We start from the raw sequence: 57,671 nt of genomic DNA, 5'->3' as shown, positions 1-57,671 counted from the left end.
AACGCGGCCATCATGGTGTCCCGGGCGAACGCCCGCACCAACGTGGGCGGCCACATCGCCACCTACGCCTCGGCCGCCTCCCTGTACGAGGTGGGCTTCAACCACTTCTTCCGCGGCAAGGACCACGGCGAGTCGGGCGACCAGGTCTTCTTCCAGGGCCACGCGGCCCCGGGCATCTACGCCCGCGCCTTCCTCGAGGGGCGGCTCAACGAGGCGCAGCTCGACGCCTTCCGCCAGGAGCTGTCGCACGGCTTCCACGGCCTGCCCTCCTACCCGCACCCGCGCCTGATGCCGGACTTCTGGGAGTTCCCGACGGTCTCGATGGGCCTGGGCCCGATCGGCGCGATCTACCAGGCGCGGTTCAACCGCTACCTGCTCAACCGGCAGATCAAGGACACCAGCCGCAGCCACGTGTGGGCGTTCCTCGGCGACGGCGAGATGGACGAGCCCGAGTCGCTCGGCGCGATCGGCCTGGCCGCTCGTGAGGAGCTCGACAACCTCACGTTCGTGATCAACTGCAACCTGCAGCGGCTCGACGGCCCGGTACGCGGCAACGGCAAGATCATCCAGGAGCTGGAGTCGTACTTCCGCGGCGCCGGCTGGAACGTCATCAAGGTCGTGTGGGGCCGCGACTGGGACCCGCTGCTGGCGGCCGACGTCGACGGCGTGCTGGTCAACCAGATGAACACCACCCCCGACGGCCAGTTCCAGACGTACTCGGTCGAGTCGGGCGCCTACATCCGCGACAACTTCTTCGGCTCCGACCCGCGCCTGCGCAAGATGGTCGAGCACCTGACCGACGACGACATCCGCAAGCTGTCGCGCGGCGGCCACGACTACCGCAAGGTGTACGCGGCGTTCAAGGCGGCCCGCGAGCACGTCGGCCAGCCGACGGTGATCCTGGCCCAGACCATCAAGGGCTGGACGCTGGGCAAGGACTTCGAGGCGCGCAACGCCACCCACCAGATGAAGAAGCTCACCAAGGCCGAGCTGAAGGAGTTCAGGGACCGGCTCTACCTGCCGATCCCCGACTCGGCCCTGGAGGGCGACCTGCCCCCGTACTTCCACCCGGGCGAGAACGACCCCGAGATCCAGTACATGAAGGAGCGCCGCGCGGCGCTCGGCGGCGTGCTGCCCAAGCGGGTCATGCGCGCCAAGCCGGTCAAGCTGCCCGGCGACGAGGTCTACGGCACCTTCAGCAAGGGCTCCGGCAAGCAGCAGGTCGCCACCACCATGGCGTTCGTGCGGCTGCTGAAGGACCTCATGCGCGACAAGGAGATCGGCCACCGGTTCGTGCCGATCATCCCGGACGAGGCCCGCACGTTCGGTCTGGACGCGATGTTCCCGACGGCCAAGATCTACTCGCCGCACGGGCAGACGTACGAGGCCGTGGACCGCGAGCTGCTGCTGTCGTACAAGGAGTCCGTGCAGGGGCAGATCCTGCACGAGGGCATCAGCGAGTCGGGCTCGATGGCCTCGACCATCGCGGCCGGCACCGCGTACGCCACGCACGGCGAGCACATGATCCCGATCTACATCTTCTACTCGATGTTCGGGTGGCAGCGCACCGGCGACGCGATGTGGCAGATGGGCGACCAGATGGGCCGCGGCTTCCTGCTCGGCGCCACCGCGGGCCGCACCACGCTCAACGGCGAGGGCCTGCAGCACGAGGACGGCCACACGCCGCTCATCGCCTCGACGAACCCGGCCGCCGTCTCCTACGACCCGTCCTGGGCGTTCGAGGTGGCGCACATCGTCAAGGACGGCCTCAGGAGGATGTACGGCGACCAGCCGGAGGACATCTTCTACTACCTGACCGTCTACAACGAGCCCTACCTGCAGCCGGCCCAGCCGGCGGACATCGACGTGCAGGGCCTGCTCAAGGGCCTGTACAAGTTCGCCGACGGGCCGCAGACGCAGGGCCCGAAGGCCAACATCCTGTCCTCCGGGGTGGCGGGCCCGTGGGCGATGGAGGCGCAGCGGCTGCTGGCCGAGGACTGGGGCGTGTCGGCCACCGTGTGGTCGGCGACGTCGTGGTCCGAGCTGCGCCGCGAGGCCCTCGCGTGCGAGGAGCACAACCTGCTCAACCCCGAGGCCGAGCGCCGCGTCCCGTACGTCACCGAGGCGCTCTCGCAGGCCCAGGGCCCGTTCGTGGGCGTCAGCGACTACATGAAGGCCGTCCAGGACCAGATCGCGCAGTGGGTGCCGGGTGACTGGTCCTCGCTGGGCACCGACGGGTTCGGCCTGTCCGACACCCGCTCGGCGCTGCGCCGCCACTTCCACGTGGACGCCGCCTCGATCACGCTGGCCGTGCTGACCAGCCTGGTCAAGCGGGGCGAGCTCGACGGCGAGGTGCTGCGCGAGGCCATCGCCAAGTACCACCTCAAGAACGGCGTCACCGAGGCCGGCGGCGCGGAGAGCAACGACACCCAGTCCATGGGAGTCTGAGTCATCCAGTAGGGGCGCTCCCGCGAAAGATTCTTCGCGGGAGCGCCGTCATATCCGGCCGTCCGCGCCGTTTGGCCTAGTGAGGCGGCACGTTCAGGAGGGGTACGTGCCGCCTCACCCTGGTTTGGTGCACGGTCACGTATTGTGGGCACTACTTCCCCCTGAGAGATGTGAGGGGAAGTTTCGTCATGCGTCGCGTCACAGCCGCCGCCCTGCTCCTGGCGGCCACCGCCGGTTGCTCCACGGCACCCGCAGAGCCCGCCTCCGGGCCGTCAGCGGACTCCACAGCCGCTTCCGACCAGATCGCCTGGGGTCCCTGCACCGATATCAAGCGCCCTGACGGCGAGCCGCCGGCCCGCCAGGACGCCTCGGTACGGTGCGGCAAGCTCGCGGTGCCCCTCGACTACGCCAAGCCCGACGGCGAGAAGCTGGACCTGGCGCTGATCAAGCTGCCGGCGACCGGCGGCCAGAGCAAGCGGCTGGGCTCGGTGCTGTTCAACTTCGGCGGCCCCGGCGCGTCCGGCGTGGACACGCTCGACCAGGCCGCCAAGGCGCTCACCGCGCTGCGTGCCCGCTACGACCTGATCAGCTTCGACCCGCGCGGCGTCGAGCGCAGCTCGGGCGTGCGCTGCGGTGACGGCGCCGAGATGGACAAGTTCGTGGCGCTGGACACGCTGCCGCCGGACGACGAGACCGACAGGGAGGTCGCGGCGGCCAACAAGCGCTTCGCCGCGCTCTGCCAGCAGAACTCCGGCAAGATCCTGCCCTACGTCGGCACCGTGAACGCCGCCCGGGACATGGACCGCATGCGCGACGCCCTCGGCGACCCCAAGCTCAACTACGTCGGCATGTCGTACGGCACCCAGCTCGGCGGCGTCTACGCCACCCTGTTCCCCAAGAACGTGGGCCGCATGGTGCTGGACGCGCCGCTGGACCCGACGGTCACGTTCGAGCAGCGCACGCTGGCGCAGACGCGCGGCTTCCAGAAGGCGTACGAGAGTTTCCTGCGCGCCTGCGTGAAGGAGACCTGCGCGCTCGGCAAGGACCAGGCCACCGCCAACACCAACGTCGAGAACCTGCTGAACCAGCTCACCGCCCAGCCGCTGAAGGTCGGCAACCGCGAGCTGAGCCAGGGCCTGGCCTCCACGGGCGTGGCCGCCGCGCTGTACTCGGAGCTGACCTGGCCGTTCCTGGAGGAGGCGCTGGGCGCGGCGCTCAAGGGCAACGGGGAGGCGCTGCTGTACCTGGCCGACTCCTACACCGGCCGCAGCCCCGACGGCAGCTTCTCCACGCAGATGACCAGCTTCCCGGCCATCACCTGCGTGGACACCGCCGAACGGCCCGACGAGGCGACGCTGCGGCGCACCGAGCAGGCCGCGCTGAAGATCTCGCCGCTGTTCGGCAGCGAGGGCTCGGGCGGGCTGTGCCGGGTGTGGCCGGCCAAGGGCAGCGACGAGGCCCGGCACGTCAACGCCACCGGGTCCGCGCCGATCGTGGTGGTGGGCGGCAAGGGCGACCCGGCCACGCCGTACGAGTGGGCGCCCAAGCTGACGGCCCAGCTCAAGACCGCGACGCTGGTCACGTACGAGGGCGAGGGGCACGGGGCGTACCTGTCGGGCAGCAAGTGCGTGCAGGGCCTCGTGGACGCCTACCTGATCGACGGCAAGGTGCCCGCCAAGGGCGCGAGCTGCCCGGCGGCCTAGTCTGGGCGGCGTGACGGACTACCACTCCCAGATCGAGACGGAGGCCGCCCGCCTGGCGGCCCTGGCCGGCGACCTGTCCGTCCCGGTGCCGACGTGCCCGGGATGGACGATGGCCGAGCTGATCACGCATGTCGGCCAGACCCACCGCTGGACCGTGCACATGCTGCGCAACCGCGTCCAGGAGCGCCTCTGGTCGCGGCAGGTGCCCAGCGGGCTGGCCGAGGGGCAGAGCGGCGACGCGGCCTGGCTGGCGGCGGGCGCCGCGGAGCTGCTGGAAGTCCTGCGTGAGACCGACCCGGCCATGGAGGTGTGGACGTGGGGCCCGGACAAGCGGGCCTCGTGGTGGCCGCGCCGGATGCTCTTCGAGCTGGTGGTGCACCGGGCCGACGCCGAGCTCGCGCTCGGCGCCGACCCGGAGATCCCGGCGGGGACCGCGATCGACGGGGTCGAGGAGTTCCTCCACAACCTGCCGTCGGCCGCGTGGGTCACCAAGTCCCTGGCGGAGCTCGGCGCGGAGGGGGCCACGATCCACCTCCACGCCGGCGACGCCGACGGCGAATGGACCATCACGCAGGGCCCCGCCGGGAAGATCGAGTGGGCGCGCGGGCACGCCAAGGGCGACGTCGCCGTGCGGGGCCCGGTGAGCGACCTGCTGCTCCTGCTGTACGGCCGCCGCTCCCCCGACGCCCTCACCGTGCACGGCGACCGGGCCCTGCTGGACCGCTGGCTGTCTGCCGCCGCCTTCTGACCGGAGCCCTGGACGCGCCGCCGTTCGGCGATCGGCGGCGTGTCCAGAGCGAGGGGTGGACCGCTCCCTGGCTGGGACACGGCCCGCTCGCCTGCCGGGTGGTCGCGGGGAAGGCGCTGTCCCGGCGTACGAGCGATCTTCATTTTTCGAACAAGACAACGATCTACCGTATTGGCGACAACCCTATGTCGGTGTTTTCGGGTCATTAATCGAGCAGGGTGCCGTGCACGGCCATCTCCGGCACCTCGGTGGCGAAGCCTTCGAGCGGCCGGTCGGGGCAGCGCTCGGCGGTGACGGTGGCGGCGGCGATGCGATCGAGGCGGAAGACGCGGACGTCGTCGCGCAGCCGGCACCACGCCACGAGATACCAGAAGCCGCCCCGCCCGCCCAGGAACACCCCGGGCTCCACGTCACGCGAGGTGATCGCGCCCTTGGCGTCGGCGTACTCGAGCCTGAGCACCCGCCGCCGCAGCAGCGCCTCCTCGATGGCCCGGGAGATGCCCTCGGCGCCCAGCGGCTGGATCTCGCTGCCCTGCTCGGGCGGCAGGTGGACGAGCTGCACGCGCCGCGCCAGCTCCCTGGCCAGGTCGCCCTCGGGCCCCGGCATCGCGGCCACCACCTTGCGTAACGCGCTGCGCGCCTGCCGCCCGAACGGCTGGTCGCCGGCCTGGCTGAGCGCGACGGCGATGGCCACGGCCTCGGCGGGGGTGAAGTTGAGCGGGGGCAGCGACATCTTCTTGTCGATGGCGTAACCGCCCTTGCGGCCGGGCTCCGCGTAGATCGGCACCCCGGACTCCTGCAACGCCGCGATGTCACGCTCGATCGTGCGCACGCTCACCTCGAACCGCCGGGCGATCTCGCGGGCGGAGCGGCAGCGGGGCGCGATGGCGCGCAGGTCTTCGACGAGCGCGTAGAGCCGATCGGTACGGTTCACAGCCGGGACGCTACGCCCCGCCACCGACAATCGCGGGGCGCTCGGCAGCCACGGGCACACTCCCGTAACCGCGGGGCCACAGGAGTCTCACGCCTGGGCCACTGCCCCAGGCTCCTCTCCGGGGAGAGTACGCCGGAACGGGCTTTCCCGCCACGCAACGACGCGCCGTTTTTTCCTACCCCTGGCGGGTCCAGCCGACGAGCCGGTCGAGCGGCCAGGCGTTGACGATCCGCTCCGCCTCGATCCCGCACCTGGCGGCGCGCTCGCACCCGTACCGCTGCCAGTCGAGCTGCCCGGGCGCGTGCGCGTCGGAGTCGATCGCGAACACGCACCCCATCTCGTACGCCAGCCGCATCAGCCGCTTCGGCGGGTCCAGCCGGTCGGGCCTGGAGTTGATCTCGACCGCCACCCCGAACCGCCGGCACGCCTCGAAGACCAGCTCCGCCTCGAAGTCCGACTCCGGCCGCTTCACGCCGCGCTTCCCGCCGGCCTGCACGACGCGTCCCGTGCAGTGCCCGAGCACGTCCACGAGCGGGTTGGCGATGGCGGTGACCATGCGGCGGGTCATCTCCTCCCCGCCCATCCGCAGCTTGGAGTGCACGCTGGCGACCACCACGTCGAGCCGCTCCAGCAGTTCGGGCTCCTGGTCGAGCGAGCCGTCGAGGTTGATGTCCACCTCGATGCCGGTCAGGATCCTGAACGGCGCCATCCGCTCGTTCACCTTGGCCACCACGTCGAGCTGCCGTTCCAGCCGCTCCGCCGACAACCCCTTGGCCACGGTCAGGCGCGGCGAGTGGTCGGTCAGCGCCAGGTAGTCGTGCCCGAGCGCGACGGCCGCCTCGGCCATCTCCTCGATCGGCGAGCCTCCGTCGGACCAGTCGGAGTGGCTGTGCAGGTCGCCCTTGAGCGCCGCCCGCAGCTCCGCCGTCTCGGCGTCGAGCTCCACCCCGGCGGTCGCCCGCATCCTCCGCAAGTACGTCGGAACCTGCCCATCGAGGCTTTCGTTGACCACAAGAGCCGTGACTTTCCCAATTCCGGGCAAGTCGCCGAGCGCACCGCTGTGGGCCAGATGGGCGAGCTCGTCGGGGGACAGCTCGCCCACGACCGCGGCGGCACGCCGGAAGGCACGCACGCGGTACGTGGGCTCGCCCGCGCGCTCCAGGAGAAAGGCGATCTCGCGCAGGGCCTCGACCGGATCCATGGGTTCATTCATACCCAAGTGAACGACAAGAGCAGAGCACTACCAATTGAACGGGGACAAGGGCCGCCGCTAGGCTGATCGGCCCAGGAAAGCAGGAGTTTGATGGCAAAACCGCCGCAGGCGACCAATGAACCGCCGCGCAAATCGTCCAAGGTCGTCCCGCTGGTCGTTCTCGGGGTGCTGTCCGTGATGGTCGTCGGCTACTGTGCCGCCGTGTCGGATGACGACGACGAGGTCACCGCCGACTGCGTGATGCTGGTGGAGGACGACGACGCGACCCTCACCCCGTCGCCTTCTCCATCCCCGTCGCCGGGCGTCGTCACCTCCTCGCCCCCCGCCGGGTCGTACGTGGTGGTCGACGACTCCTACTGCGACGACGACAACCGCGGCGGCACGAGCTACTACTACGGGGGTTCGCGCGGAGCGTACGTCTGGTACTACGGCGGTAACCGGGTCGGCAACCGGGTCCAGGGCGGCACCACGCTCAAGCCCTCCGACGTGACCATCACCAGCCGCAGCGGCAAGGAGATCCAGCGCGGCGGCTTCGGCCGGAGCTGGACCGGCGGGAGCTGACCGTGCGCCGCGAACATTCCGCTCCCAGGAACGGCTGGGAGAAGACGATCGAGAGCCAGGGGCTGGCCTACCACCGCGCCGCCCACCCGTCCGGGCTGAGCAGGCCGTACTGGGACGAGTCCGTCCACTACGTCTTCTCGATGGAGGAGGTGGAGGAGCTGGAGCGGCAGGTCGAGGAGCTGCACCGGATGTGCCTGCGGGCCGTCGACCACGTGGTCGAGGCCGGCCGCTACGCCGACTTCGCCATCCCCGAGTGGGCCTGGGAGGAGGTCGCGCGCTCGTGGGAGCGCCGCGACGCCTACGTCTACGCCCGCTTCGACCTGCGCTACGACGGCACCGGCCCGGCCAAGCTGCTGGAGTACAACGCCGACACGCCCACCTCGCTGCTGGAGTCGTCGGTGGTGCAGTGGTTCTGGCTGCAGGACGTCTTCCCCGGGGACGACCAGTGGAACTCCGTCCACGAGCGGCTCATCGACCGCTGGCGGGAGCTGCGGCTGCCGCCGGGCCCCACGCACTTCGCGTTCACCAACGCCGACGAGACCGGCGAGGAGGCCATGACCGTGGCCTACCTCCAGGAGACCGCCGAGCAGGCGGGCCTGCCGACCGTGGCCGTGGCCATGGAGGACATCGGCTGGGACTCTCTCAACCGCCGCTTCGTGGACGTCGAGGAACGCGTGATCCGCTCGGTGTTCAAGCTCTACCCGTGGGAGTGGATGCTGTCGGACGACTTCGGCCGGCACGCCGTGCGGCACGCCACCTGGTTCGAGCCGCTGTGGAAGACGCTGCTGTCGAACAAGGCGCTGCTGGCGGTGTTGTGGGAGCTCAACCCGGGCCACCCCAACCTGCTGCCCGCCTACCTCGACGGCCCTCGCGACCTGACCTCCTACATCGCCAAGCCGCTGCTCGGCAGGGAGGGCGCCTCGATGCGCATCGTCACGCCCGAGGGCACCCAGGAGACGCCGGGGAGCTACGGCCGGGAAGGCTACGTCTTCCAGGGCTTCGAGGCCCTGCCCGTCTTCGAGGGGCAGCGGCCGGTGCTCGGCGCCTGGATGGTCGCCGACGAGTCCGCCGGCCTGGGCATCAGGGAGACGACCGGCCTCATCACCGACGACACCTCCTCCTTCGTCCCCCACCGCATTGCGCTTTGATCCCTACACCCCTGCACGAAATGGAACTGACGTGACCCTGCTCGAAACCCTCGCCCGCGGCTCGGGAGCCATCGCCGCCTACGCCGCCGTCGGCCTGATCCTGATGATCGTCGGCTTCTACGTGATCGACTGGGCCACCCCCGGCAAGCTGAGCGAGATCATCCGCAGCGAGCGGAACCCGAACGCCACCCTGCTGGCCACCTCCGCCCTGGCCGCCGTCGGCCTGATCGTGGCCGCCTCCATCTGGGCCTCCGGCGGCCGGCTCGCCGAGGGGCTGGCGGGCACGGCGGTGTTCGGGCTGGTGGGCATCGTGGTGCAGACGGTGGCGATGCTGGTGTTCGACCGGATCGTCGGGATCTCCGTACGGGACCTGGTCAAGGAGCCCGAGCTGCAGCCCGGCGCGCGGCTGCTCGCCGTGACCCACCTGGCGATCGGCCTGATCACCGCGGTCGCCGTGATCTAGCACCGGCCCGAACCACCGTTCCGGTCATCCGGAGGGACCTGGCACTCTAGGAGGCGTGACAGACCGGACCCGGGAGGACACCACCCGCAGGCTCGAGCGAGCCATGGGCTCGCTCGGCACCGCGGCCATGTCCCGGATGGACGAGCAGCTTCCCTGGTTCCGCGCGCTCAGCGCGGAGGACCGGTCGTGGGTCGGGCTCGTCGCCCAGGCCGGCATCGCCGCGTTCGTGGAGTGGTTCCAGCACGCGGGCAAGGACCGGCCCACGCCCAGCATCGAGTTCTTCGGCACCGCGCCGCGCGAGCTCAAGCGCTCCATCTCGTTGCAGCAGACCGTGGACATCGTCCGGGTCGTGGTCGAGGTGGTCGAGGCGCAGACCCACGAGCTGGCCGCGCCCGGCGGCGAGGACCAGCTCCAGCAGGCCATGCTGCGTTACACGCGCGACGTGGCCTTCGCCGCCGCGCACGTCTACGCCCGCGAGGCCGAGGCCAGGGGCTCGTGGGACGCCCGGCTGGAGGCCCTGATCGTCGACGCCCTCGTGCGCGGCGAGGTGGACGACGGCCTGCACTCCTGGGCGGCCGCGCTCGGCTGGACCTCCTCCCCCGTGGTCGTCATCGCCGGTCACGCCCCCGACGACGATCCGCGCGCCGTCATCGACGGGCTGCGCGAGAAGGGCCGCCGCATCGGCATGGACCTGCTGGCCGGGGTGCAGGCCGACCGGCTGATCGTGATCGTCGGCGGCGCCGGCAGCGTCGACGACGCGGCCAAGCAGGTCGTGGCCCGCTTCGGCGTGGGCCCCATCGTCATCGGCCCCGAGGTGCCCGACCTGCACGCCGCCGCCCGTTCCGCCAGGGCGGCCCTGGCCGGGCTGAAGGCGTCCTGCGGCTGGCCCGACGCGCCCAGGCCGGTGCACGCCGAGGACCTGCTGGCCGAGCGGGCGCTCGACGGCGACACCGACGCCAGGGAGCAGCTCATCGAGAACGTCTACCTGCCGCTCGCCGGCACCCCGCTGCTCGACACGCTCGCGACGTACCTGGAGCAGGGCACGTCGCTGGAGGCGACGGCGCGGCTGCTGTTCGTGCACCCCAACACCGTGCGCTACCGGCTGAAGAAGATCACCGAGCTGACCGGCTACCAGCCCACCGAGGGCAGGTCCGCGTTCACGCTGCAGGTGGGCCTGATCCTGGGAAGGCTGGCGGAAAGTGCTGAAACGTGGCGGGCTCTAACGTAATGCCGCCGAAATCCCCACTGTAGGGTTCCTACAAATCACCCAGGACAAAGTTCGTACGGATCTCCATCCGCGTGTCGAAGTTCTACAGGGCAAGGTGGTTTTTGTGCTTGTACTCGTCGCCCCGGGCCAAGGTGCCCAAACGCCGGGCTTCCTGACCCCATGGCTCGAACTGCCCGGCCTGGCCGACAGGCTGGGCTCCTGGTCGGAGGTAGCGGGGATCGACCTGGTCGCCTACGGCACCACCGCGGGCGCCGACGAGATCCGCGACACCGCCGTCGCGCAACCCCTGCTCGTGGCCGCCGCGCTGGCCGCCGCCGAGGCGCTCGGCGCGACCCCGGACCTGCTGGCCGGCCACAGCGTCGGCGAGTTCGCCGCCGCCGCGCTGGCCGGGGTGCTCACCCCCGAGCAGGCGCTCCACCTGGTACGTGAGCGCGCCCAGGCCATGGCCAAGGCCGCCGCCGTCACCGAGACCGGCATGACCGCCGTGCTCGGCGGCGTGGCGGAGGAGGTGCTGGCCGGCATCGAGAAGCACGGGCTCACCCCCGCCAACATCAACGGCGCCGGCCAGATCGTGGCCGGCGGCACCCTGGAGCAGCTGGCGGCGTTCAAGGACGACGCGCCGGCCCGCGCCCGCCTCATCCCGCTCTCCGTCGCGGGAGCCTTCCACACCCACCACATGGCCCCCGCCGTCGAGAGCCTGCGCGAAGCCGCCTGGAACGTCGTACCGGCGGACCCCGGCATCACCCTGCTGTCCAACTCCGACGGGCAGGCGGTCGCGACCGGCGCCGAGTTCCTCCAGAGACTGGTCAACCAGGTCAGCAGCCCCGTCAGGTGGGACGCCTGCATGGAGACCATGGCCGGGCTCGGCGTCACCAAGATGATCGAGTTGCTGCCCGGCGGCACGCTGACCGGCCTCGCCAAGCGCGGCCTGCGCGGCGTGCAGACCGTGGCGCTGAAGACCCCCGACGACCTCGACGCGGCCAGGGAGCTGATCAAGTGAGGATCCCCGACATCGCCCCAGGCGGCAGGGTGCTGGCCCTCGGCCACTACCAGCCGTCGAACGTCGTCACCAATGACGACCTGGCCAAGACCATGGAGACCAACGACGAGTGGATCCAGTCCCGGGTCGGCATCAAGGAGCGCAGGGTCGCCCCGGCAGGCGAGTCGCTCGAGGACATGGCCACCATCGCCGGCGGCAAGGCGCTGGCCGCCAGCGGCCTGACCGCTGACGACATCGACCTGGTCATCGTGGCCACCTGCACGCTCGAGACCCAGATCCCCAACGCCTCCGCCGTCGTGGCGCACCGCCTCGGCATCAAGTCGCCCGGCGCGTTCGACGTCAACGCCGCCTGTGCCGGGTTCTGCTACGCGCTCGGCACCGCCGACGCGGCCGTCCGTGCGGGGACGGCCCGCAACGTGCTGGTCATCGGCGCGGAGAAGCTGTCACAGTGGGTCGACTGGACCGACAGGTCCACCGCCGTGATCTTCGCCGACGGGGCCGGAGCGGCCGTGGTCGGCCCGTCCGAGACCCCCGGCATCGGCCCCGTGGTGTGGGGCAGCGCCGGCGACAAGGCCGACGCGATCGCCATCAAGGACCGCGACCACTTCCTCCACCAGGAGGGCCAGACGGTCTTCCGCTGGGCCACCACGGCCCTGCACCCGGTGGCGCTGGAGGCCTGCTCCCGCGCGGGCGTGGACCCGTCGGAGCTGGCCGCCTTCGTGCCGCACCAGGCCAACCTGCGCATCATCGAGGCCATCGCCCGCAAGCTGGGCGCCGGCAAGGCCGTCATCGCCCGCGACATCGTCAACGCCGGCAACACCTCGGCCGCCTCGATCCCGCTGGCGCTCTCGCGCATGCTGGAGCGCGGCGAGGTCCGGTCGGGCGAGCCGGCGCTGCTGCTCGGCTTCGGCGCGGGCCTGACGTACGCGGGCCAAGTGATCGAGATCCCCTAAGTGCTTCGATCGGTCCTGGTGGTGGCCCCGCACGGGGCTCCCCGTAGGATCCGATCGTCCTACAAGCTTGTGCGGCACCGATCGCACAGAAACCCGGAAGAACCAAAGGAGAACTAGCGACATGGCTGCCACCGAGCAGGACATCCTCGAGGGCCTCGGCAAGATCATCAACGAGATCACGGGCATCCCGGCGTCCGAGGTCACCCCCGAGAAGAGCTTCGTGGACGACCTCGACATCGACTCCCTGTCCATGGTCGAGATCGCCGTGGCCGCCCAGGACGAGTTCGGCGTCGAGATCCCCGACGACCAGCTCAAGAACCTGAAGACGGTCAAGGACGTCCTCAACTTCATCCAGAACTGAAGACGTCCAGAGATCCACACCCGCACTGATCAGTAAGGAGCGCGAAAACGTGAGTGCGAACCGGGTACGTGTCGTCGTCACCGGACTCGGCGCGACGACGCCCGTCGGTGGAGACGTCACCTCGACCTGGACGGCTCTCCTCGCCGGTCAGTCGGGTATCGAGACCCTCACCACGGACTGGATCGACGCCGTCCCCGTGAAGTTCGCGGGGACGGCGGCGGTCGATCCCACCGAGGTCCTGCCCAGGCCCGAGTCCCGCCGCCTCGACCGCAGCGAGCAGTTCGCCCTGGTCGCCGCCAGGGAGGCCTGGCAGGACGCGGGCACGCCCGAGGTGGCGCCCGAGCGGCTCGGCGTGGTGGTCTCCAGCGGCATCGGCGGCATCTCGACCACGCTCAGCGCGTACGACACGTGGAAGGAGCGCGGCTGGAACCGGCTGTCGCCCTTCACCGTGCCGATGCTCATGCCCAACGGCCCCGCCGCCTGGATCGGCCTCGATCTGGGCGCGCAGGCCGGCGTGCACGCCACGGTGTCGGCGTGCGCGTCCGGCGCCGAGGCCATCGGCTACGCGATGGACATGATCAGGGCCGGCCGCGCCGACGTGGTGGTCGCGGGCGGCACCGAGGCCGCCATCCACGGCCTCAACATGGCCGCCTTCGCCGCCGCGCGGGCCATGTCCCAGCGCAACGACGACCCGCAGGCCGCCTCCCGCCCCTGGGACCGCGACCGCGACGGGTTCGTGCTCGGCGAGGGCGCCGGCATCGTCGTGCTGGAGTCGGAGGAGCACGCCAGGGCGCGCGGCGCGCGGATCTACGCGTACTGCGCGGGCATCGGCTACTCCGCCGACGCCCACCACATCACCCAGCCCGAGCCCGAGGGCCGGGGCCAGATCATGGCGATGACGCAGGCGCTCACCGACGCCGGCCTCACCGGGCTCGACGTCAAGCACGTCAACGCGCACGCCACCTCGACCCCGTCGGGCGACGTCGGCGAGGTGGTGGCGGTGGCCAAGGCCATCGGCACGCACCCGCTGGTGACCTCGACCAAGTCCATGACCGGCCACCTGCTCGGCGGCGCGGGCGGCATCGAGTCCGTCTTCACCATCAAGGCGCTGCAGGAGCGGATCGTCCCCCGCACGATCAATCTCGACAACGTCGACGACGGCATCGAGGTGGACCTCGTCTACGGCGAGAACCGCACGCTGCCCGAGGGCGACATCGCCGCGGTCAACAACTCGTTCGGCTTCGGCGGCCACAACGTGACGGTCGTGTTCAAGGGAGCCTGATCCACCCTGCCCGGCGGGGTGGTGCCGTAGAGGCTCACCCCGGGGGGCGTGACCGTCCATGAACGGGTGCCGATCATCGGAATCCGGCACTCCGGCTGCGCGACTCGCCAACGGCGTCGAGTCGCCGCACGCCACCGGCCCGCTCGGCCACCAGGCCCGCGTCCACGCGGCCCAGGTCGCCGACGCGGGCTTCTCCATGCTTGCGCCCGGGTCGCCGGCAGCCCGCCGCGGTTCGACAGCTGCCCCGACGCCACGTACGCCGAGAAAGCCGCCCGCTTCGTACGTAAATGTGACGCTCTCGGGATGTCATTGGTTGTCCCCGGTTCAGTTGCCGGGCGCCTCGCCTCTTACGGGAGCAATTCCTAGACGGCCGCGTGCAGCCACCGCACCGGCGCGCCGTCGCCGGCGTACCTGAACGGCTCCAGCTCCTCGTCCCACGGCTTGCCGAGCATCTTGTCCAGCTCTTCCTCAAGCACGCACCGCCCCTGGGCGGCCATCATCATCGCGGCGCGCAGCCGGTCCTCGGGGATCATGATGTCGCCGGCGACGCCGATGACCGCCGTGAAGGCGCCCAGCGTCGGCGTGTAGGCATGCCGGGAACCGTCCACGCCCGGCGAGGCGTCCTCGGTGATCTCGAACCTGAGGCGCTGCCAGCCCATGAGGGAGGAGGCGATGGCCGCCGCGATGCCCGGCCGGCCCTCCCACTCCGCCTGTGCGCGCACGACGTTGGGCGCGGCGGGCTGCGGAGTCCACGTCAGATCTACGGGCACGCCAAGGACACCCGCGACTGCCCATTCGATGTGAGGGCACAGCGCGGGCTGAGCCGAGTGGACGTAAAGGACGCCACGAGCAGACACCGGACCTCCCGTTTCGGTACGAGGTGCGCCTTCCCCAACGGCCTCGAGCCCGGGATGATCACAAGTGACTAGGGAGAGACTACCGTCGGTCGCTACTCGACACCAGAGGGGGGCCATACCAAGTTGGTGCGTGAGTGGCGGGTGACGGCGGTCCCCCAGGGGAAACATACCCGCCCATGGAACTGCAATCTGCCGGCGAGGCGTTCATCCGGCCAGGTCAGGTGCTGACCGACCGGAGCGCGCTCGCCGCCGTGTCACGCTGGACCCAGGCGGTCTCGGAGGCCGACGGCGTCTGCGTCGTGCACCTGGCACCCGGCGTCGACCCCTGCGAGCTCACCGCCGAGCTCCGCGAGCAGGGCCTGCGGGCCTCGCCCAACCACGTGCTGCGCGGCCAGCCCCTGTTCTTCGGCGGCCCCGCGTCCAGGCCCTTCCCCGCCCCGCAGGTTCCCCACAAGCCGGGCCGGGCCAGGTCCGACGTGGTGGTGGGGCTGCTCGACACCGGCGTCGCCAAGCACCCCTGGTGGTCGGGCAGCGACTGGTACGCCCGGGTCGGCCCGGAGGACGCCGACGCCGCCGAGGGCTCGCAGGCGGGTCACGGCACGTTCATCGCGGGCCTGCTGACACGGCGGGCGCCCGGCGTGCGGCTGCGCGTGCACCGGGTGCTCGACGGTGACGGCCTCACCGACGAGGCCTCCGTCGTACGGACCCTCTACCGCATGCGCGAGCGGCCCCCGCAGGTGATCAACCTGTCCTTCGGCGGCCACACCTTCGACGACCGGCCGCCGCCCCTGCTGTCGGACGCCATCGGGGCGCTGGACGACACCGTGACGGTGGCCTGCGCCGGCAACACCGGCTCCGACCGGCCGTTCTGGCCCGCCGCGCTGCCCTGCGTGGTCGGGGTGGCGGCGGTGGACGCCACCCAGCAGCGCAGGGCCCCCTACTCCGGGTACGGCACCTGGGTCGACGCATGTGCCCGCGGCGACTGGCTGACCAGCAGCTATCTCGGCACCGGCGAGTACGCCGGCTACGCGGCGTGGAGCGGCACGTCCTTCGCCACGGCGCTGGTCTCCGGCGCCATCGCCGACGCGGCCAGGCACGAGCCGGCCAAGAAGTGGATCAGGAGCCTCCTTGACTCCGAGGAGACCCCGCAAATTCCCGATCTGGGGGTTCTCTTCCCGGCGAGTCTGTAGAGTTTACGCTCAGTCCCCGGACAAACACGAGGAGGAATGATCTCCTCCCTCGTGCCGGCGAAAGGAGGCCGTATGCGCGATCCGGCGGAGCTGCTCGCAGCCGCCGACGACGGCGATCGGACGGCCTGGGACGAGCTCGAATCCAGGTTCGGGCCGCGGATGTGGGCCGTGGCCCGCGCGTGCGGCCTGAGCCCGGCCGACGCGGCCGACGCGGTCCAGGGCACCTGGCTGCGCCTGCTGCAGAACCTCCGGAGCATCAGGGACCCGGCGGCGGTGGGGGGCTGGCTCATGACGACCGTGCGCCGCGAGGCCCTCCTGCTCCGGCGGCACGACCTGCCGGTGATCTCCTCCACGGAGGCGGTCAGCGAGCTCGACCCCGCGGCCGTCGTCCTGGAGGCCGACGACCGGCACCTGCTCTGGAAGACGGTCTCCACCCTCAACGAGCCCTGCCGCACGCTGCTCCAGCTGGTCGCCAACGATCTCGGCAACCAGCAGGTGGCCTCGCGGATGGGGATGCCCACCGGCAGCGTCGGCCCGACCAAGGCGCGCTGCCTGGAGAAACTGCGCACTCTGATCTCGCTACAGGAGACAGCGCAATGATCAACGACGAGTACTTCCTGGCGGCCCTCCGGCTGGCCTCCGGGAACGATCCGATCCCCAGCCAGGTGTCCGCCGCCGCGCGTGACGCCTGGCGGCTGCGGATCCCCCAGGCGGTGACCGCCGCCCACGAGGCCGCCACGATCCGGAGCGTGCGCGCCGACGACAGCTCGCACCTGGTGCGGTTCGTCGCGGCGGGCCTCACCTTCGACCTGGAGGTGACGGAGGGCGACGGGCTCATCGACGTCGCCGGGCACATCTCCCCCTATCCGGGAGAGGGCGCCCTCGTCGATGTGAGATCCCCGCACCTGACCCTGACCAGACGCATCGCCCACACCGGCCACTTCGTCGCCACCGGCCTGCCACCCGGCTGGCTCAGCGTGGTGTGTCACCGGCCCGGCCACGCGCCCATCCAGACCACCTGGGTGCGCATCCGCCCCTGACCGGCCACTGACTCGCCACTGATCCGCCAGTCCCCGGCCGGGAGGGTCGCGCCCCGCTCCCGGCCGTCTTCGATCGAGGCCGGCCATGAGTGCGACAGCCGACGGGCAGGGCCCGTCCGACGACCTCCACCCGCTCGTCAGAGCGGCCGAGGCCGCCTTGATGCGTGCCCTGGTCGACCCCGACCAGGCCCTGCGCGCGGGCCGCCTGATCACCGAGGCCGCGCGCCGCGGCCACTGCCCGGAGGCCGAGGTCATGGGGCTGCGGACGATGGCGCTGGCCTCCCGCGAGCTGGGCGACCTGGAGAAGGCCGAGCTGCACCTGCGCGAGGCCCTCGCCGTCCGCGGGGCGCCCGCCGCGCGCACCGCCCAGGTGCGGCTCTCCCTCGTCACGGTGCGCACCGAACGCGGCCATCCGCTCCAGGCCCTGCGCGTGGCCGCCCTGGCCTGGGCCTACCTGTGCCCGCTCGACCGGGCCAAGCTCGACACCCAGCGCGCGGTCGCCCTGGCCCACCTCGGCCGCCACCAGGAGGCCATCGCCTCCTGCGACCGCGCCCTGCTGGCCCTGGTGACCGCGCCGGGCAGCATCGACGACCGCCGGTTCCTGGCCGGCGGCCTGCTCAACCGCGGGCTCATCCACGCCTACCGCGGCGACTGGGACGCCGCCATGCGCGACCTCACCGCGTGCCTGCAGATCTCCCAGTACGCCGGGCTGTGGCACCTGGCCCGCCTGGCCGCCGCCAACCTGCCCTTCCTCGCGGTCCGCCGCGGGGACGTCGCCGGAGCGTTCCGCCACTACCGCGACGCCGAGGAGACCCTGTTCGGCTTCCCGGAACGGCTGGCCGCGATGCGGGCCGACTTCGCCGGTGCCCTGCTGGCGGCGCAGATGCCGGGCGAGGCGGGGACCATGCTGCGGATGGCCGTACCGGACCTGGAGGCGTCGGCCGCGCACGTCGCGCTGGCGGAGGCGCGGCTGAAGCTGGCCCAGGTGGAGCTGCTGACCGGGGACCCGCACCGGGCCAGGCAGGTCGCCGAGCAGGCGGCGGCCGAGCTGGCCGCGCAGGACAGGACGTCGTGGCTTCCGCTGGCCAGGGAGGTCGTCCTGCGCTCCCGGCTGGCGCTCGAACCCGTCACGCCCGAGCTGGTCGCGGAGCTGATCGCGTGCGCCGACGAGCTGGAGGACGGGTTCACGCACGCGGCGGGAGCGGCGGCGCTGCGGCTGGCGGCGGCCGAGGCGGCCCTGGCCGTGGACGACCACCCGACCGCCTCCGCCCAGCTCGCCAGGCTCACCCGGCACGCCGAGCGGCGCGAGCGGTGGATGCCCGCCGGCACCCGGCTGACCTCGCTGGCCTCCGAGCCGCAGGCCAGGCAGCTCGCGCAGGCGTCGCAGATCCCGGTGCCGGTGCGCCAGCACGCGCTCGCCCTGCAGGCGGCGCTGCAGGAGGACGTCACGGGCGCCTTCCGCGCTGTCCGCGACGGGCTGGCGGAGGTGAGCGGGCAGGTGGAGGCGTTCGAGGACCCGTCGCTGCGCGCCCACGCGGCCAGGGCCGGCGAACGGCTGGCGGCCTATGGGCTGGAGCTGGCGGTGCGCGACGGGTGCCCGAAGCAGGTGTTCGAGTGGGCGGAGCGGTGGCGGGCCGTGGCGGCCCCCGCGCACGCGTGCGCGCTGGTGGACCCCGACCGCATCCGCGCCGAGCTGGGTCGAGGAGCGCTGATCGAGTACGTGGCCGACAAGGACACGCTGCTGGCCGTGCTGCTGAGCGAGGACCGGGTGCTGCTGCGGCGCCTGGGCAGCCTCCGCCAGGTCATGGACGCCATCGTGCGCCTGCGGTACGCGCTGCGCCGCCTCAGCAGGCGGCACGACGTCGAGGCCGCCGCCGCGGAGCTCGAACGGCTGGTGCTGCGGCCCATGGCCGCCGAGCTGTCCGACCGGCCGCTGGTCGTGGTGCCGGTGGGGGCGCTGCACACGGTGCCGTGGGGCGCGCTGCCGTCCCTGCGCGAGCGGCCGGTCAGCGTCGCGGCCGGCGCCGCCGCCTGGCTGCGGGCCCGCACCGCCCGCGGCTCACGCCCCGGCGGCCGGCCCCAGGTGGTGGCGGCGGCCGGGCCCTCACTGTCGCACGCGCAGGCCGAGGTGGCGCACGTGCTCGCCTGCCATCCCGGCGGGCGGCAGGTGCCCGGCCGCGTCGGGCCGGTGCTGGAGGCGCTCGCCACGGCCGACATCCTGCACCTGGCCGCACACGGGACGTTCCACGCGCGCAGCCCGCTGGTGTCCGGGATCACGCTGGAGGACGGCCAGCTCATGGCCTACGACCTGCTGGACGTCTCCCGCTCGGCCGGGCTGGTGGTGCTGTCGGCGTGCAACGCCGGGATGTCGCGCGCGCCGGTGGAGGGGGCGCCGCTGGGGTTGCCGGGGACGTTCCTGGCCAAGGGGGCGGCTTGTGTGGTGGCGGGGATGGTGCCGGTGGGGGATGAGATGGCGCGGGCGGTGATGAGCACGTTCCACGAACTGCTGGCTGCCGGTCAGCCGCCCGACGCGGCGCTGGCTTGCGCAGCGGCCAAAACCGACGAACCCGGCTTCGTCTGCTTCGGCGCCGGCAACGAGCCGTACTGCTGATTTCTCCATTCGTTTACGTGCTCCATTCGTTACGGCAGAGCCGACGTCACCGCCACCCGCCGCACATGGCCGAGGGCCTCCAGGAGAACGCCCGCTGAACCCGCACGTGGCCGGGCGCCGTTACGTGCGCATGCTTGACCGGCTACGTGGTCATGGCATCACCGGGGCCGCGCATCACCACGCCGACGGCCCACATGGCGCGCGTCGCGGCGGGCGGCGCGTGAGCTGGAGGAGCGTCTCCCTGGACGGGGGCCGGCCACGTGCGGTGGGTGGGGTGACGTTGGCTTGCCGTAAGGGAAGGAAGGCTCAAAGACCGGTGGCGAGCGGGCGGGCGGGGTGACGTTGGCTGTGCCGTAAAGGAAGGAAGGCTCAAAGTCCGGTGGCGATCGGGCGGGTGGGGGTGGAGACCCAGTCGGACCAGGAGCCCACGTAGAGGGCGGCGGGGAGGCCGGCCAGTTCCAGGGCCAGCACCTCGTGTGCGGCCGTCACCCCGGAGCCGCAGTATGCGCCGGTCGGCACGCCTTCGCGCACGCCCAGGCCGGCGAACCGGGCGCGGAGGGCGTCGGCGGTGAGGAAGCGGCCGTCGGGGCCGACGTTCTCGGTCGTGGGTGCGCTGACCGCGCCGGGGACGTGCCCGGCCGCCGGATCGATCGGCTCCACCTCGCCCCGGTAGCGCTCCCCCGCCCGGGCGTCGAGCAGCACCCCCTGCCCGGCCAGCGCCGCCGCCTCGTCGGCCGTCAGCGCGGGCATCCCGCCCGGCCGCGCGGTGAAGTCGCCCTCCGCGGGCCGCGGGACCTCCTTCGTGGTCGGCAGGCCCGCCTCGATCCAGGCGGGCAGGCCGCCGTCGAGAACGCGCACGTCCTGGTGGCCGAAGTAGCGCAGTGTCCACCAGGCCCTGGCGGCGATGGTGGCGCCGGCGTCGTCGTAGACGACCACGGGCCGCCCGTCGGAGACGCCCAGCCGCCGCATGGCGCTCTGGAACGCCTCCGCCTCCGGCAGCGGGTGGCGTCCGCCGCCGCTGGGCGGGGCCGCGAGGTCGGTGTCGAGGTCACAGTAGACGGCGCCCTCGATGTGGCCTTCGCGGTAGAAGTCCAGCCCGGGCGGGCCGCCGAGCCGCCAGCGCACGTCGAGCACGGTGGGGCCGTCGAGGGCGGCCAGCTCGGCAGGGGTGATCAACGGGCTGGTCACGACTGAACCTCCAGAAGCGGGACGTACTGCTCGGCCGCCGTGAGCGAGCCGTGGTAACCGGTGAAGAGCGCCTCGATGCGGTGCGTCGACGGGGCGGTGATGGCCAGGTCGGCGTGCGGGACGGCCACGACGTCGCCGATGCGTTCGAGCCACGCGTCCCTGACGTGGGGGCCGAACCAGCCCGACTCCACCGCCTCCTGCCTCGACACCACCCACGCCTTGCCGCTCAGGGTCTCGCGCCACGCCTCCAGCACCTGCTTGGCGGCTCCCGGGCGGGCGTACACGTGCCTGGCCCTGGCCTCGCCGCCGAGCAGCGCCACCCCTTCGGTCAGCTCGGGGACGCTCTCCGCGTCGAGCTTCTCGGTGGCGTTGACCATGCCGTGGTCGGCGGTGACGTACAGGGCGGAGCCGGGCGGCAGCCCTTCGGCCAGCCGCTGCGCCATGTCGTCGACGATGCCGAGCTGGCGCAGCCACTCGTCGCTGCCCCAGCCGACCATGTGACCGGCCGCGTCGAGGTCGCCGTAGTAGACGGTCACGTACGCGGGGCGCCGCTCGCGCAGCGTCTCGTGGACGCGGGCCACCCGGTCGTCGACGGAGTCGGCGGGCACGTAACGCACGCCGCGGTAGACGGCCCTGGTCAGGCCGGTGCCCTCGAACTCGGCGGGCGCCACGTAGACGGGCTCGACCCCGGCCTCGGCGGCGCGCTGGTAGACGGTCGCGGCGGGCTGCCACACGTCGGGGTCCATGGTCAGGCCGTCGGGGAGCGTCCAGCGCAGGCAGTTGAACAGGTGGCCGGTGCCCGGCACGGCCAGCATCAGCCCGACCATGCCGTGCTCGCCCGGCGTCAGGCCCGTGCCCAGCGTGCACAGGCTCGTGACGGTGGTGGCGGGAAAACCGGCGGTGAGAGTCCTGCCACTCATGGCCGATAGGAAGGGTGCGGCCTCGGGGTGGGCGCGCAGCAACTCGGCGCCCAGGCCGTCCACCACGAACAGGCAGACGCGGTCGACGGGGTGGAGGGCCAGCGCGTTGGGCTCGCGCAGACCCAGGGCGGCCAGCAGCGACCGCGGCACATCCGCCAGCGACCCACTGCCGTATCCCGGCACCAGCATGTCCCTCAGTGTAGTCCTAGGGTGATCTCCGGCCTCGCGATGCTCTCGCCCCACGCGGCACACAGTCACCTTCCGAACGGGTGGTCGCCGCCCGTCCCTGCCGCGACGTGTACCCGGCCGCGCCGCACGACTCCCGCCGCCGCTCGAACGGGCACCTGCCACAGGACTCCCGCCACAATTCAAGCCGGCACCACCACACGACCCGTGCTGCCGCCACCTGAACCGGCCCTGCAACGGCCATGCACAGGCCGTCACGTGGATCGGGCTGTCGCGCAGGCCGGACCTTCACACAAGCCGGGCCATCGTGCGGGTCAGGCGGTGGCGCGGGCGGTGGCTTCCGAAAGGGCCTTGGCGAAGGCGAGGACGTGGGTGACCGCCTCCGGGCCGTCGGCGGCCTCGCTGACTCTCAGCGACAGGTCGTCGGCCGTGATGGCGCCCGTGTAGCCGTGGTCGGCCTCGCAGTTCTCGTCGCCGCACGTCGCCGGCTCCAGGTCCACGTGCGAGATGGCGCCCCAGCCGATCGTGAGCGTCACCTCCGTGGGAGGGACGCCTGGGACGTACGAGGCGGGGTCGGGCACGACGCGGGTGACGGCCACCGACTGGACGCGGCTCAGCCGGACCGCCTCGGTGGTGGTGGAGGCGTGGGACGCCGAGACACCCTCCACGGCCGGGTGCTCGTCGGTGTGGCAGACCAGCAGCCTCGTCGCCGACAGCACCAGGACGGTGACGTGACGGCGAACCTCCATCGCGGGATCGAAGGTCGCCTCGTGGTGGACCACGAACGCGGTCACGGCCTCCTTGCCCAGCGCGGATTCGACCGCATCGGTGACGAGGTCGGGGTAGTAGCCGCTGCGCTCGATCGCTTCACGCAGGCCCGCGGCTGAGACTCGGGTTTCCCTCATGGCTCCATCCTGCCAGGGCCGGGCAGTGCACTCACCCGCCGGATATAACGCTCTATAACGTCTTCTGTCTGGTCAACAGCGGGCACTTGGGTCACTTCATTCGCTGAGGGCGGATCCGCTGAGGGCATACGCCTGAGCAAGCATCCGCTCGGACCGGAAGGTTCGTGCCGGGGCGGCGGGAGCACGGGCGAGACGCCCCGGACCACGTACGTTGGGGTGTCCAGAGCATCGGCCGACGGTCCCGATCGCCTACGTTGAGGCAGACTGAAGCACGGGCTCGGACGGCCCCGTCTCTCCGCGTTGAGGGCGGGCCGGAGCGCGGGCCCGAACGGCCACGACCGTCCGGGTTGAGGCGGTCCGGGGCGCGGGCCGGGCGGCCGGACCGGATGTGTCGAGGTGGTCCGGGAGGCGGCGGGGGGCGGGTCAGGACAGTCTGCGGGGGCCGACGTCGAGGCGGGGGCCCGCCGGGGTGCGGAGGATGGCGCGGGCGCCGAGGATCATGACGTCGGACTCGCCCACGAGCACCTGGTCCAGGTCGAGCCGGGACACCTCCGGCAGGTCGTGGGCCAGCCGCCCGACCCGTACGAGGAGCTCCTCCAGGGCGTCCACCGCCACGGGCGGGTAGCCGTACTCGCCGAACAGCAGGGGCGCGGCGCGTACGGTCCGTACGAGGGCGGAGGCGTCCTCGCGGGTCAGGGGCGCCAGGCGGAAGCCCTGGTCCTGGAGGAGGCGCGCGGTCACCTCGCCCAGCCCGAACGACACCACCGGCCCGAACGCGGGGTCCTCGATGACGCCGACCACCGTGGGCACGGCGGGCTGCGGCGCCATCCGCTGGACGGCCAGCTCCACCCCCTCGCCGAACAGCTCGGCGAACTCGGTGTACGCGTGCCGCACCATCTCGGGGCCCGTCAGCCCCAGCCGTACGGTGCCGGCGCGGCGGGAGGCGCCCGGGTCGGCCACCTTGACCACCACCGGCCAGCCGAGGCGTTCGGCGGCGGCCACTGCCTCGTCGGCTGAGCGCACGACCTCGGCGGGCCAGACGGTCAGGCCGTAGCAGGACAGCAACTCGGTGGCGTCGATCTCCACCGGCGGCCCGGCCTGCGCAAACCCAGCCTGCGCAAACCCAGCCTGCGTAGATCCGGTCTGTGTGGATCTGAGCTGCGTGGATTCGCCGTGCGTGGATCCGCCCTGCGCGGCCTTGGGGTCGGGCACGCTGACGGACGGCGTCTCGGCGTGCGCGGCGTCGGTGCCGGACAGCGTCTCGTTCACGAGCGTTCTGGCGCGTGCCGTGTCGATGTCGTCGAGTTCCTGTGGCGGTGTAGCAGGCTGGGCCCGCCACGTGGCGTACCGGACCACGTGAGCCAGGGCCCGCACGGCCTCCTCCGGGGCCGCGTACGACGGGATGGAGCCGCGCGACGGCGCCGACGGGCCGGGCACGCGCAGGGCCGGGTGCATGCCCAGATGCCCGCGGAACGTCGCCAGCACCGGCTTGCCCGAGTCCTTCGACACCTTCAGCAGCTCGCCGGCGACCTCCTCGGTGTGTCCGGGGATGGGCGGCATGTAGATGACGACGGCCGCGTCCACGTCGGGGGAGGCCAGCTCGCCGGCGAGGGCGGGGCCGTAGTCGGCGGCGCCGGCGGCGGGGCCGAGGTTGACGGGGGTGCGCGGTTCGAGGCCGACGGCGCGGCAGGCGTGGGCGGCCAGCAGGCCGAGGGCGTCGGAGTTGGTGACGAGCGCGACTCTCGGTCCGGCGGGCAGCGGCTGGTAGGCGAGGAGCTGCCCCACGTCGAAGAGCTGGATGAGGTCGTCGACCCTGATCAGGCCCGCCTGCTCGAACAGGGAGCTGATCGCCGAGTCGGGCAGGCCCAGCTCCTCGGCCGAGTGCCCGGAGGGGGTGCCGCCGCTCTTGACCACCACGACGGGCTTGCTGCGCGCGATGCGCCTGGCCAGCCGGGTGAACTTGCGCGGGTTTCCGAGCGACTCCAGGTAGAGCAGGATGACCTCGGTGGAGTCGTCCTCCTCCCAGTACTGCAGCAGGTCGTTGCCCGAGACGTCGGCCCTGTTGCCCGCGGAGACGAACGACGAGATGCCCATGCCGCGCTGCGCCACCCGCTGCAGCAGCGCGGTGCCGAGCGCGCCCGACTGGCTGAAGAAGCCCACCCTTCCTCTGCCGGGCACGGTGGCGGCCAGGGTGGCGTTCAGCTTGACGGCCGGGTCGGTGTTGGCGATGCCGAGGCAGTTGGGGCCCACGACGCGCAGGCCGTAGGAGCGGGCGATGCGGGCCAGCTCGTCCTGCCTGGCCCTGCCCTGGTCGCCCGTCTCGCCGAAGCCGGAGGAGACCACGACCAGGCCGTGCACGCCCTTCTCCGCACACTCCTTGACGACGTCGAGCACGCCCTCGGCCGGCACGGCGACCACGGCGAGATCGACGTCTCCGTCGATCTCGCTCACGCTCGGGTACGCCCGCACGCCCGCCACCGCCCGCACCTCGCGGTGCACGGGGTAGACGGGGCCGGTGAAGTCGGCGGCCAGGAGGTTGCGCAGCACGGTCTGGCCCACGCCGCCCGGCTCGCGGGAGGCGCCGATGACCGCGACGGAGCCGGGGGTGAGGAGCCTGGCGATCGAACGGGACTCGGCGCGGTGCTCGCGGGCGATCGTCACCTCGGTTGAGGTGTCGGTGGGGGTGAGGTCGAGCGTCATGCGGACGACGCCGTCCTCGAACTGGCTCTGGGCCGTGTAGCCGGCCTGCCGCAGCAGCCCGGTCATGCGCATGTTGGCGGGCAGCACGTCGGCGATGAACCGTTCGATGCCGCGCTCGCGCGCCGTGGCCGCCAGGTGCTCCAGCAGGACGGAGGCCACGCCCCTGCCCTGGTGCGCGTCCTCGACGAGGAAGGCGACCTCGGCCTCGCCGGGGCCGGTGCGGTCGTAGCGGATCACGGCGACCATCTCGGCGCCGATGGTGGCGATCAGCGCGACGCGGCTGACGTAGTCGACGTTCGTGAACCGCTCGACCTCGCGGTCGGAGAGCCGGGGACGCGGCCCGAAGAACCGGAAATAGATCGACTCGTCGGACAGCCGCGAGTAGAAGGAACGGAGGCGGTCGGCGTCGGCGGGCCTGATCGGGCGGACGTGCGCGGTGCCGCCGTCGGCCAGGACGACATCGGCCTCCCAGTGAGCAGGATATTGTGCCTCCACAGTCTCGACTGTAAACCCGCATCCCATATGCCAAGACCAGGGGCCCTGTTGGGCAACGCTTGTGCATCGACTCCTGCCCGGTCTCAGGGGTACGCCCCACGAGCAGCCCGGAAGCTGTTACTTTTGCGGTGGCGTTTCGCCGTGGCCAGGCTCGATCTGAAGGCAGCAAGGTGGTGACATCATGACGCGGGTCGTCGTGGTGGGCGATCTCATGACCGACGCGGTCGCTCGCGCCCGTTATGCGCTCGCCCGGGCGAGCGACACCCCGGCGATCGTGACCATGCACGGCGGTGGCTCAGGGGCGAACATCTCCTCCTGGCTGGCCGTCGAGGGTGCCGAGGTGGCCTTCATCGGCCGCAGGGGCGCCGACATCACGGGGCGCAACCGCGACATGGAGCTGATGGGCTACGGCGTCGACGCCCGGCTCGTCATGGACCCCGAGCGGCCGACCGGCACCTGCGTGGTGCTGGTCACCCACAAGGGCGAGCGCACGATGCTCTCCGACCCCGGCGCGAACGCCGCGCTGTCCCCCGAGGACCTGCCGCGCGACCTGTTCACCCAGGGCGCGCACCTGCACCTGTCGGGCTACACGCTGATCAACGAGGGCTCGCGCGACGCCGGGCTCGCGGCGCTCGACATGGCCAGGCGCTCCGGGATGTCGATCTCGGTCGACTGCGCCTCGTCCGCGCCGCTGGAGCGCACGGGCGCCGAGCCGTTCCTCGAGTGGACCAACGGCGCCAAGCTGCTGTTCGCGAACGTGGACCAGGCGAAGGTGCTGACCGGCCGCGACGACGCCGAGGCCGCCGCCAAGGTGCTGACCGCGTGGTTCCCGCAGGTCGTGATCAAGATGAACGCCGAGGGCGCGCTCTGGTTCAGCAACGGCCGCCCCGATCCGGTGCGTGTGGCCGCCGACCCGGTCGACAAGATCGTCGACGGTACGGGGGCGGGGGACGCGTTCTGCGCCGGGTTCCTGCCTCCCTGGCTGGAGGGCAAGCCGCCGGCCGAGGCGCTGTCGTCCGGGTGCCGGCTGGCGGCCAAGGCGATCATGCACCTGGGTGCGCGGCCGCCGTTCTAGGCTTCTTCGCCGGGGTTAGGGTGGAAGATCCCTGACTGCGCGTGGATGAGGAGCCTGATGGCCGGCGTACGCCCGCTGCGTTCGAGTGATCCGTCCTCCATCGCCTCCTACGAGCTCACCGGGTTCCTCGGGGAGGGCGGGCAGGGCAGCGTCTACCTGGGGCTGTCGCCGTCCGGGGAGCAGGTCGCCGTCAAGCTGCTGCACACGAGGTTCGCCGAGGACGAGCGGGCCGTACGGCGGTTCCTGCGCGAGGCGGACTCCGCGCGGCGGGTGGCCGAGTTCTGCACGGCGCGGGTGCTGGACGTGGGCGAGGCCGATGGGCGGCCGTACATCGTCGGCGAGTACGTCGACGGGCCCTCCCTGCAGCAGCAGGTGAGCAACGAGGGGCCCCTGCGGGCGACGGCGCTGGTGCGGCTGGCCGTGGCCACCGCCACCGCGCTGGCCGCCATCCACCGGGCCGGGGTGATCCACCGGGACTTCAAGCCGGGCAACGTGCTGCTCGGGCCGGGCGGGCCGCGGGTGATCGACTTCGGGGTCGCGCGGGCGCTGGACGTGAGCCAGAGCGTGAGCACCAGTGTGGTGGGGACGCCGGCGTTCATGGCGCCCGAGCAGTTCCTGGGGGAGCCGGTGCCTGCCAGTGACGTGTTCGCGTGGGCCGGGACCATGGTGTTCGCGGCTACGGGGCGGGGGCCGTTCGGGTTCGGGGCGTTGCCGGTGGTGATGCATCGGATCATGAACGAGGAGCCTGACTTATCGGGGGTGCCCGGGTCTCTCAAGCCGTTGTTGCGGGCCGCCCTGTCCAAGGACCCGCGTCAGCGGCCTCCGGCCGACCGGTTGCTGCAGGAGCTCATCCGCTCCTCGGGGCCGGCGAACGTGCCGCCGTGGCCCCCGCAGGGCGGCCCGGCGGCTCCCGTGCCGGGCGGCGGCGGCGTGAGCGGGCCGGGGGTTGGCGGCTGGGACTCGCCGGGGCCCTCGCCTGCGCCGGGAGCGGTGCCGGGGGCTCAGTGGGAATCGCCGGGAGCGGCGTCAGGTGGCCGGTGGGAGCCGGCGGGATCCTCGCCTTCCCCGGGAGCCGTACCGGGGGCTCGGTGGGAGCCGGCGCCTGCGAGGGGTGGGCGGAGGGTGCTCGTAGCGGTGGGTGCGGCGGCGACGGCGCTGGTCGTGGGGCTCGCGGCCTGGGTGGTCGTGCGGCTGAACGATTCCGGGAGCCCGACGCCGACCCCCACGGCGAACCTCGCCAAGAACCCCGCGACGAACCCCGCGACGAGCCCGGCCGCCGGTTTCGGCAGCGCGCTCACCGCCGTCGTACGCCCGTCCCGCGAGAAGGGCGGCACGGTACGCGTGTCCTCCCAGCACCTGCTGGAATCCACCGACCCGGCGGACATGTTCTCGACGTACTCGCGGAACATGGTCCGCCTCTACGGCCGCTCGCTGACGATGTTCAAGCCCGCCCCGGGCCCAGCGGGTACGGAGATCGTCCCCGACCTGGCGGAGAGCCTCGGCCAGTCGAGCAACGGCGGCAAGACCTGGACCTACAAACTCCGACAAGGCGTGAAATTTCAGGACGGCACGCAGATCACCTCGCGGGACCTGAAGTACGCGGTGCTGCGCAGCATGGACCCGCGCTTCCTCCAGGGCGGGATGTTCTTCGACACCCTGCTCGACCTCCCCAGCGGCTACGAGGGCCCGTACAAGTCCCCGGACGCCGACACCGACCGGGCGATCGAGACCCCGGACGACCGGACGATCGTCTTCCACCTGCGCAAGCCGCTGGCCACGTTCGACCACGTCGTCCAGATGCCGGAGAGCATCCCGGTGCCGAAGGCGCGCGACACGCGCGAGAACTACAAGTCGGCCGTGGTGTCCTCGGGGCCGTACCAGATCGAGAGCACCAGGGAGGACTACGTCGCGCTGGTCCGCAACCCGCACTGGGACCCGGCCACCGACCCCAACCGCACGGCGCTCCCCGACCGCGTCGTGCTCACCTTCGGCATGGAGGCCGACCAGGTGACCGGCCTGCTGGAGGCGGGCGACACCGAGATGGGCGGGTTCCTGCCGGACGACGCGTACGCGCGGATCCTCGCCGACCCGGCGCTCAAGGCCCGCGCGGACGCACCCGTGACCTCCGTCCGCACCCTGGCGATCAACCCGCAGGTGCCGCCGCTCGACAAGCTGGAGTGCCGCCGCGCCGTGGTCCGCGCGCTCGAACTGGAGGCCGTGTCCTCGGCCTCCCGCGCGGTGCCGGAGCAGGTGCCCACGTCCCTGGTGCCGCCGGACCTGCCGGGCGAGCACTACCGTGACCCCGATCTGTCGCCCGCCGGTGACCAGGCCGGCGCGCGCGAGGCCCTGACGCGGTGCGGCCGTCCGGACGGCTTCGAAACCACGTACATCTACCGCGAGCTTCCCGGCGAGAAGGAGGCCGCGGAGGCCGTGCGGGACAGCCTGGCCAAGGTCGGGATCAAGGTCACGCTGGACCACGCGCCGGTGGAGAAGTTCCACCAGAAGTTCGGGGGTGTGCCGGCGAACCTGAAGAAGAACGGCGTCGGGCTCATCGCCAAGGCCTGGGCCCCCGACTGGCCCGACACCTACACCTACCTGCCCGGCCTGGTGGACAGCAGGGAGCTGGTGGAGGACGAGCCTTCGGTCAACCTCACCGTGCGCCTGCCCGCCGTGGACGAGCTGCTGGACAAGGCGGCCGCGGAGCCCGACCCGGAGACCAGGGCCGGGCTGTGGAGGCAGGCGGAGCAGCGGGTGGCCGAGGAGGCGGTGCTGGTTCCGACGACGTGGCGCCGCACGTTGCTGCTGCGCGGCACCACGGCCACGAACCTGCACGTCAGCCCGGTGTTCGGCGACTACGACCTGGCGACCATGGGCGTGGCCGCCACCGCCTCCTGACCGCCCGAGGACCATCCAGGGACCGCCCGAGCACCGCCCGGAAACCGGCTGAGGACCGCCCGACGACCGCCCGACGACCGCCAGGAGACCGTCAGCTCGTGACCGCCAGCGCCAGCGGAAGTACCGCCGGCGCGCCCGCGTGGCGGACCTGGGCGGCGGCGAGCGTCATCGTCCACCCGGTGTCCACGCGATCGTCCACCAGCAGCACCGGCCCGCCGCACTGGGCGATCGCCGCGCCCAGCTCCTTGGGCATGGCCAGGGTGCCCCTGATCGCCTGCACCCGCTTGGCGCTGTTGAACTGCTTGCCCGGCGTACCTGCCCGGTAGCCCAGCTCGCCCAGATACGTCAGCCGCCCCACCTGGGCCAGCCGCTCGGCGAACCCGCGCACCAGCAGCGGCCGCGACACCGACGGCACGTTCACCACGGCGACGGGCCGCTCGCGCCAGTCCCAGGCGGCCAGCACCTTGATCACGGCCGCGAACATGTCGTCCGGCACCGGCGCGTCCTCCCCCGCGAACAGCTCCCGGAGCCGGTTCCCCCACCCGATGTCGGTCAGCCGCCCGAGCGCCCTGCCGGGCTCGGCGCCCAGTTCGGGCTTGATCCGCCCGGACAGGTCGGGCATGCCCGTCGGCCACTGCCTGCGGGCCTCGATCTCGACGCCCGGCCTGCTCAGCCGCTCGCGGGCGGTCTCTACGGCCTGCGCGCCGATCTCCGGCGAGCGGTGCCGCCCGGTGCAGTTGTCGCAGCGGCCGCAGGGCGTGGCGGCGTCGTCGTCGAGGTGCCTGCGCAGGAACTGCTCGCGGCACTCGGTCGTGGTGAGGTAGGCGAGCATGGCCTCCTGCTCGGCCCGGCGCTCGGCGGCGATGCGCTGGTAGCGCTCGGTGTCGTACTCCCACGGCTCCCCGGTGGCCTCCCAGCCGCCCTTGACGCGGCGGACGGCGCCGTCCACGTCGAGGACCTTGAGCATCATCTCCAGCCGGCTGCGGCTCAGGTCGACGGCCGTCTCCAGGGCCGGGGTGGACATGAGGCCCCGCTCCTCCAGCGTCTGGAGGGTGGCGCGGACGACGGGCTCGGGCGGGAAGGCCAGCGAGGCGAAGTACGCCCAGATGTCGCGGTCCTCGGTGCCGGGCAGCAGGATGACCTCGGCCCGCTCGACCCCGCGGCCGGCCCGTCCGACCTGCTGGTAGTAGGCGACCGGCGACTGCGGCGCCCCGACGTGCACCACGAACCCCAGATCGGGCTTGTCGAACCCCATGCCGAGCGCGCTCGTCGCCACCAGCGCCTTGATCTTGTTGTTGAGCAGCGCCTCCTCGGCGGCCAGCCGCTCGGCCGGCTCGGTCTGCCCGGAGTAGGCGGCCACCTCCAGCCCCTGCTCGCGCAGGTAGCCGGCGATCTCGTGGGCGGCGGCCACGGTGAGGGTGTAGACGATGCCGGAGCCGGGCAGCTCGCGCAGGGTCTGGGCGAGCCAGGCCAGGCGCTGCTCGGCGCTGGGCAGCCGGACGACGCTCAGGTGCAGGCTCTCCCGCTCCAGCGGCCCGCGCAGGACGAGCGTGTCGTCGCCCTCGGGCCGCAGCTCGGGCGGCAGGCGCAGCTGCTCGGCCACGTCGCGGGTGACGCGCGCGTTGGCGGTGGCGGTGGTGGCCAGCACGGGGATGCCCGGCGGCAGGTCCGCGAACAGCGTGGACAGCCTGCGGTAGTCGGGCCTGAAGTCGTGGCCCCAGTCGGAGATGCAGTGGGCCTCGTCGACCACCACGAGCCCGGCGCTCTCGGCCAGCTCGGGCAGCACGTTGTCGCGGAAGTCGGGGTTGTTCAGCCGCTCGGGGCTGACCAGCAGCACGTCCACCATGCCCTCGGCGACCTGGCCGTAGATCTCCTCCCACGCCTCGGGGTTCGCGGAGTTGATCGTGACGGCCCTGATGCCCGCGCGCTCGGCGGCGGCGATCTGGTTGCGCATGAGCGCGAGCAGCGGCGAGACGATGACGGTGGGGCCCTCGCCGAGCTCGCGCAGCAGGGCGGTGGCCACGAAGTAGACGGCCGACTTGCCCCATCCGGTGCGCTGCACGACCAGCACCCTGCGCCGGTCGAGCACGAGCGCCTCGATGGCGGCCCACTGGTCGTCACGGAGGCGGGCGTGGTCGCCGGCGAGCGCCTGAAGGCGCTCTTCCGCCTCTTCCCGCAGCATCGCGGCATCGGGGGCATCAATCATGCTCCCCTTGTTACCAGACGCGCCTCCCGAAAATGCCCCCATCCTTTACGGCACAGCCAACCCCGCCGATATATGCCCCATCCGTTACGGCAAAGCCAGCGGCACCGCCACCCACCGCACGTGGCCGGCCTCTGTCCAGGGAAACGCTCCTCCGGCTCCCCGGCGGGCCGCCGCGACGCGCGCAACGTGGACCGTAGGCGTGGCAAGGTGCCGCCCGTCGGCGTGGCGAGGCGCCGGCCGTCGGCGTGGTGAGCGAGGCCACGGGGCCCTTGAACCACGTAGACGGTCAAGAATGCGCACGTAACGGCGCCCGGCCATGTGCGGGTTCAGCGGCCGTTTTCCTGGAGGCCCTCAGCCATGTGCGGCGGGTGGCGGTGACGTCGGCTCTGCCGTAACGAAAAAATCATTGATCCGCATGCTCAGGGAAGGCATTGATCGTGACGCGGTGCATCCGTCGGCGCTCGGTGTAATCGGCGACGGCGTAGTGCTGCGTCGGGCGGTTGTCCCAGAAGGCGAGCGTGCCGGGGCGCCACCGCAGGCGGAGCTGGAACTCCGGAGAGCGGATGTGGTCGATCAGGAACGGCAGCAGCGCCTCGTTCTCCCGGTCGCTCAGCCCGACCAGCCGCGTCGTGGAGGCCCGGTTGACGAACAGCGCCTTGCGGCCGGTCTCGGCGTGCACGCGCACCACGGGCCGCTCGATCGGCGGCCACTTCGCCTGGATCTCCGCCAGGTCGAACGGGTGCCCCTTGGAGATGGCCTTCTTCATCGACATCGTGATGTCGTGCACGGCCGTCAGCTCGTCGCACAGCCGCTGGATCGGCTTCGACAGCGTCTCGTAGGCCAGGTACGTGTTCGCCCAGCACGTGTCCCCGCCGACGCTGGGCAGTTGCACGCAGCGCAGCAGCGATCCCATGGGCGGTGTCGGCTCGAAGGTGTTGTCGCTGTGCCACTCGTCGCCGCCCTCCCCCTTGGGCGAGGTCTGGTCGAGAACGTGGATGGGGCTGGTGGAGTCCTTCTTGAAGGCGGGGTGGTTGAGCGTGCCGAAGTTCAGGGCGAACTGCAGGTGCTGCTCGTCGTCGATGGGCTGGTCGCGGAAGAACAGCACGAGGTGCTTGAGCCACCCTGCCCGCAGGGTCGCGACCTCTTCCTGCGACAGCGGCTTGCGCAGATCGACCCCGGTGACCTCGGCGCCGATGTGCTTGGTCACGGGATGGAACTCGATCATGACGCCTCCGGTGAACAGGTGGGGAACCCTCGGACAGAACGTACGACCCAAGCAATTGCTTGGTCAAGACGCGGTAACGCGACCTGCCCGTTGCTCGAACACATCTGCGATAAATCGAGTAGGATGCCGGAGCAGACGTTCTCATCGCACCTGTCGACCACATGCGGAAAGATCGTTACCGTGGCGTGAGCGTCGCCCTGGATATGCCACGCAAGACCCGGCTCGTGCCATCATCTCCAGGGGCACACACGTCGGATTCCCCGCGACGGGGGCAGGTTACGTCGACGCCTCGCACGCCGATCTGACGCTTCTCAGCGGGCTGACGGCTACGGTTACAGCACGAGAACAGAAGGAGGATGCGCTTCCCCTCGGCGCGACGGCCGAGGCAGCCGCGCAGCACAAGATGGCCCGACGCACGACTGCACCCCCGCCTGAGGACTTCGAGGAGCGGATCGTCGACATCGACGTCTCCGCCGAGATGCGCGCGAGCTACCTCGAGTACGCGTACTCAGTGATCTATCAGCGCGCCCTGCCCGACGCGCGCGACGGCCTCAAGCCCGTGCAGCGGCGCATCCTGTACTCGATGAGCGAGATGGGCCTGCGCCCCGACCGCGGGCACGTCAAGTCGTCCCGGGTCGTGGGCGACGTCATGGGCAAGCTCCACCCCCACGGCGACAGCGCCATCTACGACGCGCTGGTCCGCCTGGCGCAGCCGTTCTCCATGCGGCTGCCGCTGGTCGACGGCCACGGCAACTTCGGCTCGCCCGACGACCTGCCCGCCGCCATGCGGTACACCGAGGCCAGGCTGGCCCCGGCGGCCATGCTCATGGTCGAGTCGCTCGACGAGGACACCGTCGACTTCAAGCCCAACTACGACGGCCAGGAGACCGAGCCCACGGTCATGCCGTCGGCGTTCCCCAACCTCCTGGTCAACGGCACCAGCGGCATCGCGGTCGGCATGGCCACCAACATGGCGCCGCACAACCTCGTCGAGGTCGTGGCCGCCGCCCGCCACCTGATCAAGAAGCCCGACGCGACGCTCGACGAGCTGATGAAGTACGTGCCGGGGCCCGACCTGCCGACCGGCGGCTCGATCATCGGGCTGCAGGGCGTGCGCGACGCGTACGAGACGGGGCGCGGCACGTTCCGCATGCGGGCCAAGTGCACGGTCGAGCAGATCACGCCGCGGCGCAAGGGCATCATCGTCACCGAGCTGCCGTACAACGTGGGCCCCGAGCGCGTGGTCACCAAGATCAAGGAGCTGGTGACCAGCAAGCGGCTCCAGGGCATCGCCGACCTGAAGGACCTCACCGACCGGCACAAGGGCCTGCGGCTGGTCATCGAGATCAAGAACGGCTTCATCCCCGAGGCCGTGCTGGAGGAGCTCTACCGGCTGACGCCGATGGAGGAGACCTTCGGCATCAACAACGTCGCCCTGGTCGACGGCGAGCCGCGCACCCTCGGGCTGCGCGAGATGCTGCAGGTCTACGTCGACCACCGGCTGGAGGTCGTGCGCCGCAGGTCGGAGTTCAGGCGGCGCAAGCGCGAGGAGCGGCTGCACCTGGTCGACGGCCTGATCATCGCGCTGCTCAACATCGACGAGGTCATCCAGGTCATCCGGTCCTCCGACGACTCGGCTCAGGCGCGCACCCGCCTGATGGAGGTCTTCGACCTGACCGACATCCAGGCCGCCTACATCCTCGACACGCCGCTGCGCCGCCTGACCCGCTACGACAAGCTGGAGCTCGACCGCGAGAAGGAGACGCTGAGCGACGAGATCGCCAAGCTCACCGAGATCCTCTCCTCCGAGGCCAAGCTCCGCCAGGTGGTCTCGGGCGAGCTGGCCGACGTGGCCAAGAAGTACGGCACGCCGCGCCGCACGGTCCTGCTGGAGGCGCCCGGCGTCACCCGCACGCCCGTGGTGGACCTCCAGGTGGCCGACGACCCGTGCCTGGCCATGCTCTCCTCGACCGGCCTGCTGGCCCGCACCCCCGACGCCACGCCGCTGCCCGGCGAGGGCGAGCGCGCCGCACACGACGTGCTGCTCAGCGTGGTGCGGACGTCCGTGCGCGGCGAGGTCGGCGTGATCACCTCCCACGGCCGGCTGATCCGGGTGCAGGTCGTCGACCTGCCCACGCTGCCGCCGTCGGCCAACCCGCCGTCGTTGTCGGGCGGGCACCCGGTCTCCGAGTACGTGTCGCTGCAGCCCGACGAGAAGGTGGTCGGCCTCGGCTCCCTCGATCCCGACGGGCCGGGGCTGGCGCTGGGCACGGCCCAGGGCGTGGTCAAGCGGGTGGTGCCCGACTATCCGGCCAACCGCGACGACTTCGAAGTGATCACGTTGAAGGACGGCGACACCGTGGTGGGCGCGGCCGAGCTGGAGTCCGAGTCCCACGACCTGGTGTTCATCTCCTCCGACGCGCAGCTCCTGCGCTACTCCGCCTCGCTCGTGCGGCCCCAGGGGCGCCCGGCGGGCGGCATGGCCGGCATCCGGCTCGACGACGGGGCCAGGGTGATCTGGTTCGGCGTGGTCGATCCCGAGCGTCCCGCGCAGGTGGTCACCGTCGCCGGCTCCTCCACGGCGCTGCCCGGCACGCAGGTGGGCGGCGGCAAGCTGTCCGACTACGCCGAGTTCCCCGCCAAGGGGCGCGCGACCGGTGGCGTGCGGGCCCAGCGGTTCCTGAAGGGCGAGGACGAGCTGCTGCTGGCCTGGGCCGGCCCGGCACCCGCCAAGGCCGTCTCGGCGGTGGGCAAGCCGGTGCCGCTGCCGGACGAGGTCGGCCGCAGGGACGGCTCCGGCGTGCGGCTCACGCACACGATCGGCGCGGTCGGCGGCGCCCTCGGCTCAGGCCCCGAGCCCTCGGGCAGCGGCGGCGAGGCCCGGGCGGCCGACGACTCCCCGGACGAGTAGCCGCCGCGATGGACTCCCCGGGCGAGTAGGCGAGGCCCAGGACTCCGGACGAGTGGCCGCCGCGACGGCGTGACCCGTTGCGGCGGCCCGCCCGGGAGCAGTCCCCTATCGCCCGGCCCGGGCCGCCGCAGCGGGAGCCCTACACGTCCCGGCAGAGGCAGAACGGATGCCCCGCCGGGTCGAGGAACACCCGGAAGCTGTCGTCCTCGCTGGGCTGGTGCTCGTGCTTGGTGGCGCCGATCTTGAGCACCTGCCGCTCGGCCTCGTCCATGTCCGTGACCGTGACGTCGAGGTGGAACTGCTGCGGCCGGTCGCTGCTCGGCCACACGGGCGGCTGGTAGTCGGGAGCGAGCTGGAAGGCCAGCCGCTTGGGTGAGCCGCCGTCGCTGACCACCACCCAGTCGTCCTCGACCGAGGTGACCGGCCAGCCCAGGAGCTGGGCGTAGAACCCGGCCAGGGCCTGGGGGTCGGGGCAGTCAAGCACGACGGTTCTGAACTCGGCGATGCCGCCCATGCCTATCGGCTCCTTTCACGAGACAATGAGTGCCATGGCTGCCAACTCGTTCATGGTTCCGCTCGGCACTCCCGCGCCCGCGTTCGACCTGACCGCCATCGACGGCGGCAGCGTATCGCTTGAAGATCTCAAGGACTCTCCCGCCACTCTCGTGGTCTTCCTCTCCAACCACTGTCCTTACGTGCGGCACATCGAAGCCGGCCTCGGCGCCCTGGCGAGGGACTACGGGGCGAGGTTGTCGATCGTGGCCATCTGCAGCAACGACAGCGTGAACTACCCCGACGACGACCCCACACACCTCGCGGAGCAGGCCGCCCGGGCCGGGTTCACGTTCCCGTACCTGCTGGACGACACCCAGGACGTCGCCAAGGCCTACCGCGCGGCCTGCACCCCCGATTTCTTCCTGTACGACTCCCAGCTCCGGCTCGTCTACCGGGGCGAGTTCGACGGGGCACGGCCGGGCAACGACGTGCCGGTGACCGGGGCATCCCTGCGGCCGGCGATCGACGCCCTCCTCGACGGCGGGCCGGTGCCCGAGCAGCAGAATCCGTCGCTAGGGTGCGGCATCAAGTGGAAGCCGGGCAACGAACCTGGGTGATCTTCCTGGTCTCCTGTCGCTCCGTCGCTCTATGATCACCAGCAGTCCCGGGCGAGTCACCGACGACGCGAATGGAGACCCGCGATGGTCGCACCACGGACTGCCTTACCCGTACTGGCCCTGGTGGCCCTGCTCGCCGCCGGTTGTGTGAACCCCGCCGAGCAGCCGGGCGGCGGCGGGGGCGGCGCCACCCCGTCCGGCGGGGCGAGCCGGATCGGCTTCTTCGGCTTCGCCAAGGCGAACTCCTTCTCCGCGGCCACGTTCGCCGGGGTCGAGGAGTACGCCAGGGCCAACGGCGCCACGGCCGAGTTCCTCGACCCGAACTTCGACGCCCAGGCCCAGGTGCAGCAGCTCCAGGACGCGGTGACGGCCAAGCGGTTCGACGTGTTCGTCGTGCAGGCCAACGACGGGGCGGCCGTGGTGCCGGCGATCCAGTCCGCCGTGCGGGCGGGCATCACGGTCGTCGTGCAGTTCACGCCCGTCGGCACCCGGTACGATACCGCCGAGCCGCAGGTGGACGGCACGATCACGCTGATCGACGTGCCCACGCTGAACGGCGAGGGCCTCGGCAGGCTGGCGATCCAGGCCTGCCAGAGCAGGAAGCTGAACCCCTGCGAGGTCGCCTACCTGGAGGGTCTGAAGGCGCTGCCCCTGGACAACGCCCGCACCCAGGCGGCCGTGAGCGTGCTGGAGGCCGCACAGGGCGTCCGGGTCAAGGCACGGGCCGAGGGCGGCTACACGCAGGAGAGCGGGCGCAAGGCCATGCAGGACATCCTGCAGAAGGACCCCGGCATCGACGTGGTCATCGGCTCCTCGCAGGCCGTGCTCGGCGCCGAGGCCGTGGCCGGGGGCAAGGACATCCTGTACGTGGCCAACGGCGCGTCCCGCCAGACCGTCGAGGCGGTGAGGGAGGGCCGCTGGTTCGGCGCGTACTACCTGCCCGTCAAGACCCTCGGCGCCAGGGCCGCGGAGCTGGGCCTGGCCAAGGCGCGGGGCGGCAGCGTGCCCGCCACGAACGTGATGACCGACGTCGCGCCCGGGACGAGCATGGGCACCAAGGACGCGCTGGCCCAGGTGAGCGGCGAATACGACGAATGACCCGCGACCACGGCATCCTCGCCGGGGTCGCGGCCCTGGTGGTGCTGCTCTCGCTGGCCACGGACACGTTCCTGACGCCGGGGAACCTCGTCAACCTCCTCGACCAGGCCGTCGTGGTGGGGCTGCTGGCGTGCGGCATGACGCTGTGCGTGATCTGCGGCGTGTTCGACCTGTCGGCCGGCGCGGTGCTCGCCGTGAGCGCGATCGTCGCCGTGGTCGTCACCGAGCAGGCCGGCGTGCCCGCCGGTTACGCGGCGGCGGTCGCGACCGGGGCCCTGCTCGGCACGGTCAACGGCGTGGTCGTGGTGCTGTCGCGGGTGCACTCGTTCATCGTCACGCTGGCGCTCGGCCTGGTGCACCGGGGCCTGGCGCTGGTCGTCACGGGCGGCGCGATCGTCTACCCGGGGCCGTCCCGGCTGGCGGCGTTCCAGTCGCTGAGCTGGCCGACCGTGCTGGGCGGCGTCACCGCGGCCTCGCTGCTGCTGGTCGCGGTGGCCGTCGTCACGTCGGTGCTGCTGTCGGGCACCACGTTCGGCCGCCGGGTCTACGCGGTCGGCGGGAACCCCACGGCGGCCTGGCTGTCCGGGATCGGCGTGCCGTCGGTCCGCGTGGGCGTCTTCGCGATCAGCGGCGTCTGCGCCGCCCTGGCCGGGCTGGTGCTGGCCGCCCGGGGAGGCTCGGCGCAGTCGGACATGGGGACGCTGCTGGAGCTGACGGCCATCGCGGCGGCCGTGATCGGCGGGACGAGCATCCTCGGCGGGCAGGGCGCGATCTGGCGCGGCCTGGTGGGCGTGCTGATCCTGACCCTCATCGGGAACGGCTTCAACCTGCTCGGCTGGAACACCACCTACCGCCCGATCGTCGAGGGACTGCTGATCCTGGGGGCGGTGAGCCTTGATCATCGACTCAGACATCGGATGGTTTGACAGGAAAGATCCACAAACTTGTCACGAGCGCGTTACGATCTGTTCCATTCGTTTCGCGGAGTTCGAAGGGCGCAGATGACCAACCCCCCGCGCGTACCGAAGGGCATCAACCCCCACATCCCCAACGCCGCGCGCATGTACGACTACTATCTCGGCGGCAAGGACAACTTCGCGGCCGACCGCGCGGCCGCCGAGAAGATCATGGCGCTGGGGCCCAGCCGGGAGATCTGCCTGGCCAACCGGCGGTTCCTGGGCAGGGCCGTACGCCAGGTGGCCGGCCTGGGCATCGACCAGTTCATCGACCTCGGCACCGGCCTGCCCAACCAGAACAACGTGCACGAGGTCGCCCGCGAGATCCACCCGGACGCGCACGTCGTCTACGTCGACTACGACCCCGTGGTGATCGTCCACGCCCGCGCCCTGCTGGCGGGCACCGACTCGAACATCACGATCGTGCACGCCGACGTCCGCGAGCCCGCCACCATTCTCGACGCCCCGGAGACCGCCAAGCTCATCGACTTCAACCGGCCGGTGGGCGTGGTGTTCCTCGGCGTGCTGCACTGCCTGACCGACGCCGAGGACCCGTGGGGGGTCGTGGCCGCCTTCCGCGAGCGGCTGGCGCCCGGGAGCGCGCTCATCCTCTCCCACCTCACCGACGACGCCCATCCCGAGGTGGGCAAGGCGGCGCGGGAGGTGTACGACGAGGCGGACGCGCCCCTGATCCACCGCGGCCACGAGGCGGTCAGCCGCATGTTCGAGGGCTTCGACGTGCTGGAGCCCGGGGTGACGCACGTGGGCGACTGGCGGCCTGACGAGGCGTGGGAGACGCAGCTCGCGGGCGGCGAGTGGTGGTACGTCGGCGTCGGCCGCAAACCCTGACCCCGCCGCGCACCCCGACACCGCACCACGACACTGCGGCCCAACACCGCACCCCGTCACCGCACCACGACACTGCGGCCCAACACCGCACCCCGTCACCGCACCACGACACTGCGGCCCAACACCGCACCCGGTCACCGCACCCGGTCACCGCACCCGGTCACCGCGGCCCGTCACCGCGCCCCGTCATCGCGGCCTGACGACCACGGGTTGCAGACCGGAGACCGGGCACCCGGACGGGCAACCTGCGACCCGCGACCGACGGCGGGCGTCGGCGGCAGCAGGCGACCGGCGGCGGCAGACGACCGACAGCAGGCGGCGGGCAGCGGGCGACCGACGGCAGCGGGCAGCGGGAGGCTAGGTGCTGGCGGCGGCGATGGCGGCGGGCAGGGCGAGCAGCAGCTCGTGCGGCTCACCACCCTCCCAGTGCCGGATCAGCTGGTTGCCCGCCTCCCCCGGATCGAACCCCTCACACCCCAGCGGCCCGAAGCAGCCCGCCTGATCCAGCATGAGGATGAGCGGATCGTCGTCGGGAAGGCTGCCCGCATAGGCGGCGGCATCGAGAAGGGCGAGGGCACACCTGGCGTTGCGGCCGTCATCCCTGGTCTCCACCCGATCGAGGCGGCGCCGCGCCTGGGCGCGGAGGTACACGGCGAGCGATTCTGACCTACTCACGACAAACCTTCTTGGATAACGTACGTACGGCTACGACATCATCACTCAAGGTGAACGGTTTTCGTGGGAGGTTTGCCAACTCCAGCCTGTCGCCACCCCGCCATCGCGAGGCTTGAGGCATGAGAGATTATTTGTGACATGAGTGCGTTCGACGACCTGTATGCCGGCAACACGAAGTTCGCCGAGACCTTCGGCAACTCCGGCCTCACGGGCCGGGCAGCACGCGGCCTCGCCGTGGTGACCTGCATGGATTCCCGCATCGACCCCCTGGGCCTGCTCGGCCTGAACCCCGGCGACGCCAAGATCCTGCGCAACGCCGGTGCGCGCGTGACCGACGACGTGCTGCGCACGCTCGTCCTGGCCGTCGTGCTGCTCGGGGTGGAGCGGGTGCTGGTCATGCCGCACACGGACTGCGGGATGGCGAAGGTGACGGACGCGGACGTGCACGCCATGGCGAGCGAGCGCGGGATCGACACGCGCAGCCTGGAGTTCCACACGGTGCCCGACCAGAACGAGGCGCTCAAGCACGACCTGACCAGGATCAGGACGTTCCCGTTCCTGCCGTCGGGCATGCCGGTGGGCGGGGCGATCTACGACGTCCACACGGGCCGGCTCACCCCGTCCGACCACTGACCCAAGCCCGACCCCCGAACCGCCTGCGACGCCCCTCAGAGGCCCCAGCCCGTACGAGAAGGGCCGGGACGTGCACTGAGGGGCAGGAGGCGCGCACGAGCCTCCACGAGGCCCCACAGCCCCGCAGAGACCCCAGAACGCCCTTGTGACACCCGGGCCACCGCGACCCCAGTACCCTGAGCCCCTGCAGCCTGGGCCCGCCTCCCGCCACGCCCTCTGGGCCACCCGGAAGCGCGACCACCGGGCCGCACGGAGATGCGACCCGCAGGCGTTCGCCCCGCAACCGCCCGGTCAGCGGAGATGGCCGGCCAGGCGGTCACGCGGTCCCGCCCGCTCAGGCACCAGCCCGCTCAGACGGTCACGCGGTCCCGCCCGCTCAGGCACCAGCCCGCTCAGACGGTCACGCGGTCCCGCCCGCTCAGGCGGTCGACCTGCTCAAGCGTCGATGTGGTCGCGGTCCACCTCGGCCGCGCTGCTGACGATGAACTCCCGCCGCGGCGCGACCTCACTCCCCATCAGCAGGTTGAAGATCCCCTCGGCCCCTTCGGCGTCCTCGATCCGCACCCGCCGCAGGATCCGGTGGCGCGGGTCCATCGTGGTCTCCGCGAGCTGGTCGGCGTCCATCTCGCCCAGACCCTTGTAACGCTGCACCGGGTCCTTCCACCGCTTGCCCCGCCGCTCCAGGTCGCGCAGCACCTTCTGCAGCTCGGCGTCGGAGTAGCAGTAGATGTACTTGTCCTTGCCCCGCCCGGGGTTGGTCAGCTCGATGCGGTGCAGCGGCGGCACCGCGGCGAACACCCGCCCGGCCTCCACCATCGGCCGCATGTAGCGGTGGAAGAGGGTCAGCAGCAGGCAGCGGATGTGGGCACCGTCGACGTCGGCGTCGGCCATGAGGATGACCTTGCCGTAGCGGGCGGCCTCGATGTCGAACGAACGCCCGGAGCCGGCCCCGACGACCTGGATGATCGCGGCGCACTCGGCGTTCTTGAGCATGTCGCTCACGGACGCCTTCTGGACGTTGAGGATCTTGCCCCGGATGGGCAGCAGCGCCTGGAACTCCGAGTCGCGGGCCAGCTTCGCCGTGCCCAGGGCGGAGTCGCCCTCGACGATGAACAGCTCGCTGCGGTCGATGTCGTCGCTGCGGCAGTCGACCAGCTTCGCGGGCAGCGCGGAGCTCTCCAGGGCGCTCTTGCGGCGCTGGTTGTCGCGGTGCTCGCGGGCCGCGATGCGGGCCTTCGCCGCGGCCACGATCTTCTCCAGCACGGCCCGCAGCGGCTGCTTGTAGCCGCGCGGCGGGTTCGTGAACAGCTCCTTGAGCTCACGCGAGACCACGTGGGAGACGATGCGGGTGGCCGCGGAGGTGCCGAGCACCTCCTTGGTCTGCCCCTCGAACTGCGGCTCCGGCACCCTGACCGTGACCACGCCGGTCAGGCCCTCGGAGATGTCGTCCTTGGTGACGGGGTCGTCGCCGTTCTTCAGCAGACGGGTCTCGCGCAGCAGCTCGTTGATCGTGCGGACGAGGCCGCGCTCGAACCCGGTCAGGTGCGTGCCGCCCTTGGGCGTGGCGATCACGTTCACGAACGAGCGGACCGTGGACTCGTAGCCCTTGCCCCAGCGGATCGCCACGTCGACGCTGAGCTCGCGCTGCACCTCGGTGGGGGTCATGTGGCCCTGGTCGTCGAGGACCGGCACGGTCTCGTGGAAGTGGCCGACGCCCTGCAGGCGCAGCACGTCGCAGACGGGCTCGTCGCGGGCCAGGAACTCGGCGAACTCGGAGATGCCGCCCTCGAAGCGGAACTCCTCCTCGGTGCGCTCCTCGTGCCTGCTGTCGATCACGGCCAGGGTCAGGCCGGGCACCAGGAACGCGGTCTGCCGCAGGCGCACGTGGATCTCGTCGAGCGAGACCTCGGCGTCGGGCAGGAAGATCTGCTTGTCGGCCCAGAAGCGCACGCGGGTGCCGGTGACGTTCTTGGGGAGCTTGGCGCCCAGGCGCAGGCCGGACTTCTTCTTGAACTTGGCCGTCGGCCCCTCGCCGTCGAAGACGCCGGTGACGCCGCGGCGGAAGCTGATCTCGTGCACCACCCCGCCGTGGTCGACCTCCACGTCCAGGCGCGAGGACAGCGCGTTGACCACGGAGGCGCCGACGCCGTGCAGGCCGCCGGAGGCGCCGTAGGAGCCGCCGCCGAACTTCCCGCCCGCGTGCAGCTTGGTGTAGACGAGCTCCACCCCGGTCAGGCCGGTCTTGGGATGGACGTCCACCGGGATACCCCGGCCGTTGTCGCGGACCTCGATGGATCCGTCCGGGTAGAGCTCCACCTCGATCCGGTCGCAGTGACCGGCCAGCGCCTCGTCGACGCCGTTGTCCACGATCTCCCAGAGGCAGTGCATGAGCCCGCGACTGTCGGTGGACCCGATGTACATGCCCGGGCGTTTCCGCACGGCCTCCAGGCCCTCAAGCACCGAGAGGTGACGAGCCGTGTAACCCGCCTCCACAAGCGTCACTCCAGCTCCCCTGGTCTAGGCATCGAACACGTGTGCGTAGCCTACCGTTCTTCCCCTACGCGCGCGTACAAGCTTGCCATGGCGTCACGTTTGCCGTTACCAACCGGCTGATCCTCATTACTTGGGGACACATTCTGCTCTGGGCGTAGAGAGGGGGCGGTTGGGAACGTCCAGGTCCGGTTAGATGTTGTTCCAAGTGACTGACGCCAGATCCTCGCTTCGGCGGGGGTGACCCGAAAGGCGATACGTGACTGGAGCTCTCGCCCCCGTTAAGCCGCTGACGGCCCTCGACCGCTGCGACCGCTGCGGTGCCCAGGCCTACATTCGCGCGACCCTGCCTGTGGGTGGGGAGCTGCTGTTCTGCGCCCACCATGGGCGTCAGCACATCGCAGCGTTGCGTGAAAAGGGCGCCGACATCCTGGACGAGTCGGCTCGACTCAGCGAAACCCCTACGATTGCCCCCAACGACGAGCGCTGACCGCGCTGGTCGTGATGACATAACCACATATTGCATGACCAGTACGGCGACCCTGGGCCAGCCCGGGGTCGCCGTTCTGCTTCCACTCACGTGAATCCCGCCGCCCGAGGTCAGCGGACCCGGTAGTGGTACCGCCCGGCGATCTCGAAACCCTCGCTCCGGTAGAGCGCCTGAGCCCCCGCGTTCCCCGCCGTGACGACCAGGTACGCGGAGCCGAAGCCCTCGCCTGCCCGCGCCACCAGGGCCCGCAGCACCGTCCGTGCCAGCCCCCTGCGCCGGGCCTCGGGAAGGGTGGCCATGCAGTAGATCCCGAGCGTGTCGCCCTGCGGGACGGCCCGCCCGACGGCCAGCGGCACGCCGTCCTCCTCGTACGCCGCGTACCAGGCAGGCACCCCCGCGCAGATGCGCCCGGCCTCCTCCAGGCCGCTCCCGTACCGGCCGTCCACCGCCCACCAGGTCTCCAGCCAGCCGGGCCACGGCCGCTCCTCGACCCGCACCCCGCGCGCGAGCTCGCCCTTCGGCGTGCCGGCCATCACGAGGGTGGGATCGACCAGCTCGTACCCCCGGCGCTCCAGCTCCTCGCCCAGCCCGGCCGGCGCTCCCACGCCCACCGAGAAGACGCAGCGCTGCCCGCGCTCGCCGTAGAACGCCTCCGCCGCGCGGATCGCGCCGTCCAGGTCGGCCGGCGGGCTCGTGGCGAGCACGGAGTTGGCGCGCTTCGTCACCCCACCGGCCCAGCGGAGCACCCACCCGTCGTGGGCACGCTGCTCGTACGCGGGCCAGGCCTCATGAACAAGCCGGTCGAAATCCATCCGCGCAGACTAACCGCCCGCTGGGCAGCAGGGTCCGCCGGGTAGGGGGCTGGCCTGGGCCAATAGGCTATGGGGCTGTGTTGATTCTGTTGCCGCCGTCCGAAGGCAAGGCTGCGGAGGGCAGCGGGCCTCCCGTGGGCGAGCTGTCCTTCCCGGCCCTCGACAAGTCCCGCACGCGGGTGCTGAACGCGCTGGTCCGCGCGTCCAGGCGCCGCGACGCCCTCGACGTGCTCGGGCTGACGCCGGGGCTGGCGGGCGAGCTGGCCAAGAACGCGGCACTGAAGACCGCCCCCACCCTGCCCGCCGCCGCCCTCTACACCGGCGTGCTGTACGACAATCTCGGCCTGGGCACGCTGGACGAGGAGTCGAGGAGGCGGGCCGAGGAGTCGTTGCTGATCTTCTCGGGGCTGTGGGGTGTGGCGAAGATCACAGACTGGATTCCGCCGTACCGGCTCTCCATGGGCGTCACCCTGCCGCCGATCGGCGGGCTGGCCGCGTTCTGGCGCCCCAAGGTGGCGAAGGAGCTGGATCGGGTTCCGGGGCTGGTGGTGGATCTCCGCTCGGCCACGTACGCGGGGGCGTGGCAGCCCGGCTCGCGTTCGGTGACGGTACGGGTCTTCCGGGACGGCAAGGTCGTCAGCCACATGGCCAAGGCCACCCGGGGGGAGATCGCCCGCAGGCTGGTGTGTCAGGAGGTGGCTCCGGGGAGTCCTGACGAGCTGGCCAAGATCCTCGATGAGCTGGGCTACACCGTCGCCCTCGCCGAGCCCTCCCGCCCCAACCGCCCCTGGGTCCTGGACGTCCACGTCACCGACCCCACCCCTTGACCTGACCCTGACCTGAACGGCGCTCCGCCCGGGCGTGTCGCGCCGGTCGCCGTGCACCTTGCGCCGGGCTCCCCCGCACACCGTCCCACCGACGCGGTGCCAGGTCCGGAGAGCGCACCCGGTCGTGAAATGCCACGCGCCCCGCCGGAAAGTCCCGGCGGGGCGCGTGGTGTGAAGCGATCAGTCCAGGTAGTCCCGCAGGACCTGGGACCGCGACGGGTGGCGCAGCTTGGACATGGTCTTCGACTCGATCTGGCGGATGCGCTCACGGGTGACCCCGTAAACCTTGCCGATCTCGTCCAGCGTCTTCGGCTGACCGTCGGTGAGGCCGAACCGCATCGACACGACGCCCGCCTCGCGTTCCGACAGCGTGTCGAGAACGGAGTGCAGCTGCTCCTGCAGCAGCGTGAAGCTGACGGCGTCGGCCGGCACGATGGCCTCGGAGTCCTCGATGAGGTCGCCGAACTCGCTGTCTCCCTCCTCACCCAGCGGGGTGTGCAGGGAGATGGGCTCGCGCCCGTACTTCTGGACCTCGACGACCTTCTCGGGCGTCATGTCCAGCTCGCGGGCCAGCTCTTCCGGCGTGGGCTCGCGGCCGAGGTCCTGCAGCATCTGCCGCTGGACGCGGGCCAGCTTGTTGATCACTTCGACCATGTGGACCGGGATGCGGATGGTCCGCGCCTGGTCGGCCATGGCACGCGTGATCGCCTGCCGGATCCACCACGTGGCGTAGGTGGAGAACTTGTAGCCCTTGGTGTAGTCGAACTTCTCGACGGCCCTGATCAGGCCCAGGTTGCCTTCCTGGATCAGGTCGAGGAAGAGCATGCCGCGGCCGGTGTAGCGCTTGGCCAGCGAGACCACGAGCCGGAGGTTGGCCTCCAGCAGGTGGTTCTTGGCGCGGCGGCCGTCCTCGGCGATCCACTCCAGCTCGGCCTTGACGTCGACGGGCAGCCCGTCGGTCTCGCCGCCGCCGAGCTGCTCCTCGGCGAACAGGCCCGCCTCGATGCGCTTGGCCAGCTCGACCTCCTGCTCGGCGTTGAGCAGGGGGACCTTGCCGATCTGCTTGAGGTAGTCCTTCACCGGGTCGGCGGTGGCGCCGGCGGCGGCCACCTGGGCCACCGGAGCGTCATCGTCGTCGTCGGAGAGGATGAGGACCTCTTCCTCGGTCTTCTGCGCGGCGGCGACGTCGGCGGCCTTGGGCTCCTCGTCGGAGTCGTCGTCGTCGGAGTCGCCCTCGGAGTCGGACTCGTCCTCGGCGACGATCTCGTCCTCGACGTCGATGTCCTCGAGGTCCTCCAGCTCCACGTCGCCGTCGAGCTCGATGTCCTCGTCGTCGTCCGTCTCGCCCCGCGGGGCCTCGGGCGCCTTCGGCTTGGTGGTGTCGGCAGGCCCAGCGTTCTTCTGCTCGGCCTTCTTGGCGGCGGCGGGTGCCGCGGCCTTCTTCGCCGCCGGGGCGGCCTTCTTGGCAGGGGCCGCCTTCTTGGCGGCCGGCTCGGCTTCAGCGGTGCCCACGACCGCGGTCACGGTCTCGGGCTGCTGCTCTTTGGCGGCCGCCGCCGTCTTGGTCTTGACGGGGGCGGCGGTGCGGCGCTTTGCTGGACCACGAGACTTCTTCGGCGCAGCCGAATCCGCGGCGGTCACCACCACGGTCACGCCCTCTTTGCTGAGGTTCCGCAAGAACGCGGCGGCGTGCGACATGGGGATGTCCGCCTCCTCGAAGGCCTGACGGACATCCTCAGACTCGAGGAAACCCTGCGAGCGCCCACGCTCGAGCAGTCGCTGAATGACGGGCTCGTTCAGCTCTTGTGGCTTCGAGCGAGTCGAACTTGCAGGCGACACGAACACCTCTCGAACGAACGCGTGGCGACAATGGACCCAGATGCCCGCTGGGGGGCTGTTGCCTCTCTCGGAGATCGGTGAGGCCGTGCGGACCGCGACGGACCTGCACAGCATTGTGGCACGACCCCGCACTCCATACGGCCACCTCCCGGCGGTTGACCTCCACCCTAGGCCGACCGAGACAGTAGTGCGTACGTAAGCGGGCCACTGATACCCGAAAGCAACCGTTATGACTGTTTCATTCAGTCACTCTTCGTGGCTGGTGGGACATGGATTGCGAGCGCGGTAACGTCATCGTCCTGTTCATATCCAGACAACATCCGGTCAACCAGGAAGTCCAGCAGCATGTGAGGACTACTCACCACCTCAGGCGGCGCTTCGGTCACAACACTGCAAAGCTCTGCGAGCCCGGCGTCCAGCCCCCGCTTCCTGTTCTCGACGAGACCGTCGGAGTAGAGCACGGCGGTATGGCCGGGCGGCACCACGAACCGGAACTGCCTGCGGCTGGTCGGCCAGCCTAGCGGAGTACCGGGCTCGGCGTCGCAGAGGATCGCCGTGCCCTGTGGCGAGACCAGGACGGGCGGCGGGTGACCGGCCAGGGCCAGCGTGCCCTCGCCGGTGACGGGCTCGACCACCATGTACGCCAGCGTCGTGACCTGCTCTTCCTCCTCCGTGGCCTCGAAGACCCGGTCGAGACCGGTCAGCACGGCCGCGGGCGGCGGGTTGGTCAGCGCCAGGGCACGCATGGCGTTGCGGATGCGGCCCATCCCCGCGGCCGCCTTGACGCCCTTGCCCATGACGTCGCCGACCACGGCCGCGACCCGCCCGTCCTGCAGCACGAACGCGTCGTACCAGTCGCCGCCGACCTGCACGTGGCGGCTGCCGGAGCGGAAGCGCTGGGCCAGCACCAGGCCCTTGACCACCGGCAGGCGGTCGGGCAGCAGGCTGCGCTGCAGCGTCTCGGCGGTGCGGTGCTCACGCTCGAACAGCGTGGCCCGCTCCACCGCGAGCGCGCACTGGCCGGCCAGCGCCTCCAGGAAGACGCCGTCCTCCTGGGAGATCTTCTGCGGCCTGGTGAAGGAGAATCGGAGCGCTCCCAGGGCACGTCCCGCGGCGAGCAGCGGCAGGCCCACCCAGGCCCGCTCGTCGCCGTGCGCGAGGAACCCCGCCAGCACCTCCTCGTCGCCGCCCGCCTCCAGGAGCTGGGCCTTCAGCGACTCGGGCGACTCGGCGAACACGGGCCGGCGGCTGTTGACGGCCATGGTCATCACGTTGGAGTGGGACAGCGGGATCTCGTCGCCCGTCGCCCCGGACGCCTCCAGGATGCCCTCGCCGTTGATCAGCTTGAGCGCGGCGCGGTCGGTGTCGAGCAGCGCGACCGCCGAGCGGTCGGCGGCCAGCGCGGTGCGGCCGACGTCGATGATGACCTGCACCACCTGCTCGACCGTCAGCGCCTCCGCCAGCATGGCGGTGGCGCCCTGGAGCCGGGCGGTGCGCAGGGCGGCGGCGCCGAGCTGGTCGGTCAGCCGGCCGCGCATCTCCTCGGCCTCGCGCTGCGGCGTGACGTCGGTGTTGGCGCCGACCCACTCGACCACCCTGCCGTGGCGGATGATCGGCACGGCGCGCACCTCGAAGTGGCGGTAACCGCTGGCGCGGGTGCGCACGCGGTAGTTCCACTCGAACATGGTGCGCCCGCGCAGGGCCTCGCGCCACGCCTCCTCGGTCTGCTGGCGCTCCTCGGGGTGCACGACCTCCAGCCAGCCGTTGGCGAGGTACTCCTCCAGGCCCTGGCCGGTGATGGCGCGCCACTGCGGGGCGTCCTCGACGACGGCGCCGGTGGGCGAGGTGATCCAGACGAGCTGGGACTGCGCCTCGACCAGCGAGCGGTAGCGCTCCTCGCTGCGCCGCAGCGCCTCCTCGGTCTGGCGGCTCTCGGTCACGTCGAGGCCGACCAGCGCGATCGCGCGCAGCTCGCCGGCGTCGTCGTGGACCGGCGAGAACGACAGCGACCAGTGCCGGGTGTCGCCCTCGGCGGAGCGCACCCGCACGCGCCCCTCGGTCACGGGCGCGTCGGTCTCGATGACGGCCTGCACGGCGTGGGTGATGATCTGGCTGAGGTCGGCGGCCAGCGCCTCGACGGGCTGGCGGCCCACCAGGCGCTCCGCGGGCACGTTGACGACATCGCTGAACACGTCGTTGACCCGCTGGACGCGGCTGTCGGCGTCGAAGAACGCGAAGGCGAACTCCGCCTCCGACAACATGCCCTTGAAGAGGGCGGAGTCTGAGATGTCCACATCCGACTCCCGGGGACGGGGAACGGAGGTCTCGGCGCTCATGGTCCGCACCTCCGTCGCGTGCCAGGGTCTCCCACGCGGCACATCTCCATAACTGTGTATCGGCGTAGCGCAGCTCCGGGCGACCGGATCCTGCAGTACATCATCGACGATGGGCATGTACGGACGGAAGCCCCCGCCGCGGCCCGGTCGCCTCTAGGGTCTACGCATCCTGTCAAAGTCGCTCCACATTGCGCAGCAAGATCAGGTTACAGCGTCAGATCGCCGGGGCCGGATCGCCGGGGCGGACGCCCGTCAGGCTACTGTCCCTACTGGCTCTTCGCCGCCCGCTTGGCCTCCTGCTTGGCGGCCCGCACGCGGCCCAGGCTGTCGGTGTCGACCACGTCGGCGACCGACCGGTGTGACCCCTCCTCGCCGTAGAGCCCGGCCGCCTCACGCCAGCCTGACGGCTGCACCCCCAGCTGCTTGCCCAGCAATGCCAAAAAGATCTGGGCCTTCTGCTTGCCGTATCCCGGCAGGGCCATGAGTCGTTTCAGCAACTCTTTGCCGTCGGCGGCGTCGGCCCAGATCTTCTCCGGCTGCCCGTCGTAGTGCTCGACGAGATAGGCCGCGAGCTGCTGGACCCGGCCCGCCATGGACTTGGGGTAGCGGTGCACGGCCGGCTTCTCCGCCAGCAGCGCGACGAACGCCTCGGGGTCGTAGGAGGCGATCTCCTCCGCCGTGAGGTCGTGCCCGAGCCGCTGGGAGATCGTGTAGGGCCCCGTGAACGCCCACTCCATGGGGATCTGCTGGTCGAGCAGCATGCCGACGAGCAGGGCGAGCGGGCTGCGGCCGAGGAGCTCGTCTGCCTCGCTCCGCTGGGCGAGCTGGATGCGCATGGAGACAGCTTCGCACGAAAGCTCGCCGGGTGAAGTGAACACAGACGTCGCGGAGCCTTGACACTGGCCCGAGAAAAGGTGAAATGAGAGCGCAAGTCGCCCTGCAGACATTCCTGGGGGTTTGCCCCCGGGCCTCCAGAGGAATCTCACTCCTATGCTCGCTCTGGCCACACGGTTCCTGCGGGAGCCGGTCAGTCTCAGGCTGGCCGAAGAGTTCCTGACCGTACCCGTGGACACGATCGACCGCTGCGTGGCCGACGTGTGCGCGTGCGCACAGCACCTGGGCATCTCCGCCACGCCCGAGATCGTGGAACGCATCGCCCGCGAGCACCTGCTCGCGATCGTGAACTCCGCGCCTCCTCCCCGGAGCCTCCGCTAGGGCGCCCGGGGAAGGCGACGGTGCCCGCGCCCGCGTGCCCGCCGATAACATCGGGGTCACCGGGCCGTGTTCTCCGCACCGTTCGCGCCCGGAATACGAGAGAGTGAGGGTGTGCGCCGACACCGACGAGATCCCCGGGAGAGCACCCCGCCAGACGACGTGTTCAAGGAGATGGTGCAGGCGGCCCGCGAGCTGCTGGCCGTACGCACCCCTCTCGACGCGGAGCTGATGGTCTCCGACATGATCGGAGCCTGGTGGGGCAGGAGGGTCAGGGGCGGCGACGTCGAGCAGGTGCTCGGTGAGGGGCTGGTCGACTACGCGGCCAAGGCCGGCACGCCGGCCTCGCTGACGTTGCTGATCTGCCTGGCCTATCTCGGCACGGCCCGGCAGGGCGCCAAGGCCGAGGGCGCGGCGCTGGCGATGATGGAGTCGGGCGTGGCCAGGCCGGGCTGGGCCGACCGGGTGGGCGCGGTCAAGCCGGCCGGCTGCTACGTCTCGCGCGACGCGTACGGCGACCAGGACACCGTGATCTGCACCTTCGCCTACCGCTGGAACGACAGCGAGCAGCCGATCGACCGCCACGCGCTGGTCATGGTGGTCGACCACAACATGAGCGGCATGGCGCGCGACGCCTGGGTGTCCTCCCAGGTCGACAAGCTGCTGGAGCAGGCCAGGGCCGAGGCCGCGGGCAACCCGCTGCTGCTGTTCGAGGAGATCCAGCCGGAGCAGGCCAGGGCGCTGCTGGAGTCGGCGATGAAGGCCACCAGGGAGCCGAAGACGCCGCCGCCGGTGAGCGACAGCTACAGCGCCTACCACGCCTTCGCCCGCGCCAGGCTCAAGGCGCTGCCGCCGGGGCGCAAGCGGCCGGCGCCGCTGCACATCGAGGCCCCGTACAGCAGGGAGCGGCGGGCCATGCTGGCGGCGGAGTTCCTGGCCTCCGACGCGGCCGAGCACCTGTCCGACCCGTCGGCGGCCTCGCGCTGCGCCGACCACATCATCGACTACGGGTGCGAGCAGGACTTCAACCGGCCGCTGCGGGTGAGCCCGACCAAGTGCGAGACGTTCCTGCTCGACTGGCTGCCGCGCAAGGTGATGCTGAGCGTGGCCGAGCAGGAGGCGATGCCGCACGTGCTGTCGGCGTGGGTGCGCTTCGCCGCCCACCGCACGGGGCTGCCCGAGCAGGGGCTGAAGGCCACGCTCGACGCGGTGTGGGAGGCGATCGGGAAGTTCCCCGAGGCCTACCGGGATCCGACGTCGTTCGGGCTGGACCGGCCGCTGCTGGAGCGGCTGCTGCCCGACGGCGACCTGTCGGCGCTGGCCAGGCGGGCCTTCGCGTTCCCCTACCTGCAGGGCACGCACAACGGGATCGAGCTGGACAAGCTCGACCCGGCCGACCAGGCCGACCGCCGTACGTTACTCGAGATCGACCACGGCGGCGCGATCGACCAGGAGCACCTGGCCTGGCACGAGGAGATCGCGACGAGGTTGTGGGACGGCGATCCGCCGCAGCTCTGGGAGGCGGCGCAGCGCCTGCTCGACCTGGGGCACGACCGCCACGACGTGCTCCACGTACTGATCGAGATCGCCGAGCGGATCGGCGGCGATCCGGAGGAGCTGGCGGCGGCCCTCGACGACATCGCCGACATCCCGGACGAGTTCTGACCGTGGCCATGTACGAGCGGCTGAGCGAGGGCCGTTACCTGGCGTCGGAGCACACGCAGGGCCCGTGGGACCCGCGCAGCCAGCATATGGGCCCGGTCACCGCGCTGGTCGCGCACGAGCTGGCGCGGACCGCGCCGCGCCCGGGGCTGGAGCTGTCCAGGCTGGTGGTGGACGTGTTCGCCCCGGTACCCGTGGCCGAGCTGGAGGTGGCGACCGACGTCGTACGCGACGGCAAGCGGGTGCAGTGCCTGTCGGCGAGCGTGTCGTCGGGCGGCCGCGAGCTCGTCAGGGCCACCGCGTGGCGCATCCGCGAGGCCGGCACGCCGCCCACCCCGGTACGGCAGGCCCCGCCCGTCCCGCCGCGCGAGGAGCGGCACGGACGGTCGTGGCTGCAGTCCGGCTTCGGGTACGGCAAGGCGCTCGACTGGCGTTTCGTCACCGGCAGCGCGGAGGAGACGGGCCCGGCCACGGCGTGGGGCAGGCTCACGGTGCCGCTGGTGGCGGGCGAGGAGCCGGACGCGGTGGAGCGGGTCGCGGTGTTCGCCGACAGCGGCAACGGCATCAGCTCAGCCCTCGGCTTCGACACCCACGTGTTCGTCAACGTGGACCTGACGATCTCGTTGTTCCGCGCGCCGGTGGGCGAGTGGATCTGCATGGAGGCGGAGACGGTGATCGGCCCGTCGGGCCGCGGGCTGACCCGTTCGACGCTGTTCGACGTGGCGGGCGAGATCGGCGCGGCCACGCAGACGTTGTTCGTCGCGCCGAGGCAGGGGTAACCGCCATGATGGACGCATGGTGATCGACCTCAACGCGGACCTGGGCGAGGGTTTCGGCATCTGGAAGCTGGGCGACGACCTCGCCCTGCTCGACATCGTCACGAGCGCCAACGTGGCGTGCGGCTTCCACGCGGGCGATCCGGTGACGATCAGGCGCACGTGCGCGGCGGCCGTCGACCGGGGCGTGGCGATCGGGGCGCAGGTGTCCTACCGGGACCTGGCGCACTTCGGGCGCAGGGAGATGGACGTGGAGCCGGAGGAGCTGTGCGCCGAGGTGCTCTACCAGCTCGCCGCCGTCGACGGCATCGCCAGGGCGATGGGCGGCCGGGTCTCCTACGTCAAGCCGCACGGCGCCCTGTACAACCGGATCTGCCGCGACGAGGCCCAGGCGGCGGCGGTGATCGAGGCGGTGGCCGACTACGACCCGTCACTGCCGGTGCTCACGCTGCCGGGCTCCGTGGTGCACAAGGTGGCGGCGGCCGAGGGCGTGCCGACGGTGAGCGAGGCGTTCGCCGACCGCGCGTACACCCCGGCGGGGATGCTGGTGCCGCGGCGGGAGCAGGGCGCGGTGATCCACGACGCCGCCGCGGTGTCCGCCCGTGCCCGCCAGATGGCCGTGGAAGGCTCTGTGACGGCCGCTGACGGGAGTTCCGTACCGATTTCGGCGCGTTCCATCTGCGTCCACGGAGACACGCCTGACGCGGTCAGGCTGGCGCAGGGAGTGCGTGACGAGCTGCTGGCGGCCGGAGTGGTCCTGCAGGCGTTCGCGTGATCCGCACGGCCGGGGAGCACGCGCTGCTCGTGGAGACCGGGTCGCTGGAGCTGTCGCACCGGGTCGACGCGGCGCTGCGGGCCCGGCGGCCGGAGGGCGTCGCGGAGATCGTGCCGGGGCCCGAGACGGTGCTCGTGGTGGCTCCGGGGGCGGATCAGGCCGGGTTGCGGGCGCGGCTGGAGGAGGTCACGCGCCGGGAGCGGGACCAGGTCGTGGCGGGGGCCGGCGAGGACCACCCGCTGGTGACGATTCCCGTGGTCTATGACGGGGCGGATCTCGATTCCGTGGCGGAGCTGGCCGGGATCCCCGCCGGGGAGGTGGTCGCGCGGCACACCGGGCGGGAGCTGGTGGTGGGGTGGCTGGGGTTCGCCCCGGGGTTCGCCTACCTGACCGGGCTCGATCCGGTGCTGGAGACGCCTCGGCTGGACACGCCGCGCACGTCGGTGCCCGCCGGGTCGGTGGCGGTGGCGGGGCCGTACTCCGCGGTGTATCCGGCGGCCTCGCCCGGTGGGTGGCGGTTGATCGGGCGCACCGCGGTGCGGGTGTGGGACGTGGCGGGCGATCCGCCGTCGCTGTTCCGGCCGGGCATGCGGGTGCGGTTCGAGGCGGCATGATCGAGGTCGTCACGCCGGGGCCGTACGCGACCGTCCAGGACCTGGGGCGGCCCGGGCACGCCCATCTGGGGGTGCCGCGGTCGGGGGCGGCCGACGCGCCGAGCCTGCGGCTGGCCAACCGGCTGGTCGGCAACGCCGAGGGCCTGGCGGGGATCGAGCTGACGTTCGGCGGGGCGCGGCTGCGCTTCCTCGACGGGGCCTGGGCGGCGCTGGCCGGGGCGCCGCTCGCCGGGACGGGCATGGGGGCGCCGTTCTGGGTGCCCCCGGGCGGCGAGCTGCGGCTGGGCGCGCCCCTGTGGGGGCTGCGCACCTATCTGGCGGTGCGGGGCGGGATCGCGGTCGAGGCCGTGCTGGGCAGCCGCTCCACCGACTCGCTGTCGGGGCTGGGGCCCGAGCCGCTGCGGGCGGGCACGCTGCTGCCGGTGGGGCCGCCGGAGGGCGTGATCTCCGTCGATCTCGCGCCGCTGCCCGGGCCGCGGCCGGCGGTGCTGCGGGTGCTGCCCGGGCCGCGGCCGGCGGTGCTGCGGGTGCTGCCGGGGCCGCGGGACGACTGGTTCGTGCCGGAGGCGATGGCGGAGCTGTGCGGGCGGGCGTACACGGTGACGCAGGACAGCAACCGTGTCGGCGTGCGCCTGCGCGGCCCGCGGCTGGAGCGGGCCAAGGAGGGCGAGCTGCCCAGCGAGGGCATGGTGGCCGGGGCCGTGCAGGTGCCGCCGAGCGGGCAGCCCATCGTGTTCCTGGCCGACCATCCGCCGACGGGCGGCTATCCGGTGATCGGCGTGGTGCGCGGCGCCGACCTGCCCGTCCTCGCCCAGCTCAGGCCGGGCGAGGAGGTACGGTTCACAACTCGGCGTGACCCGTGACGCAGGTGATCACGTCGCCGCCCACCCAGACGGCGCCGCCGTCGCCGGCGGAGACGTGCACGCGGCCCTCGCGGCCGATCGCCGTGCCCTGCGCGGCCACGTACGGGGCCTTGGCGCGGCCCGTCCGCAGCAGCCACTGCGCCAGAGAGGCGTTCAGGCTGCCCGTCACCGGGTCCTCCACCGTGGCGCCCTGCAAGGGGAAGAACGCCCGCACCTCGAACGCGCACGGCGACCCCTCGGGGTGCGGCCCCACCACGCCGATGTCGTGCGGCACCGTCCCCGGGCGCAGCGCGAGCACGGCCTCGGCGTCCTTGAGCAGCAGGCCGACCCAGCCGGGCCCGTTGTCGGCCCACTCCGCGTCCACGACGTCGTCCCGGGTGATCCCGAGCGACGCGACGATCCGGCCCAGGAACTCCTCGTCCACGGGCCCCGAACGGAGCAGCGGCGGCGCCTGGAACGCGAGCCCCGCGTCCGTGGCGTCCACGCGCACGAGCCCGGCGCCGCACTCCTGCACCACCTCGCCCTCCTTGCGCGGCTCACCCCCGGCCTCCAGCCAGGCGTGGCAGGAGCCCAGCGTGGGGTGCCCGGCGAAGGGCAGCTCGGTGTCGGGGGTGAAGATGCGGACCCGGTAGTCGGCCTCACCGGTGGTCGGCGGCAGCAGGAAGGTGGTCTCCGACAGGTTCGTCCACCGGGCGAAGCGCTGCATCTCCTCCGTGCTCAGCCCGTCGCCGTCGATCACGACCGCGAGCGCGTTTCCCGTGTACGGGCGGCCGGCGGCGAACACGTCCACTTGGGTGAATCTTCGCAACATATTCCGGAGTCTCCCAGACGGGTCTTTCCCCGTTAACACGCCGCCCGCAGACTGGACGGTGTGGCGGACTTTGACGTTGTGGTCCTCGGCTCGGGACCAGGTGGGCAGAAGGCCGCGATAGCGGCGGCGAAACTCGGCAGGCGCGTCGCGGTGGTCGAGAAACGGCACATGATCGGCGGCGTCTGCATCAACACGGGCACGATCCCGTCGAAGACGCTGCGCGAGGCCGTCCTCTACCTCACGGGGCTCAACCAGCGGGAGCTGTACGGCGCCAGCTACCGCGTCAAGGACGAGATCACGGTCGCCGACCTCGGGATGCGCACCCAGCACGTGATCGGCCGCGAGATCCAGGTGATCCGCAGCCAGCTCGCCCGCAACCACGTGACGGTGCTGCA

At 71.7% G+C, this 57,671-nt stretch carries 49 protein-coding genes (2 of these 49 only partly in view); 32 read left to right on the top strand and 17 right to left on the bottom strand.

Features of this window, described 5'->3' with window-relative positions:
- The 3 genes from aceE to HD593_RS12970 all read left to right on the top strand — a co-directional run.
- Positions 1-2,448, top strand: partial view of a pyruvate dehydrogenase (acetyl-transferring), homodimeric type gene (gene aceE / locus HD593_RS12980; protein WP_185102416.1) — the 3' portion only. Its footprint begins 300 nt before the window's first position; only the last 2,448 of its 2,748 coding nucleotides appear in the window; its start codon lies beyond the left edge, outside the window; the stop codon is at positions 2,446-2,448.
- Between the two features lie 188 nt (positions 2,449-2,636).
- Positions 2,637-4,151, top strand: a complete 1,515-nt coding sequence (locus HD593_RS12975) for an alpha/beta hydrolase (RefSeq protein ID WP_185102415.1) — start codon at positions 2,637-2,639, stop codon at positions 4,149-4,151.
- Between the two features lie 10 nt (positions 4,152-4,161).
- A complete protein-coding gene (locus HD593_RS12970) occupies positions 4,162-4,899 on the top strand; it encodes a maleylpyruvate isomerase family mycothiol-dependent enzyme (protein WP_185102414.1) in 738 nt (245 codons plus the stop codon).
- Positions 4,900-5,104: 205 nt separating this feature from the next.
- Here the strand turns inward: HD593_RS12970 and HD593_RS12965 are convergent, their stop codons facing one another.
- Positions 5,105-5,833, bottom strand: coding sequence for a helix-turn-helix transcriptional regulator (locus HD593_RS12965; protein WP_185102413.1), 729 nt, complete (start codon positions 5,831-5,833; stop codon positions 5,105-5,107).
- Between the two features lie 175 nt (positions 5,834-6,008).
- On the bottom strand, positions 6,009-7,034 hold the full coding sequence (locus tag HD593_RS12960; RefSeq protein ID WP_185102412.1) for a PHP domain-containing protein: 1,026 nt from the start codon (positions 7,032-7,034) through the stop codon (positions 6,009-6,011).
- Positions 7,035-7,136: 102 nt separating this feature from the next.
- Here HD593_RS12960 and HD593_RS12955 point away from each other — a divergent pair, with 102 nt between their 5' ends.
- The 8 genes from HD593_RS12955 to fabF all read left to right on the top strand — a co-directional run bounded on the left by HD593_RS12955 (position 7,137) and on the right by fabF (position 14,042).
- Positions 7,137-7,607 carry a hypothetical protein gene (locus tag HD593_RS12955; RefSeq protein ID WP_185102411.1) on the top strand — a complete coding sequence of 157 codons (471 nt, stop codon included), beginning with the start codon at positions 7,137-7,139 and terminating at the stop codon, positions 7,605-7,607.
- A 2-nt stretch (positions 7,608-7,609) separates the two neighbouring features.
- Positions 7,610-8,755, top strand: coding sequence for a glutathionylspermidine synthase family protein (locus HD593_RS12950; protein WP_185102410.1), 1,146 nt, complete (start codon positions 7,610-7,612; stop codon positions 8,753-8,755).
- A 31-nt stretch (positions 8,756-8,786) separates the two neighbouring features.
- Positions 8,787-9,218, top strand: coding sequence for a DUF350 domain-containing protein (locus tag HD593_RS12945; protein ID WP_185102409.1), 432 nt, complete (start codon positions 8,787-8,789; stop codon positions 9,216-9,218).
- 103 nt (positions 9,219-9,321) lie between these two features.
- On the top strand, positions 9,322-10,446 hold the full coding sequence (locus tag HD593_RS12940) for a PucR family transcriptional regulator (protein WP_185111805.1): 1,125 nt from the start codon (positions 9,322-9,324) through the stop codon (positions 10,444-10,446).
- 103 nt (positions 10,447-10,549) lie between these two features.
- Positions 10,550-11,446, top strand: a complete 897-nt coding sequence (locus HD593_RS12935) for an ACP S-malonyltransferase (RefSeq protein ID WP_185102408.1) — start codon at positions 10,550-10,552, stop codon at positions 11,444-11,446.
- Positions 11,443-12,399 carry a beta-ketoacyl-ACP synthase III gene (locus HD593_RS12930; RefSeq protein WP_185102407.1) on the top strand — a complete coding sequence of 319 codons (957 nt, stop codon included), beginning with the start codon at positions 11,443-11,445 and terminating at the stop codon, positions 12,397-12,399. Before HD593_RS12935 ends, HD593_RS12930 begins: the two co-directional genes overlap by 4 nt.
- 121 nt (positions 12,400-12,520) lie before the next feature.
- Complete coding sequence (locus HD593_RS12925; protein ID WP_185102406.1) at positions 12,521-12,760, top strand: acyl carrier protein; 240 nt, start codon at positions 12,521-12,523, stop codon at positions 12,758-12,760.
- A gap of 49 nt (positions 12,761-12,809) precedes the next feature.
- A complete protein-coding gene (fabF, locus tag HD593_RS12920; protein WP_185102405.1) occupies positions 12,810-14,042 on the top strand; it encodes a beta-ketoacyl-ACP synthase II in 1,233 nt (410 codons plus the stop codon).
- Between the two features lie 362 nt (positions 14,043-14,404).
- On the opposite strand, the gene HD593_RS12915 is transcribed toward fabF, so the two are convergent.
- Positions 14,405-14,899, bottom strand: a complete 495-nt coding sequence (locus HD593_RS12915) for a DUF3145 domain-containing protein (RefSeq protein WP_253740559.1) — start codon at positions 14,897-14,899, stop codon at positions 14,405-14,407.
- Positions 14,900-15,075: 176 nt separating this feature from the next.
- On the opposite strand from HD593_RS12915, the gene HD593_RS12910 reads away from it, so the two are divergent.
- From HD593_RS12910 to HD593_RS12895, 4 genes are all read left to right on the top strand, one after another.
- On the top strand, positions 15,076-16,089 hold the full coding sequence (locus HD593_RS12910; RefSeq protein ID WP_185102403.1) for a S8 family peptidase: 1,014 nt from the start codon (positions 15,076-15,078) through the stop codon (positions 16,087-16,089).
- Between the two features lie 72 nt (positions 16,090-16,161).
- Complete coding sequence (locus HD593_RS12905; RefSeq protein WP_185102402.1) at positions 16,162-16,689, top strand: RNA polymerase sigma factor; 528 nt, start codon at positions 16,162-16,164, stop codon at positions 16,687-16,689.
- The gene (locus tag HD593_RS12900) at positions 16,686-17,129 is read left to right on the top strand and encodes a hypothetical protein (protein ID WP_185102401.1); all 444 of its coding nucleotides are present in this window, start codon (positions 16,686-16,688) and stop codon (positions 17,127-17,129) included. Before HD593_RS12905 ends, HD593_RS12900 begins: the two co-directional genes overlap by 4 nt.
- A gap of 85 nt (positions 17,130-17,214) precedes the next feature.
- Positions 17,215-19,740, top strand: a complete 2,526-nt coding sequence (locus HD593_RS12895; RefSeq protein ID WP_185102400.1) for a CHAT domain-containing protein — start codon at positions 17,215-17,217, stop codon at positions 19,738-19,740.
- A gap of 369 nt (positions 19,741-20,109) precedes the next feature.
- On the opposite strand, the gene HD593_RS12890 is transcribed toward HD593_RS12895, so the two are convergent.
- From HD593_RS12890 to HD593_RS12875, 4 genes are all read right to left on the bottom strand, one after another.
- Positions 20,110-20,928, bottom strand: a complete 819-nt coding sequence (locus HD593_RS12890) for a sulfurtransferase (RefSeq protein WP_185102399.1) — start codon at positions 20,926-20,928, stop codon at positions 20,110-20,112.
- Entirely contained in the window at positions 20,925-22,037 is a 1,113-nt protein-coding gene (locus HD593_RS12885; protein ID WP_185102398.1) for an alkaline phosphatase family protein, read from the bottom strand. The genes HD593_RS12890 and HD593_RS12885 overlap by 4 nt, the downstream gene beginning before the upstream one ends.
- Before the next feature lie 311 nt (positions 22,038-22,348).
- Positions 22,349-22,939 (bottom strand): DUF5998 family protein, encoded by a 591-nt coding sequence (locus HD593_RS12880; RefSeq protein ID WP_052422317.1) that lies wholly within the window; start codon positions 22,937-22,939, stop codon positions 22,349-22,351.
- 423 nt (positions 22,940-23,362) lie between these two features.
- Positions 23,363-26,161 (bottom strand): bifunctional acetate--CoA ligase family protein/GNAT family N-acetyltransferase, encoded by a 2,799-nt coding sequence (locus HD593_RS12875; RefSeq protein WP_185102397.1) that lies wholly within the window; start codon positions 26,159-26,161, stop codon positions 23,363-23,365.
- Positions 26,162-26,315: 154 nt separating this feature from the next.
- On the opposite strand from HD593_RS12875, the gene HD593_RS12870 reads away from it, so the two are divergent.
- Positions 26,316-27,209, top strand: a complete 894-nt coding sequence (locus tag HD593_RS12870) for a carbohydrate kinase family protein (protein WP_185102396.1) — start codon at positions 26,316-26,318, stop codon at positions 27,207-27,209.
- 57 nt (positions 27,210-27,266) lie between these two features.
- Positions 27,267-30,104 (top strand): ABC transporter substrate-binding protein, encoded by a 2,838-nt coding sequence (locus HD593_RS12865; RefSeq protein ID WP_185102395.1) that lies wholly within the window; start codon positions 27,267-27,269, stop codon positions 30,102-30,104.
- Positions 30,105-30,195: 91 nt separating this feature from the next.
- On the opposite strand, the gene HD593_RS12860 is transcribed toward HD593_RS12865, so the two are convergent.
- Both HD593_RS12860 and HD593_RS12855 read right to left on the bottom strand, forming a co-directional pair.
- Positions 30,196-32,310 carry a RecQ family ATP-dependent DNA helicase gene (locus HD593_RS12860; RefSeq protein ID WP_246546492.1) on the bottom strand — a complete coding sequence of 705 codons (2,115 nt, stop codon included), beginning with the start codon at positions 32,308-32,310 and terminating at the stop codon, positions 30,196-30,198.
- Between the two features lie 403 nt (positions 32,311-32,713).
- Complete coding sequence (locus tag HD593_RS12855) at positions 32,714-33,535, bottom strand: TauD/TfdA dioxygenase family protein (protein ID WP_185102394.1); 822 nt, start codon at positions 33,533-33,535, stop codon at positions 32,714-32,716.
- A gap of 403 nt (positions 33,536-33,938) precedes the next feature.
- On the opposite strand from HD593_RS12855, the gene HD593_RS12850 reads away from it, so the two are divergent.
- On the top strand, positions 33,939-36,446 hold the full coding sequence (locus tag HD593_RS12850; RefSeq protein ID WP_185102393.1) for a DNA gyrase/topoisomerase IV subunit A: 2,508 nt from the start codon (positions 33,939-33,941) through the stop codon (positions 36,444-36,446).
- A gap of 139 nt (positions 36,447-36,585) precedes the next feature.
- Here the strand turns inward: HD593_RS12850 and HD593_RS12845 are convergent, their stop codons facing one another.
- Entirely contained in the window at positions 36,586-36,960 is a 375-nt protein-coding gene (locus tag HD593_RS12845) for a VOC family protein (RefSeq protein WP_185102392.1), read from the bottom strand.
- Between the two features lie 34 nt (positions 36,961-36,994).
- On the opposite strand from HD593_RS12845, the gene HD593_RS12840 reads away from it, so the two are divergent.
- From HD593_RS12840 to HD593_RS12825, 4 genes are all read left to right on the top strand, one after another.
- Positions 36,995-37,558 carry a thioredoxin family protein gene (locus tag HD593_RS12840; protein ID WP_185102391.1) on the top strand — a complete coding sequence of 188 codons (564 nt, stop codon included), beginning with the start codon at positions 36,995-36,997 and terminating at the stop codon, positions 37,556-37,558.
- 84 nt (positions 37,559-37,642) lie between these two features.
- Positions 37,643-38,656, top strand: coding sequence for a sugar ABC transporter substrate-binding protein (locus tag HD593_RS12835; RefSeq protein ID WP_185102390.1), 1,014 nt, complete (start codon positions 37,643-37,645; stop codon positions 38,654-38,656).
- Positions 38,653-39,582, top strand: a complete 930-nt coding sequence (locus tag HD593_RS12830; RefSeq protein WP_185102389.1) for an ABC transporter permease — start codon at positions 38,653-38,655, stop codon at positions 39,580-39,582. Before HD593_RS12835 ends, HD593_RS12830 begins: the two co-directional genes overlap by 4 nt.
- Before the next feature lie 75 nt (positions 39,583-39,657).
- Positions 39,658-40,461, top strand: a complete 804-nt coding sequence (locus tag HD593_RS12825; protein WP_185102388.1) for an SAM-dependent methyltransferase — start codon at positions 39,658-39,660, stop codon at positions 40,459-40,461.
- A 357-nt stretch (positions 40,462-40,818) separates the two neighbouring features.
- Here HD593_RS12825 and HD593_RS12820 read toward each other — a convergent pair whose 3' ends face one another.
- Complete coding sequence (locus tag HD593_RS12820; RefSeq protein ID WP_185102387.1) at positions 40,819-41,136, bottom strand: hypothetical protein; 318 nt, start codon at positions 41,134-41,136, stop codon at positions 40,819-40,821.
- 138 nt (positions 41,137-41,274) lie between these two features.
- Between HD593_RS12820 and HD593_RS12815 the strand changes: the two genes are divergently transcribed.
- On the top strand, positions 41,275-41,769 hold the full coding sequence (locus HD593_RS12815) for a beta-class carbonic anhydrase (RefSeq protein WP_185102386.1): 495 nt from the start codon (positions 41,275-41,277) through the stop codon (positions 41,767-41,769).
- A 435-nt stretch (positions 41,770-42,204) separates the two neighbouring features.
- Here the strand turns inward: HD593_RS12815 and HD593_RS12810 are convergent, their stop codons facing one another.
- Positions 42,205-44,271 carry a DNA gyrase/topoisomerase IV subunit B gene (locus HD593_RS12810; RefSeq protein ID WP_185102385.1) on the bottom strand — a complete coding sequence of 689 codons (2,067 nt, stop codon included), beginning with the start codon at positions 44,269-44,271 and terminating at the stop codon, positions 42,205-42,207.
- 247 nt (positions 44,272-44,518) lie between these two features.
- Between HD593_RS12810 and HD593_RS61275 the strand changes: the two genes are divergently transcribed.
- The gene (locus HD593_RS61275; protein ID WP_080046306.1) at positions 44,519-44,749 is read left to right on the top strand and encodes a DUF7455 domain-containing protein; all 231 of its coding nucleotides are present in this window, start codon (positions 44,519-44,521) and stop codon (positions 44,747-44,749) included.
- 110 nt (positions 44,750-44,859) lie between these two features.
- Here the strand turns inward: HD593_RS61275 and HD593_RS12805 are convergent, their stop codons facing one another.
- Positions 44,860-45,561: a GNAT family N-acetyltransferase gene (locus HD593_RS12805; RefSeq protein ID WP_185102384.1), complete on the bottom strand. Its 702-nt coding sequence runs from the start codon at positions 45,559-45,561 to the stop codon at positions 44,860-44,862.
- A 77-nt stretch (positions 45,562-45,638) separates the two neighbouring features.
- Here HD593_RS12805 and HD593_RS12800 point away from each other — a divergent pair, with 77 nt between their 5' ends.
- Positions 45,639-46,388, top strand: a complete 750-nt coding sequence (locus HD593_RS12800; protein WP_185102383.1) for a YaaA family protein — start codon at positions 45,639-45,641, stop codon at positions 46,386-46,388.
- Between the two features lie 180 nt (positions 46,389-46,568).
- On the opposite strand, the gene HD593_RS12795 is transcribed toward HD593_RS12800, so the two are convergent.
- The 3 genes from HD593_RS12795 to HD593_RS12785 form a co-directional block, all read right to left on the bottom strand.
- Positions 46,569-48,227 carry an RNA polymerase sigma factor gene (locus tag HD593_RS12795; protein ID WP_185102382.1) on the bottom strand — a complete coding sequence of 553 codons (1,659 nt, stop codon included), beginning with the start codon at positions 48,225-48,227 and terminating at the stop codon, positions 46,569-46,571.
- 242 nt (positions 48,228-48,469) lie between these two features.
- Entirely contained in the window at positions 48,470-50,563 is a 2,094-nt protein-coding gene (locus HD593_RS12790) for a SpoIIE family protein phosphatase (protein WP_185102381.1), read from the bottom strand.
- 266 nt (positions 50,564-50,829) lie between these two features.
- Positions 50,830-51,399, bottom strand: coding sequence for an HhH-GPD-type base excision DNA repair protein (locus HD593_RS12785; protein WP_185102380.1), 570 nt, complete (start codon positions 51,397-51,399; stop codon positions 50,830-50,832).
- 154 nt (positions 51,400-51,553) lie between these two features.
- Between HD593_RS12785 and HD593_RS12780 the strand changes: the two genes are divergently transcribed.
- The 6 genes from HD593_RS12780 to HD593_RS12755 all read left to right on the top strand — a co-directional run bounded on the left by HD593_RS12780 (position 51,554) and on the right by HD593_RS12755 (position 56,465).
- Entirely contained in the window at positions 51,554-51,778 is a 225-nt protein-coding gene (locus HD593_RS12780; protein ID WP_080046301.1) for a hypothetical protein, read from the top strand.
- Between the two features lie 171 nt (positions 51,779-51,949).
- Positions 51,950-53,440, top strand: coding sequence for a hypothetical protein (locus HD593_RS12775; protein ID WP_221525786.1), 1,491 nt, complete (start codon positions 51,950-51,952; stop codon positions 53,438-53,440).
- An 8-nt stretch (positions 53,441-53,448) separates the two neighbouring features.
- Positions 53,449-54,216, top strand: a complete 768-nt coding sequence (locus HD593_RS12770; RefSeq protein ID WP_246547847.1) for a thioesterase family protein — start codon at positions 53,449-53,451, stop codon at positions 54,214-54,216.
- Between the two features lie 16 nt (positions 54,217-54,232).
- Positions 54,233-54,988 carry a LamB/YcsF family protein gene (locus HD593_RS12765; protein ID WP_185102378.1) on the top strand — a complete coding sequence of 252 codons (756 nt, stop codon included), beginning with the start codon at positions 54,233-54,235 and terminating at the stop codon, positions 54,986-54,988.
- Positions 54,985-55,602, top strand: a complete 618-nt coding sequence (locus tag HD593_RS12760; RefSeq protein ID WP_185102377.1) for a 5-oxoprolinase subunit B family protein — start codon at positions 54,985-54,987, stop codon at positions 55,600-55,602. Before HD593_RS12765 ends, HD593_RS12760 begins: the two co-directional genes overlap by 4 nt.
- The gene (locus HD593_RS12755; protein ID WP_185102376.1) at positions 55,599-56,465 is read left to right on the top strand and encodes a 5-oxoprolinase subunit C family protein; all 867 of its coding nucleotides are present in this window, start codon (positions 55,599-55,601) and stop codon (positions 56,463-56,465) included. The genes HD593_RS12760 and HD593_RS12755 overlap by 4 nt, the downstream gene beginning before the upstream one ends.
- Here the strand turns inward: HD593_RS12755 and HD593_RS12750 are convergent.
- Positions 56,443-57,276: a PhzF family phenazine biosynthesis protein gene (locus tag HD593_RS12750; protein WP_185102375.1), complete on the bottom strand. Its 834-nt coding sequence runs from the start codon at positions 57,274-57,276 to the stop codon at positions 56,443-56,445. The genes HD593_RS12755 and HD593_RS12750 overlap by 23 nt on opposite strands.
- A 60-nt stretch (positions 57,277-57,336) precedes the next feature.
- Between HD593_RS12750 and sthA the strand changes: the two genes are divergently transcribed.
- Positions 57,337-57,671, top strand: partial view of a Si-specific NAD(P)(+) transhydrogenase gene (gene sthA, locus HD593_RS12745; RefSeq protein ID WP_185102374.1) — the 5' portion only. 1,069 nt of this gene lie beyond the right edge of the window; only the first 335 of its 1,404 coding nucleotides appear in the window; its start codon is at positions 57,337-57,339; the stop codon falls past the right edge of the window.

It is taken from the genome of Nonomuraea rubra (genome assembly GCF_014207985.1).
GTDB classification, from domain to species: Bacteria; Actinomycetota; Actinomycetes; order Streptosporangiales; family Streptosporangiaceae; genus Nonomuraea; species Nonomuraea rubra.
The sequence above is the reverse complement of the archived record's forward strand: the minus strand, read 5'-3'. Positions and strand labels throughout refer to the sequence as shown.

Excerpts from the sequence above, each read along its gene's own strand:
- HD593_RS12925 (WP_185102406.1), top strand. The coding sequence starts at position 12,521 with ATGGCTGCCACCGAGCAGGACATCCTCGAGGGCCTCGGCAAGATCATC.
- HD593_RS12770 (WP_246547847.1), top strand. The coding sequence starts at position 53,449 with ATGTACGAGCGGCTGAGCGAGGGCCGTTACCTGGCGTCGGAGCACACG.
- HD593_RS12855 (WP_185102394.1), bottom strand. The coding sequence starts at position 33,535 with ATGATCGAGTTCCATCCCGTGACCAAGCACATCGGCGCCGAGGTCACC.
- HD593_RS12975 (WP_185102415.1), top strand. The coding sequence starts at position 2,637 with ATGCGTCGCGTCACAGCCGCCGCCCTGCTCCTGGCGGCCACCGCCGGT.
- HD593_RS12805 (WP_185102384.1), bottom strand. The coding sequence starts at position 45,561 with ATGGATTTCGACCGGCTTGTTCATGAGGCCTGGCCCGCGTACGAGCAG.
- HD593_RS12885 (WP_185102398.1), bottom strand. The coding sequence starts at position 22,037 with ATGCTGGTGCCGGGATACGGCAGTGGGTCGCTGGCGGATGTGCCGCGG.
- HD593_RS12900 (WP_185102401.1), top strand. The coding sequence starts at position 16,686 with ATGATCAACGACGAGTACTTCCTGGCGGCCCTCCGGCTGGCCTCCGGG.
- HD593_RS12875 (WP_185102397.1), bottom strand. The coding sequence starts at position 26,161 with ATGGGATGCGGGTTTACAGTCGAGACTGTGGAGGCACAATATCCTGCT.
- HD593_RS12910 (WP_185102403.1), top strand. The coding sequence starts at position 15,076 with ATGGAACTGCAATCTGCCGGCGAGGCGTTCATCCGGCCAGGTCAGGTG.
- HD593_RS12905 (WP_185102402.1), top strand. The coding sequence starts at position 16,162 with ATGCGCGATCCGGCGGAGCTGCTCGCAGCCGCCGACGACGGCGATCGG.
- HD593_RS12880 (WP_052422317.1), bottom strand. The coding sequence starts at position 22,939 with ATGAGGGAAACCCGAGTCTCAGCCGCGGGCCTGCGTGAAGCGATCGAG.
- HD593_RS12755 (WP_185102376.1), top strand. The coding sequence starts at position 55,599 with ATGATCGAGGTCGTCACGCCGGGGCCGTACGCGACCGTCCAGGACCTG.
- HD593_RS12955 (WP_185102411.1), top strand. The coding sequence starts at position 7,137 with ATGGCAAAACCGCCGCAGGCGACCAATGAACCGCCGCGCAAATCGTCC.
- HD593_RS12790 (WP_185102381.1), bottom strand. The coding sequence starts at position 50,563 with ATGAGCGCCGAGACCTCCGTTCCCCGTCCCCGGGAGTCGGATGTGGAC.
- HD593_RS12845 (WP_185102392.1), bottom strand. The coding sequence starts at position 36,960 with ATGGGCGGCATCGCCGAGTTCAGAACCGTCGTGCTTGACTGCCCCGAC.
- HD593_RS12940 (WP_185111805.1), top strand. The coding sequence starts at position 9,322 with ATGGGCTCGCTCGGCACCGCGGCCATGTCCCGGATGGACGAGCAGCTT.
- HD593_RS12830 (WP_185102389.1), top strand. The coding sequence starts at position 38,653 with ATGACCCGCGACCACGGCATCCTCGCCGGGGTCGCGGCCCTGGTGGTG.
- HD593_RS12895 (WP_185102400.1), top strand. The coding sequence starts at position 17,215 with ATGAGTGCGACAGCCGACGGGCAGGGCCCGTCCGACGACCTCCACCCG.
- HD593_RS12775 (WP_221525786.1), top strand. The coding sequence starts at position 51,950 with ATGGTGCAGGCGGCCCGCGAGCTGCTGGCCGTACGCACCCCTCTCGAC.
- HD593_RS12840 (WP_185102391.1), top strand. The coding sequence starts at position 36,995 with ATGGCTGCCAACTCGTTCATGGTTCCGCTCGGCACTCCCGCGCCCGCG.
- HD593_RS12765 (WP_185102378.1), top strand. The coding sequence starts at position 54,233 with ATGGTGATCGACCTCAACGCGGACCTGGGCGAGGGTTTCGGCATCTGG.
- HD593_RS12780 (WP_080046301.1), top strand. The coding sequence starts at position 51,554 with ATGCTCGCTCTGGCCACACGGTTCCTGCGGGAGCCGGTCAGTCTCAGG.
- HD593_RS12870 (WP_185102396.1), top strand. The coding sequence starts at position 26,316 with ATGACGCGGGTCGTCGTGGTGGGCGATCTCATGACCGACGCGGTCGCT.
- HD593_RS12850 (WP_185102393.1), top strand. The coding sequence starts at position 33,939 with ATGGCCCGACGCACGACTGCACCCCCGCCTGAGGACTTCGAGGAGCGG.
- HD593_RS12815 (WP_185102386.1), top strand. The coding sequence starts at position 41,275 with ATGAGTGCGTTCGACGACCTGTATGCCGGCAACACGAAGTTCGCCGAG.
- HD593_RS12865 (WP_185102395.1), top strand. The coding sequence starts at position 27,267 with ATGGCCGGCGTACGCCCGCTGCGTTCGAGTGATCCGTCCTCCATCGCC.
- HD593_RS12750 (WP_185102375.1), bottom strand. The coding sequence starts at position 57,276 with ATGTTGCGAAGATTCACCCAAGTGGACGTGTTCGCCGCCGGCCGCCCG.
- HD593_RS12860 (WP_246546492.1), bottom strand. The coding sequence starts at position 32,310 with ATGATTGATGCCCCCGATGCCGCGATGCTGCGGGAAGAGGCGGAAGAG.
- HD593_RS12785 (WP_185102380.1), bottom strand. The coding sequence starts at position 51,399 with ATGCGCATCCAGCTCGCCCAGCGGAGCGAGGCAGACGAGCTCCTCGGC.
- HD593_RS12835 (WP_185102390.1), top strand. The coding sequence starts at position 37,643 with ATGGTCGCACCACGGACTGCCTTACCCGTACTGGCCCTGGTGGCCCTG.
- HD593_RS12825 (WP_185102388.1), top strand. The coding sequence starts at position 39,658 with ATGACCAACCCCCCGCGCGTACCGAAGGGCATCAACCCCCACATCCCC.
- HD593_RS12960 (WP_185102412.1), bottom strand. The coding sequence starts at position 7,034 with ATGGATCCGGTCGAGGCCCTGCGCGAGATCGCCTTTCTCCTGGAGCGC.